The sequence below is a fragment of the Streptomyces sp. NPDC048606 genome (genome assembly GCF_040650855.1).
In the GTDB taxonomy this organism is placed as follows: Bacteria; Actinomycetota; Actinomycetes; order Streptomycetales; family Streptomycetaceae; genus Streptomyces.
The window spans coordinates 224,360-280,151 of sequence record NZ_JBEZIB010000005.1; the positions used below are offsets into that span (position 1 = coordinate 224,360).

50 protein-coding genes (2 of these 50 cut by a window edge) are annotated in these 55,792 nt (G+C 74.0%); 22 read left to right on the forward strand and 28 right to left on the reverse strand.

Translation table 11 applies throughout. The features are described 5' to 3' along the window. Nucleotides 1-792, reverse strand: partial view of a geranylgeranyl reductase family protein gene (locus AB0D01_RS08115; protein WP_363054294.1) — the 5' portion only. Its footprint begins 405 nt before the window's first position; 792 of the gene's 1,197 nt are visible here — the first part of the coding sequence; the start codon lies at nt 790-792; its stop codon lies beyond the left edge, outside the window. Between the two features lie 479 nt (nt 793-1,271). Here AB0D01_RS08115 and AB0D01_RS08120 point away from each other — a divergent pair, with 479 nt between their 5' ends. Next, on the forward strand, nt 1,272-2,636 hold the full coding sequence (locus AB0D01_RS08120) for a dipeptidase (RefSeq protein WP_363054228.1): 1,365 nt from the start codon (nt 1,272-1,274) through the stop codon (nt 2,634-2,636). 110 nt (nt 2,637-2,746) lie between these two features. Next, the gene (locus tag AB0D01_RS08125) at nt 2,747-3,478 is read left to right on the forward strand and encodes an MBL fold metallo-hydrolase (protein ID WP_363054229.1); all 732 of its coding nucleotides are present in this window, start codon (nt 2,747-2,749) and stop codon (nt 3,476-3,478) included. A 50-nt stretch (nt 3,479-3,528) separates the two neighbouring features. On the opposite strand, the gene AB0D01_RS08130 is transcribed toward AB0D01_RS08125, so the two are convergent. Further along, nucleotides 3,529-4,113 (reverse strand): XRE family transcriptional regulator, encoded by a 585-nt coding sequence (locus AB0D01_RS08130; protein ID WP_363054230.1) that lies wholly within the window; start codon nt 4,111-4,113, stop codon nt 3,529-3,531. Between the two features lie 77 nt (nt 4,114-4,190). Between AB0D01_RS08130 and AB0D01_RS08135 the strand changes: the two genes are divergently transcribed. Together AB0D01_RS08135 and AB0D01_RS08140 are read left to right on the forward strand one after the other, a co-directional pair. Further along, nucleotides 4,191-5,237: a methyltransferase gene (locus tag AB0D01_RS08135; protein ID WP_363054231.1), complete on the forward strand. Its 1,047-nt coding sequence runs from the start codon at nt 4,191-4,193 to the stop codon at nt 5,235-5,237. Beyond that, the gene (locus tag AB0D01_RS08140) at nt 5,234-6,694 is read left to right on the forward strand and encodes an MFS transporter (RefSeq protein WP_363054232.1); all 1,461 of its coding nucleotides are present in this window, start codon (nt 5,234-5,236) and stop codon (nt 6,692-6,694) included. The genes AB0D01_RS08135 and AB0D01_RS08140 overlap by 4 nt, the downstream gene beginning before the upstream one ends. 196 nt (nt 6,695-6,890) lie before the next feature. On the opposite strand, the gene AB0D01_RS08145 is transcribed toward AB0D01_RS08140, so the two are convergent. Next, the gene (locus AB0D01_RS08145; protein WP_363054233.1) at nt 6,891-7,928 is read right to left on the reverse strand and encodes an NUDIX domain-containing protein; all 1,038 of its coding nucleotides are present in this window, start codon (nt 7,926-7,928) and stop codon (nt 6,891-6,893) included. A 208-nt stretch (nt 7,929-8,136) separates the two neighbouring features. On the opposite strand from AB0D01_RS08145, the gene AB0D01_RS08150 reads away from it, so the two are divergent. Beyond that, nucleotides 8,137-9,132 (forward strand): LacI family DNA-binding transcriptional regulator, encoded by a 996-nt coding sequence (locus AB0D01_RS08150; RefSeq protein WP_363054295.1) that lies wholly within the window; start codon nt 8,137-8,139, stop codon nt 9,130-9,132. Between the two features lie 2 nt (nt 9,133-9,134). Here AB0D01_RS08150 and AB0D01_RS08155 read toward each other — a convergent pair whose 3' ends face one another. Further along, on the reverse strand, nt 9,135-10,124 hold the full coding sequence (locus AB0D01_RS08155) for a winged helix-turn-helix domain-containing protein (RefSeq protein WP_363054234.1): 990 nt from the start codon (nt 10,122-10,124) through the stop codon (nt 9,135-9,137). Nucleotides 10,125-10,179: 55 nt separating this feature from the next. On the opposite strand from AB0D01_RS08155, the gene AB0D01_RS08160 reads away from it, so the two are divergent. Beyond that, complete coding sequence (locus AB0D01_RS08160) at nt 10,180-11,457, forward strand: MFS transporter (RefSeq protein ID WP_363054235.1); 1,278 nt, start codon at nt 10,180-10,182, stop codon at nt 11,455-11,457. A 24-nt stretch (nt 11,458-11,481) separates the two neighbouring features. Here AB0D01_RS08160 and AB0D01_RS08165 read toward each other — a convergent pair whose 3' ends face one another. From AB0D01_RS08165 to AB0D01_RS08185, 5 genes are all read right to left on the reverse strand, one after another. Beyond that, entirely contained in the window at nt 11,482-12,780 is a 1,299-nt protein-coding gene (locus AB0D01_RS08165) for an aldolase (protein WP_363054236.1), read from the reverse strand. 305 nt (nt 12,781-13,085) lie between these two features. After that, nucleotides 13,086-14,048, reverse strand: coding sequence for an electron transfer flavoprotein subunit alpha/FixB family protein (locus AB0D01_RS08170; protein WP_363054237.1), 963 nt, complete (start codon nt 14,046-14,048; stop codon nt 13,086-13,088). A gap of 57 nt (nt 14,049-14,105) precedes the next feature. Further along, the gene (locus AB0D01_RS08175; protein ID WP_363054238.1) at nt 14,106-14,891 is read right to left on the reverse strand and encodes an electron transfer flavoprotein subunit beta/FixA family protein; all 786 of its coding nucleotides are present in this window, start codon (nt 14,889-14,891) and stop codon (nt 14,106-14,108) included. Nucleotides 14,892-15,094: 203 nt separating this feature from the next. Further along, nucleotides 15,095-15,613 (reverse strand): flavin reductase family protein, encoded by a 519-nt coding sequence (locus tag AB0D01_RS08180; RefSeq protein WP_363054296.1) that lies wholly within the window; start codon nt 15,611-15,613, stop codon nt 15,095-15,097. Nucleotides 15,614-16,016: 403 nt separating this feature from the next. Next, a complete protein-coding gene (locus tag AB0D01_RS08185) occupies nt 16,017-16,316 on the reverse strand; it encodes a thioredoxin family protein (RefSeq protein ID WP_363054297.1) in 300 nt (99 codons plus the stop codon). A 302-nt stretch (nt 16,317-16,618) separates the two neighbouring features. Here AB0D01_RS08185 and AB0D01_RS08190 point away from each other — a divergent pair, with 302 nt between their 5' ends. Next, complete coding sequence (locus AB0D01_RS08190; RefSeq protein WP_363054239.1) at nt 16,619-17,341, forward strand: lysophospholipid acyltransferase family protein; 723 nt, start codon at nt 16,619-16,621, stop codon at nt 17,339-17,341. A gap of 246 nt (nt 17,342-17,587) precedes the next feature. Next, on the forward strand, nt 17,588-18,847 hold the full coding sequence (locus tag AB0D01_RS08195) for an MFS transporter (protein ID WP_363054240.1): 1,260 nt from the start codon (nt 17,588-17,590) through the stop codon (nt 18,845-18,847). Here the strand turns inward: AB0D01_RS08195 and AB0D01_RS08200 are convergent. The 5 genes from AB0D01_RS08200 to AB0D01_RS08220 form a co-directional block, all read right to left on the reverse strand. Next, complete coding sequence (locus tag AB0D01_RS08200; RefSeq protein ID WP_363054298.1) at nt 18,783-19,382, reverse strand: transglutaminase family protein; 600 nt, start codon at nt 19,380-19,382, stop codon at nt 18,783-18,785. The two genes, AB0D01_RS08195 and AB0D01_RS08200, sit on opposite strands and share 65 nt — an antisense overlap. Before the next feature lie 89 nt (nt 19,383-19,471). After that, entirely contained in the window at nt 19,472-20,533 is a 1,062-nt protein-coding gene (locus tag AB0D01_RS08205) for a low specificity L-threonine aldolase (protein ID WP_363054241.1), read from the reverse strand. Continuing rightward, nucleotides 20,530-21,291, reverse strand: coding sequence for an SDR family oxidoreductase (locus tag AB0D01_RS08210; RefSeq protein ID WP_363054242.1), 762 nt, complete (start codon nt 21,289-21,291; stop codon nt 20,530-20,532). The genes AB0D01_RS08205 and AB0D01_RS08210 overlap by 4 nt, the downstream gene beginning before the upstream one ends. Nucleotides 21,292-21,317: 26 nt before the next feature. After that, the gene (locus AB0D01_RS08215) at nt 21,318-22,724 is read right to left on the reverse strand and encodes a DUF6421 family protein (protein WP_363054243.1); all 1,407 of its coding nucleotides are present in this window, start codon (nt 22,722-22,724) and stop codon (nt 21,318-21,320) included. Between the two features lie 164 nt (nt 22,725-22,888). Next, entirely contained in the window at nt 22,889-24,037 is a 1,149-nt protein-coding gene (locus AB0D01_RS08220) for an LLM class flavin-dependent oxidoreductase (RefSeq protein ID WP_363054244.1), read from the reverse strand. A gap of 49 nt (nt 24,038-24,086) precedes the next feature. Between AB0D01_RS08220 and AB0D01_RS08225 the strand changes: the two genes are divergently transcribed. Beyond that, the gene (locus AB0D01_RS08225; RefSeq protein WP_363054245.1) at nt 24,087-24,770 is read left to right on the forward strand and encodes a PadR family transcriptional regulator; all 684 of its coding nucleotides are present in this window, start codon (nt 24,087-24,089) and stop codon (nt 24,768-24,770) included. 188 nt (nt 24,771-24,958) lie between these two features. Then, nucleotides 24,959-25,642, forward strand: a complete 684-nt coding sequence (locus tag AB0D01_RS08230; protein WP_363054246.1) for a glycerophosphodiester phosphodiesterase family protein — start codon at nt 24,959-24,961, stop codon at nt 25,640-25,642. 57 nt (nt 25,643-25,699) lie between these two features. On the opposite strand, the gene AB0D01_RS08235 is transcribed toward AB0D01_RS08230, so the two are convergent. Continuing rightward, on the reverse strand, nt 25,700-26,239 hold the full coding sequence (locus AB0D01_RS08235; protein WP_363054248.1) for a GNAT family N-acetyltransferase: 540 nt from the start codon (nt 26,237-26,239) through the stop codon (nt 25,700-25,702). Nucleotides 26,240-26,398: 159 nt separating this feature from the next. Here AB0D01_RS08235 and AB0D01_RS08240 point away from each other — a divergent pair, with 159 nt between their 5' ends. The 4 genes from AB0D01_RS08240 (at nt 26,399) to AB0D01_RS08255 (ending at nt 29,469) form a co-directional block, all read left to right on the forward strand. Next, nucleotides 26,399-26,995, forward strand: a complete 597-nt coding sequence (locus AB0D01_RS08240) for a DUF5134 domain-containing protein (RefSeq protein ID WP_363054250.1) — start codon at nt 26,399-26,401, stop codon at nt 26,993-26,995. Nucleotides 26,996-27,086: 91 nt separating this feature from the next. Continuing rightward, entirely contained in the window at nt 27,087-28,022 is a 936-nt protein-coding gene (locus AB0D01_RS08245) for a M56 family metallopeptidase (RefSeq protein WP_363054251.1), read from the forward strand. Between the two features lie 117 nt (nt 28,023-28,139). Further along, complete coding sequence (locus AB0D01_RS08250) at nt 28,140-28,805, forward strand: phosphatase PAP2 family protein (RefSeq protein ID WP_363054252.1); 666 nt, start codon at nt 28,140-28,142, stop codon at nt 28,803-28,805. Between the two features lie 37 nt (nt 28,806-28,842). After that, nucleotides 28,843-29,469 carry a helix-turn-helix domain-containing protein gene (locus AB0D01_RS08255; protein ID WP_363054253.1) on the forward strand — a complete coding sequence of 209 codons (627 nt, stop codon included), beginning with the start codon at nt 28,843-28,845 and terminating at the stop codon, nt 29,467-29,469. Nucleotides 29,470-29,517: 48 nt separating this feature from the next. Here the strand turns inward: AB0D01_RS08255 and AB0D01_RS08260 are convergent, their stop codons facing one another. Next, a complete protein-coding gene (locus tag AB0D01_RS08260) occupies nt 29,518-31,005 on the reverse strand; it encodes a hypothetical protein (RefSeq protein ID WP_363054254.1) in 1,488 nt (495 codons plus the stop codon). Between the two features lie 76 nt (nt 31,006-31,081). On the opposite strand from AB0D01_RS08260, the gene AB0D01_RS08265 reads away from it, so the two are divergent. Further along, on the forward strand, nt 31,082-31,738 hold the full coding sequence (locus AB0D01_RS08265) for a DUF305 domain-containing protein (protein WP_363054255.1): 657 nt from the start codon (nt 31,082-31,084) through the stop codon (nt 31,736-31,738). Nucleotides 31,739-31,790: 52 nt separating this feature from the next. Next, nucleotides 31,791-33,158: an FAD-dependent oxidoreductase gene (locus AB0D01_RS08270; RefSeq protein ID WP_363054256.1), complete on the forward strand. Its 1,368-nt coding sequence runs from the start codon at nt 31,791-31,793 to the stop codon at nt 33,156-33,158. 15 nt (nt 33,159-33,173) lie between these two features. On the opposite strand, the gene AB0D01_RS08275 is transcribed toward AB0D01_RS08270, so the two are convergent. The 3 genes from AB0D01_RS08275 to AB0D01_RS08285 all read right to left on the reverse strand — a co-directional run bounded on the left by AB0D01_RS08275 (nt 33,174) and on the right by AB0D01_RS08285 (nt 35,412). After that, a complete protein-coding gene (locus AB0D01_RS08275; protein ID WP_363054257.1) occupies nt 33,174-33,722 on the reverse strand; it encodes a hypothetical protein in 549 nt (182 codons plus the stop codon). A gap of 95 nt (nt 33,723-33,817) precedes the next feature. Beyond that, nucleotides 33,818-34,180, reverse strand: coding sequence for a helix-turn-helix domain-containing protein (locus AB0D01_RS08280; protein ID WP_363054258.1), 363 nt, complete (start codon nt 34,178-34,180; stop codon nt 33,818-33,820). A gap of 134 nt (nt 34,181-34,314) precedes the next feature. Further along, on the reverse strand, nt 34,315-35,412 hold the full coding sequence (locus AB0D01_RS08285; RefSeq protein WP_363054259.1) for an NADH:flavin oxidoreductase/NADH oxidase: 1,098 nt from the start codon (nt 35,410-35,412) through the stop codon (nt 34,315-34,317). A gap of 228 nt (nt 35,413-35,640) precedes the next feature. On the opposite strand from AB0D01_RS08285, the gene AB0D01_RS08290 reads away from it, so the two are divergent. From AB0D01_RS08290 to AB0D01_RS08300, 3 genes are all read left to right on the forward strand, one after another. After that, nucleotides 35,641-36,729, forward strand: coding sequence for an exo-alpha-sialidase (locus AB0D01_RS08290; protein WP_363054260.1), 1,089 nt, complete (start codon nt 35,641-35,643; stop codon nt 36,727-36,729). A 59-nt stretch (nt 36,730-36,788) separates the two neighbouring features. Then, entirely contained in the window at nt 36,789-37,475 is a 687-nt protein-coding gene (locus tag AB0D01_RS08295) for a uracil-DNA glycosylase (protein ID WP_363054261.1), read from the forward strand. 121 nt (nt 37,476-37,596) lie between these two features. After that, nucleotides 37,597-38,517, forward strand: a complete 921-nt coding sequence (locus AB0D01_RS08300) for a hypothetical protein (RefSeq protein ID WP_363054262.1) — start codon at nt 37,597-37,599, stop codon at nt 38,515-38,517. Nucleotides 38,518-38,617: 100 nt separating this feature from the next. On the opposite strand, the gene AB0D01_RS08305 is transcribed toward AB0D01_RS08300, so the two are convergent. The 5 genes from AB0D01_RS08305 to AB0D01_RS08325 all read right to left on the reverse strand — a co-directional run bounded on the left by AB0D01_RS08305 (nt 38,618) and on the right by AB0D01_RS08325 (nt 47,100). Beyond that, nucleotides 38,618-39,703: a lactonase family protein gene (locus AB0D01_RS08305; RefSeq protein WP_363054263.1), complete on the reverse strand. Its 1,086-nt coding sequence runs from the start codon at nt 39,701-39,703 to the stop codon at nt 38,618-38,620. Nucleotides 39,704-39,753: 50 nt separating this feature from the next. Then, the gene (locus AB0D01_RS08310; RefSeq protein WP_363054264.1) at nt 39,754-40,893 is read right to left on the reverse strand and encodes a nitric oxide synthase oxygenase; all 1,140 of its coding nucleotides are present in this window, start codon (nt 40,891-40,893) and stop codon (nt 39,754-39,756) included. Nucleotides 40,894-41,139: 246 nt separating this feature from the next. Beyond that, nucleotides 41,140-41,709 carry a GNAT family N-acetyltransferase gene (locus AB0D01_RS08315; protein ID WP_363054265.1) on the reverse strand — a complete coding sequence of 190 codons (570 nt, stop codon included), beginning with the start codon at nt 41,707-41,709 and terminating at the stop codon, nt 41,140-41,142. Between the two features lie 71 nt (nt 41,710-41,780). Further along, on the reverse strand, nt 41,781-43,274 hold the full coding sequence (locus tag AB0D01_RS08320) for an FUSC family protein (protein ID WP_363054299.1): 1,494 nt from the start codon (nt 43,272-43,274) through the stop codon (nt 41,781-41,783). A 349-nt stretch (nt 43,275-43,623) separates the two neighbouring features. Beyond that, nucleotides 43,624-47,100, reverse strand: coding sequence for a M28 family peptidase (locus AB0D01_RS08325; protein ID WP_363054300.1), 3,477 nt, complete (start codon nt 47,098-47,100; stop codon nt 43,624-43,626). Nucleotides 47,101-47,271: 171 nt separating this feature from the next. Here AB0D01_RS08325 and AB0D01_RS08330 point away from each other — a divergent pair, with 171 nt between their 5' ends. From AB0D01_RS08330 to AB0D01_RS08340, 3 genes are all read left to right on the forward strand, one after another. Then, nucleotides 47,272-48,231 (forward strand): LysR family transcriptional regulator, encoded by a 960-nt coding sequence (locus tag AB0D01_RS08330; RefSeq protein WP_363054266.1) that lies wholly within the window; start codon nt 47,272-47,274, stop codon nt 48,229-48,231. Between the two features lie 89 nt (nt 48,232-48,320). After that, complete coding sequence (locus AB0D01_RS08335) at nt 48,321-49,964, forward strand: FAD-dependent monooxygenase (protein ID WP_363054267.1); 1,644 nt, start codon at nt 48,321-48,323, stop codon at nt 49,962-49,964. A 74-nt stretch (nt 49,965-50,038) separates the two neighbouring features. After that, the gene (locus tag AB0D01_RS08340; RefSeq protein ID WP_363054268.1) at nt 50,039-50,830 is read left to right on the forward strand and encodes a hypothetical protein; all 792 of its coding nucleotides are present in this window, start codon (nt 50,039-50,041) and stop codon (nt 50,828-50,830) included. A 27-nt stretch (nt 50,831-50,857) separates the two neighbouring features. Here AB0D01_RS08340 and AB0D01_RS08345 read toward each other — a convergent pair whose 3' ends face one another. The 4 genes from AB0D01_RS08345 to AB0D01_RS08360 all read right to left on the reverse strand — a co-directional run. Next, nucleotides 50,858-51,277: a universal stress protein gene (locus AB0D01_RS08345; RefSeq protein WP_363054269.1), complete on the reverse strand. Its 420-nt coding sequence runs from the start codon at nt 51,275-51,277 to the stop codon at nt 50,858-50,860. A 74-nt stretch (nt 51,278-51,351) separates the two neighbouring features. Further along, a complete protein-coding gene (locus AB0D01_RS08350) occupies nt 51,352-52,884 on the reverse strand; it encodes an APC family permease (RefSeq protein WP_363054270.1) in 1,533 nt (510 codons plus the stop codon). Nucleotides 52,885-52,953: 69 nt separating this feature from the next. Continuing rightward, nucleotides 52,954-54,480: an FAD-binding oxidoreductase gene (locus tag AB0D01_RS08355; RefSeq protein WP_363054271.1), complete on the reverse strand. Its 1,527-nt coding sequence runs from the start codon at nt 54,478-54,480 to the stop codon at nt 52,954-52,956. A gap of 166 nt (nt 54,481-54,646) precedes the next feature. Next, nucleotides 54,647-55,792: the 3' portion of an FAD-dependent oxidoreductase gene (locus AB0D01_RS08360; protein WP_363054272.1), read on the reverse strand. The gene runs 69 nt beyond the window's last position; the window shows 1,146 of its 1,215 coding nt (coding positions 70-1,215); the start codon falls outside the window, past its right edge — the gene reads right to left on this strand; the stop codon is at nt 54,647-54,649.

Here is a 55,792-nt window from a genome sequence, read left to right on the forward strand (position 1 = left end):
CCGACCGCGCGACAGCGGCGAGTCCGGCTTGCGGCACCGCGTCAGGTGCCCGGAGGAGACGGCCGGCTCGAAACCGGCGAGGCCCAGCCGGGCGATGAAGTCGTCCAGGTAGCGCTTGGTGGCCGCGCCGTCCCCCTTGGCGGAGATGACGCCCACGGTGAGGGTGTCCCCCTTGGGGAAGACCCAGCCGTAACTGCCGGGCAGCGGGCCCCAGTCGATGAGGACGCGCCCCTTCCAGTCCTCGGCCACCGTCGCCGGCACCGGGATCTCCGCCTCCAGGCCCAGGTCGACCTGGTCCATCTCCACCCCGACGTGCGCGCCGATGCGGCTCGCGCTGCCGTCCGCGCCGACGACGGCGCGGGCGAGCACCGTCTCGCCGTCCGCCAGGACCACCGCGACCGTGCGCCGGTCGGGCACTGCCGCGCCGTGCTGCTCGACGCGGGTGACGGCCGTGCCGGTGCGCACCGTCGCGCCGGCCTTCTCGGCCTCGGCGACCAGCGCGGCGTCGAACTCGGGCCGGTTGATGAGCCCGAAGAGCATGCCCTTCGAGCGGCGCGTGCGGGTCAGCTTCCCGTTCAGGGAGAAGGTGACCGCGTGGACGCGGTCACGGAAGGGCAGGACGAAGCCCGGCGGCAGGGCGTCGCGCGAGGGGCCGATGATGCCGCCGCCGCAGGTCTTGTAGCGCGGCAGTTCGGCCTTCTCCAGCAGCAGGACGCGCCGGCCGGCCTCCGCCGCCGCGTGCGCCGCCGAGGCGCCCGCCGGTCCGGCGCCGACCACCACGACGTCCCACACCTCGCCGGTCGCCCCGGCCGCTTCCGCCGGCGCGGCCTCCGCGTCCGCAGCGGGACCGGTCCCGGCGACGGGCCCGCCGTCCCGCGTACCGTCCGTCGTCGCGGCGTCCTTCGCCGTGCCGTCGGTCGTCGCGGCGTGCGCCGCGGCGCCGTCCGTCGTACCGCCCCCCGGGCCGCCTTCCGGGCCGTCCGCCGCTGCGGGCGCCGTCCCCTCGTCCGCCCCCTGAGCGGCCTGCTCTGCGCTTGCGCCGTGTACGTCGTCGTCGCTGCTCACGATGTGCTGCTGCTCCTGATCACGCGGTTGCTCGGATGCCGTGGAAATCCTACGGCGCGAGTGGGACCGGACCCTCTGTGCGAGGATCGTTGCCGGCTTCACCTTGTTTTCCGCCGTACGGGGACCGCCGTACCGCGACCGCGCAGTACCGCCGTACCGCCGTACCCCGGCACCCATACAACGTCGCACCCACGAGGAGCGTGCCCATGTCCCAGAATCCGATCGCCGAGACCATCGCCTCGCTGATGCCCCGCGCCAAGGCGGAGCTGGCCGAGTTGGTGGCCTTCCAGTCGGTCGCGGACTGGGCGCAGTTCCCCAAGAGCGAGAGCGAGGCCGCCGCGGCCTGGGTGGCCGACGCCCTGCGCGTCGAGGGCTTCCAGGACGTGGCGCTGCTCGACACCCCCGACGGCACCCAGTCCGTGTACGGCTTCCTGCCCGGCCCCGAGGGCGCCCCGACCGTACTGCTGTACGCGCACTACGACGTGCAGCCGCCGCTGGACGACGCCGCCTGGATCTCCCCCGCCTTCGAGCTGACCGAGCGCGAGGGCCGTTGGTACGGGCGCGGCGCCGCCGACTGCAAGGGCGGGTTCATCATGCACCTGCTGGCGCTGCGCGCCCTGAAGGCCAACGGCGGGATCCCGGTCTCCGTGAAGGTGATCGTGGAGGGCTCGGAGGAACAGGGCACCGGCGGTCTCCAGCAGTACGCCGAGGCGCACCCGGAGTTGCTGGCCGCCGACACCATCGTCATCGGCGACGCGGGCAACTTCCGCCTCGGCCTGCCGACGGTCACGGCCACCCTGCGCGGCATGACCCTGATCAAGGTCAGGATCGACACGCTGGGCGGCAACCTGCACTCGGGCATGTTCGGCGGTGTCGCCCCCGACGCGCTGGCCGCGCTGGTGCAGTTGCTCGCGTCGCTGCGTTCGGCCGACGGTTCCACGACGGTGGACGGCCTGGCCTCGGACGCGGTGTGGGAGGGCCTGCAGTACCCGGAGGAGGACTTCCGCGCGGACGCGAAGGTGCTGGACGGCGTCGAGCTCATCGGTGAGGGCACCATCGCCGACCGGCTCTGGGCCCGTCCCGCCGTCACCGTCCTCGGCATCGACTGCCCGCCGGTGATCGGCGCGACCCCGTCCGTGCACGCGAGCGCCGGCGCGCTGATCAGCCTGCGCGTGCCGCCGGGCGTGGACACCGGCGAGGCGATCAAGCTGCTGGAGGCGCACCTGGTGGCGCACACCCCGTGGAAGGCCCGCCTGGAGCTGGAGGTCGTCGGCCAGGGCCAGCCGTTCCAGGCCGACACGACGAGCCCGGCGTACGCCTCGATGGCGGCGGCGATGAGCGTCGCCTACCCCGGCCAGGAGATGCAGGTCAGCGGCATGGGCGGGTCGATCCCCCTGTGCAACACCCTGACCTCGCTCTACCCGGGCGCGGAGATGCTGCTGATCGGGCTGAGCGAGCCGGAGGCGCAGATCCACGCGGTGAACGAGAGCGTCTCCCCGCAGGAGCTGGAGCGGCTGTCGGTCGCGGAGGCCCTGTTCCTGGTGAACTACGCCGAGTCCAAGCGCGGCTGACACCCGCCCGCGGAAGGGGATTTCGCCCCGGGCGCACTGCGCCCAGGGCGTAGTCCGCTCCCGGTGAAGTCACGCGCGCGGAGCCGGTTCGGGCGTCTACGTTCCCCGGTATGGACCTCGTAGAACTGCTCCCGGACCGGCTCCACATGCTCCGCTTCCCGATCGGCCAGGCCTACCTCTGGCGGGACGGCGAAGCCCTCACCCTCATCGACGCCGGCCACGCCGGATCGGCCGGCGCGATCGAGGAGGCGATACGTTCCCTCGGGGCGCGGCCCGAAGGGTTGGAGCGGATCGTCCTGACGCACTGCCACCGCGACCACGTGGGCGCCGCCGGGGAACTGGCCGCCCGCTGGGGCGCGCGGGTGTGGGCGCACCGGCTGGACGCGCCCGTGGTCCGCGGCGAACTGCCCGTGCCCGAGCCGGTGCTGCTGGACTGGGAGGTCCCGCTGTACGCGCACGGCCTGACGGTGCCGCAGGCGCCGCCGACTCCGGTGGACCGGGAGTTGGAGGACGGCGAGGTGCTGCCGTTCGGCGACGGGGCGGTGGTGGTCCACGCCCCGGGACACACGCCGGGCAGCATCGGCGTGCACCTGCCCCGGCACGGGGTCCTGTTCACCGGTGACTGCGTCGCGGGGGTGGGCCAAGTGATGTTGGGCGTGTTCAACGTGGACCGCGCGCAGGCCGTCGCGTCGTTCCGCCGCCTTGCCGAACTCGCGCCGTCCGTGGCCTGCTTCGGGCACGGGGACCCGTGGGTGACGGACACGGCGGAAACCCTCCTCGGGGCGGTGAAGGCCACCGAGGAGGCCGAGGCGACCGCGGCGGCCCCCGAAGCCGCGGGCTGAGTCCGAGGCGGGGCCGGGGCCGCCGAGAGGCGGGTTCGGCGGCGGGGCGTTCAGCTCTGCGGCTTGGCCCGGACGTGCATGCGCTCGCCCTGTCGCCCGAACAGGCTGAGGACCTCCACGGGCCGCCCGTCCGCGCTGCTGAACCAGTGGGGCACGCGGGTGTCGAACTCGGCCGCCTCACCGGGCCCGAGCACGAGGTCGTGCTCGGCGAGGACCAGCCGGAGCTTCCCGTCGAGCACGTACAGCCACTCGTAGCCCTCGTGCGTCCGGCGGTCGGGCTCCGAGCCCCGGTCGGTGATGATCATCTTGTACGCCTGGAGGGGGCCCGGGGTCCGGGTCAGCGGGACGACGGTCCCCCCGTGGGGCAGCGGGTGCGGCTTCAACCGGACCCGCGGGTCCCCGACCTCGGGCGCTCCCACCAGGTCGTCGAGCGGCACCCGGTAGGCGCCCGCGAGCGGCAGCAGCAACTCCAGACTCGGGCGGCGTTGACCGGACTCCAGCCGGGAGAGGGTGCTCTTGGAGATGCCGGTCTCCTCGGAGAGCGCCGCCAGGGTGAGCCCCCGCTGGGCGCGCAACCGCTTGAGCCGGGGGGCGACCTCGTCCAGTACCGACTGATAGGGCTCCGGTGTGTCCATGCGGGCATTCCACCCCGGTTTCCCGGAATCGGCAACACAAGTTGCCAGACCCTCGGGCGGGGCCGCACCCTCCCGGCATGACCACACACGCGCACCACGCCCCGGCCGGACCCCACGGCCACGACTCCGGCCATGGCTCCGGCCACGACGGCCCGGTCGACGGACACGCGTCCCCCGCGCCCGCCCACGCCCACGGCCACGGCCACGGCCACGGGGACCACGGCCAAGGCCACGGCGACCACGCAGACCTCGACTGGTCGGTGCTCGCCGACCACCTGGAGACCGGCGCCGAACTGCACCTCCCGGCCCACCGCCGCATCGCCGACCACCTGGGCGCGCTCTTCGGCCCGGACCGGCCGGTGCGCCGCGTCCTCGACATCGGCAGCGGGCCCGGCGTGATGACCTGCCTGCTCGCCGAGGCCTTCCCGCACGCCGAGGCCGTCGCCGTGGACGGCAGCGCCGCGCTGCTGGACCGCACCCTGGCCCGCGCCGACCGGCTGGGCCTGGCCGGCCGGGTCACCGCCCGCCACGCGCGCCTGCCCGAGGACCTGTCCGGGGACACCGGCGTCGGCACCGCCGACCTCGTGTGGACCAGCAAGACCGTGCACCACCTCGGGGACCAGCAGGCCGCGCTGGACACGTTGGCCGGGGCCCTGCGGCCGGGCGGGGTGCTCGCCGTCGCGGAGGGCGGGCTGCCGATGCGGTTCCTGCCGCGTGACATCGGCGTGGGCCGGCCGGGGCTCCAGTCCCGCCTGGACGCCGCCCACGAGCGGTCCTTCCAGGACATGCGGGAGTCCCTCCCCGGGAGCACTCCCGTCGTCGAGGACTGGGCGGCCATGCTCCGGCGCGCCGGGCTGGGCGACGTACGCTCCTTCACGGCCCTGGTCGACGTGCCCGCCCCGCTGGACGACGCCGGCCGGGCCTTCCTGCACCTCCAGTTGAGCCGGCTGCGCGAGAACACGGGCGGGTTCCTGGACGCGGGGGACCTGAGGACCCTCGACGTGCTGGTGGATCCCGCGTCGGAGGCGGGCGTGCTGCTGCGCCCCGACGTCTTCCTGCTGTCCGCCGTCACGGTCCACACCGGCGTACGGCCGCACGACGGTGCACGGCGGGCCGCCTCGTGAGACGCCCCGACGCGGACCCCGCCACGGCGCCGGCCGCGCCGCCGGCGGCCGGGGCCCGGCCCGCGTCGGTGCGGTGGGCGTTGGCCGCGCTCGCCCTGTCCGCGCTGCTGTCCTCGCTCGGCGCCGGCATCGCGAACGTCGCGCTCCCCTCCCTGGCGCGGGAGTTCTCCGCGTCCTTCCGGGGGGTGCAGTGGGTGGTCCTCGCGTACCTCCTCACCGTCACCGGCCTGATCGTCGGGGCGGGACGCCTCGGTGACCTGTTCGGGCGCCGCCGGTTGCTGTCGGCCGGGATCGCCCTCTTCACGGCCGCGTCCGTCCTGTGCGGCCTCGCCCCCACCCTCGGGCTGCTGATCGCGGCCCGGGCGGCGCAGGGGGTCGGGGCGGCCGTGATGATGGCGCTGACCATGGCGTTCGTCGGCGGGACCGTTCCCCGCGAGGCCACCGGCCGGGCCATGGGGATCCTGGGCACGACCTCGGCGGTCGGCACCGCGCTGGGCCCCTCCCTGGGCGGCCTGTTGCTCGCCGGCCCCGGCTGGCGGGCGATCTTCCTCGTCCAGGTGCCGCTCGGCGTCCTGGCGTTCCTCCTGGTACGCCGCCGACTGCCCGCCGACGCCCCCGCGCCCCGCGCCGACGGCCGGCCCCGTTTCGACCACGCGGGCACCCTGGTCCTCGCCGCGACGCTGGCCGCGTACGCGTTGGCCCTGGCCCCGGGCGGGGGCGTCCCGGGGCCGATGGTGTGGGCGTTGTCGGCGGTGGCGCTGTGCGGAGTGGTGGTGTTCGTACGCGTCGAGGCGCGGGCGGCGGCGCCGCTGGTGCGACCGGCGGCCCTGCGCGATGCGGAGCTGAGCGCGGGGCTGGCCATGAGCGCGCTCGTGTCGACCGTGGTCATGGCCACGATGGTGGTCGGCCCCTTCCACCTGTCGCGGGCGTTGGGGCTGGACGCCGCCCTCACCGGCCTCGCCCTGTCGGTGGGTCCGCTCGTCGCGGCGCTGACCGGTGTCCCGGCCGGGCGTCTGACCGACCGGTTCGGCGCCCGGCGGACGACGGTCGCCGGGCTGCTGGTCATGGTCACCGGTGCCTGCCTGCTCGCGGCGGCCTCCCCGGGGCTCGGCGTTCCCGGTCACCTCGCCCCGCTGGCCCTGCTCACGTGCGGCTACGCCGTGTTCCAGACCGCGAACAACGCCGCCGTGATGGCGGACGTCCCGGCGGACCGGCGGGGCGTGGTCTCGGGACTGCTCAACCTGTCGCGCAACCTCGGACTCATCACCGGCGCCTCGGCCATGGGCGCCGTGTTCGCCCTGGCCTCCGGCGCGGCGGACGTCACGACGGCGGCCCCGGGCGCCGTCGCCGCCGGTACGCGGGTCACGTACGCGGTGGCGGCGGCCCTGATCGCCGTCGCGCTCGCGGTGTGCGCGGGCGCCCGGACGAGGGCCCGCCGGCGCCAGCGGCCCGCGTGACCGCGGCACGGGGCGGCAGCACGGACCGGACGGCCCCGACCCGAGGACCAGGCGAAGGGCCGAGCGGGCGGGCACGTCTCACCCCCGTGGCCGAGAGGCCACGGCACGGCACGGCACGGACGGCCCCGACCCGAGCACCGCACGGCCCGCACGGCCCGCACGGCCCGGCAGGCGGACGGAGGCCGCCCGGCCCGCGTCAGGGTGTGGGCCGGCCCGCCTCCAGGTACAGCGGGCGGCCTCGTTCCCGGGCGCGCAGCGCCCCCCGCAGGCGCTCGAAGCGGTGCGGCGGCAGCAGTTCGGCGGCCTCCGCCTCCGTGACGAACCGCCAGGCCCGCAGCTCAGGGCCCGGCAGGCGCAGTCGGGCGATCTGCGCGGGCGTCGGCCGGCCGCCGTCGAAGAGCAACCGCAGCCCCCCGTACGCCGGCGGGCAGGGCGGCTCCCAGTCGACCACGAGCAGGCCCGGTTCCCGGTCCAGGGTCAGGCCGAGCTCCTCCTCGACCTCGCGCACGCCCGCCCGGGTCGGCGCCTCGCCCGCCTCCACGACGCCGCCGGGGAACTCCCAGCCCGGCTTGTACGTCGGATCCACCAGCAGCACCCGGTCCGCGTCGTCGAAGAGCAGCACCCCCGAGGCCACCGTCTCGCGCGTCGGCTCCGGGGTCTGCACGATGTCGCAGGCCGGCGCCGTGCCGGACCGCAGCGCCTCGGCGATCCGCTCCGCCGTCTCGCGGACCGTGAGGTGCCCGTTGTCGATGACGTGCGCGTCGGCGCTCAGCCAGCCGAGGGCCTGTCGGTAGGCGGGGATGTGGTCGTACGCCCACTGTCTGACCCGGACGTCGACCGTCTCGGGCGCCCCGGGCTCCCGACGGGTGGCGATCCGCTCCCGCAGGATCGTTTCCGCCGGTGCGAGCAGCACGTGCCGCACGGCGATCCGGCGGGCCGCGAGCCCGCCGAAGATCTCGTCGCGGTACTCCTGGCGCAGCAGGGTCATCGGCACCACCAGCACGCCCCCCACCTCCGCCAGCAGCGCCGCCGCCCCGTCCACGACGAGGCGGCGCCAACTCGGCAGGTCCTGGTAGTCCGTGACCTCGGCACGGCGTGCGTCCGGCAGGATCCGCATCAGCACGTCGCCGATGAACTCCGGGTCGAACAGGGTGCCGTCCGGCAGAAGTCCGGTCAGTTCGCGGGCCGTGCTGCTCTTCCCGGCGCCGAACGTGCCGTTGATCCAGACAATCACGTCTACCCCTCTCCCGATGGCTCGCCTGCGAAGCCCCCAGTGGCTTGCCCGCACCACCCTGCCACGGAAACCCGCCCACCGGACGAGTGCTTATCCTCAAGGTCAGGGCCCTGCCCCGACCGTCGTCCGCCATCGCCGTCCCGGAGGTTTCCCCACCGTGCCGCACAGCCGCCGCCCGTCCGAGCCCCGATACGGCAACCGGCCGACCATGAAGGACGTGGCGGCCCGGGCGGGTGTGGGCCTCAAGACGGTCTCCCGGGTCGTCAACGGCGAGCCGGGGGTGACCCCCGACACCGAACACCGGGTCCAGGAGGCCATCGAGGCGCTCGGGTTCCGCCGCAACGACAGCGCCCGCGTGCTGCGCAAGGGGCGTACCGCGACGGTGGGTCTGGTCCTGGAGGACCTCGCGGACCCCTTCTACGGTCCCCTGAACCGGGCCGTCGAGGAGGTGGCCCGCACCCACGGCGCGCTGCTGATCAACGGGTCCAGCGCGGAGGACCCGGACCGCGAGCGGGAGTTGGCCCTGGCCCTGTGCGCCCGCCGGGTGGACGGGCTGATCGTGATCCCGGCCGGGGACGACCACCGCTACCTGGAGCCGGAGATCCGGGCCGGGGTGGCCATGGTGTTCGTGGACCGTCCGGCCGGCCGGATCGACGCGGACGTGGTGCTGTCGGACAGCTTCGGCGGCGCCCGCGACGGGGTGGCCCACCTGATCGCGGGCGGGCACCGCCGGATCGGTTTCATCGGTGACCAGCCGCACATCCACACCGCGACGGAACGACTGCGCGGGTACCGGGCGGCGATGGCGGACGCGGACCTGCCGGTGGACCCCTCCTGGGTGTCGGTGGGCTCCACGGCCCCCCAGCGGGTGTCGGGCGCGGCCCGCGCGATGCTCGAAGGCCCGGAGCCGGTGACCGCGTTCTTCGCCGGCAACAACCGGGTCACGGTCACCGTGGTACGGGTCCTCGCGGACCGGGACCGGCCGGTGGCGCTGGTCGGCTTCGACGACTTCGAGCTCGCCGACCTGCTGCGCCCCGGGGTGACGGTGGTCGCCCAGGACGCCGCCGCGCTGGGCCGGGTGGCCACGGACCGGCTCTTCCAACGGCTGGCCGGCGCCGAGCTGCCCCCCGCCCGGATCGAGCTCCCGACCCGCCTGATCCCGCGCGGCTCGGGCGAACTCCCCCCGGCGGAGCCGACGTCGTAGCGCTACGCCGACCCGCCGCCGCCCACCAGCAGGTCGCCGAGGGGGCTGCGCCGGTACAGGACCAGCCGCCCGTCGCGGGCCCGCGCCAACAGACCGGCGGCGTACAGCACCCGCAGGTGCTGGGACACGGCGCTCGGGGTGACCCGGAAGCGGCGGGCGATCTCCACCGTGGGCAGCGGCTCGTCGAGGAGCCGGAGCATCCGCGCCCTGGGGGCTCCGAGCAGGGCGTCCAGCGCGGACGCGTCGGCCGTCGGCGCCGGATCCCACAGCGTCGCCACCCCCCGGCTGGGATACACGAGCAGGGGAGGCTCCTCGGGGCTCACCGGGGGCGCGGGCTTGTGCGCGAACACCGAGGGGACCAGGAGCAGTCCCCGGCCGTGCGCCTCGACGTGGTGGGCGGCGAGCATCCGGTCGACGTACAGGACGCCGTCGTGCCAGCGCAGGTTGGGGTGCATCCCGGCGAACAGCCGGCGGGCCCCGCCCACGGCCAGTTGCCGGGCGCGGTAGGTCATGTCGGCCTCCAGCAGCGTCCGCATCCGGGGCCACAGCGGCCGGACGGCGACCTCCCAGTAGTCGCGCAGCACGTCGCAGACGGCGTCGCGCAGGGCGGCGACCCGCGCCGCGTCCGCGCGGGCGGCGTCCGCGAGCGGCGCGGGGAGGGGGTCCGGGGCGTACGCGGCGATCAGGTCCCGTCGGACCAGGTCGGGCGGGGTGGCGCGGACACCGGCCAGTTCCTCCTCGAACGCCGGGTCGAAGTCGGCCGGTCGGGGCGTCAGGAAGTCCGGCAGGGTGAGGCGCGGCGCGACCAGGGACATCAACAGCCGGCCGTCGAGGGCGTCGAGCCGGGCCAGGACGGAGGCGCGCCACGGCAGGTGGAGGGCCGAGAGGCCCGGCTCGCGGAGCACACGCAGGCTGAAGACCGTCTCGCCCAACGGGGAGAGGGCGAACCGCGTGTCGGCGAGGTCCTCGACGCCGAGCCCGAAACTGATCATTAAGCACCACGCTACATCGATTGGCCGCGGGGCCCGGTTGCCGTGGACTCGACGCATGACACGAACAGCGGCCCCGCGGGCCGAGTTGGGGCGGGGAACCGTCCTGATCCTGGCGTTGACCTGCGCCGTGGCCGTCGGGAACATCTACTTCCCGCAGGCGATCGGCCCCCTGATCGCGACGGGTCTGGACGTCTCCCCCGACACCGCCTCGCTCGTGGTGACGGCCACCCAGGTCGGTTACACGCTGGGGATGTTCCTGCTGGTCCCGCTCGGCGACCGGCTGCCGCACCGGCCGTACCTGGTGACCCTGCTCGCCCTCTCCGGCGCGGCCCTGCTCGCGGCGGGCTGCGCACCCGCGCTGCCGTTCCTCGTCGCCGCCGGCGTCTGCGTCGGCGTCTCCACCGTGGCCGCGCAGATCATCGCCCCGATGGCCGCCGGGCTGGTGGCCCCCGATCGGCGGGGCGCGGTGATGGGGACCCTGCTCAGCGGGTCCATCGGCGGCATGCTGCTCGCCCGTACGTTCAGCTCCACGCTCGGGGAACGGCTGGGGTGGCGGGCACCGTACCTGGCGGCGGCGGTCGTGGTCCTGCTCCTCGCGGGCGTCCTGGCCCGCGCGCTGCCGGCCACGCCCCCTCCCCCGCCCAGCCCGTACCGGACGCTGCTGACGGACGCGCTGCGGCTGCTGCGCACGGAGCCCGAACTGCGCCGTTCCTGCCTCTACCAGGCGACAATCTTCGGGGCCTTCTCGGCCGTCTGGACCTGCCTGGCGCTACTGCTGACCGGCCCGACGTACGGGATGGACACCCGGGCGGTGGGGATGCTCGCCCTGGTCGGCGCGGTGACGATGCTGTGCACCCCGCTCGCCGGGCGGCTGGTGGACCGGCGCGGTCCCGACGGGATGAACCTCGTCTGCCTGATCGGCGTCCTGCTCGCGGCCGGCGTCCTCGCCGGGGGCGTCGCGGGCGGTGCGTGGGGGCTGTTCGCGCTGACGGCGGGCACGCTGCTGCTCGACGTGGCGTTGCAGTGCGGGACGGTCGCCAACCAGGCGCGGGTCTTCGCCGTGCGCCCCGATGCCCGGGGCCGGCTCAACACGGCGTACATGACCTGCGCCTACCTGGGCGGAAGTGCCGGTTCCTGGTTGGGCGTGCGCGTCCACGGGCTCGCCGGGTGGGCGGGGGTGTGCGCGTTCGTGGCGGTGCTCGCCGCCCTCGCCCTGGGCCGGCACCTGACGGGGCCGGCCGCGCCGCGGGCCCGGTCCGGGAAGGGCGGGGCCCGTCCGGAAGGGTCCCGGACGGGCCGTGCGCCGGCGCCGGCGCGCGGTGGGGCCGGATGACCCGGCGCCGCACGCCCGGCGGGGTCAGGAGGTGGCGGTCAGCGTCGCCGAGCGGCGCGGGATGGCGAAGGCGTCCAGTTCGGCGCGGGTCAGACCGGTGAGGGAGGTGACCTCCTCGATGCCGACGGCGCCGCAGTCCAGGCCGCGGACCAGGTAGCCGGCGAGGGCCTTGGCGGTGGCCGGCTCGTCCATCACGTCGCCCTCGATCTTGGCGACGTACGCCTTGAGGCGGGCGGCGGCGGTCTCCAGGCCCTCGCGGTAGAAGGTGAAGACGGCCGCGTAGCGGGTCGGGAGGTGGCCCGGGTGCATGTCCCAACCCTGGTAGTAGGCGCGGGCCAGGGCGCGGCGGGTGAGGCCGTAGTGCAGCTTCCAGGCCTCGTGGACCTTCTCGGTGGTGCCGATCGGCAGCACGTTGGTGGAGCCGTCGGAGACCCGTACGCCGGTGCCGGCGGCCGCGACCTGCATGATCGCCTTGGCGTGGTCGGCGGCGGGGTGGTCGCTGGCCTGGTAGGCGGCGGAGACGCCGACGCACGCGCTGTAGTCGAAGGTGCCGTAGTGCAGGCCGGTGGCGCGGCCCTGGGAGGCCTCGATCATGCGGGCGACGGTGGCGGTGCCGTCGGAGGCCAGGATGGACTGGCTGGTCTCGATCTGGATCTCGAAGCCGATGCGGCCGGGGCGCAGGCCGCGGGAGGACTCGAAGGCCTCCAGGAGCTTGACGAACGCGGAGACCTGCTCGGCGTAGGTCACCTTGGGCAGGGTCAGGACGAGGTTGTCCGGGAGACCGCCGTGGGCGAGGAGGCCGGAGAGGAAGACGTCGGTGGTGCGGATGCCGCGGTCGCGGACGTTGGACTCCATGCACTTCATGCGGATGCCCATGTAGGGGGCGTTGGTGCCGTTGGAGTACGCCTCGGAGATCAGCCGGGCGGCGCGGGCGGCCGCCTGGTCCTCCTCCTCGTCGGAGCGGACGCCGAAGCCGTCCTCGAAGTCGACGCGGAGGTCCTCGATGGGCTCGCTCAGGAGCTTGGCGCGGACGCGGTCGTAGACGGGGCCGGCCAGTTCGTCGGAGATGCCGAGGACCTTGGCGAAGGTGGCGGCGTCGGGGGCGTGCTCGTCGAGGGCGGCCAGGGCCTGGTCCCCCCAGGAGCGGATGGTGTCGGCCGCGAAGACGTCGCCGGGGACGTAGACGGTGTGGATGGGCTGACGGGTGCCGGGGTCGCCCGGGTAGTGACGCGCGAGTTCCGCGTCCACCGGCGCCAGGGAGGCGCTGATGCCCTCGCTGACCGCGCCTGCGAGGCTCGTCGCCACCTTCTCCTGCTGACCCATCGTGCACTCTCCTCTTTTCCGCTTCACGGAAGCTTAGATCCGCATAGCAGAATTTAGTCACGGGGTTCCGCTCAGTCAATGGTCCCCCCGCCGTCCCGGCCCAACGAGCCGGGGCCGTGTGGTGACAATCACCACACGGCCCCGCGGACGACACACGTGCTGGTCAGGACGGGGCCGCCGGCGCGGGCGCCCCGATACGACGCGAGGGCCTCCCGGGCGGCGCGGACACGATCGTCCGCCCCGGCCCGGAAGGCCCTCGCGTCTGCGTTCGGGAGCCGGCGGCGAGCGCCGGCCCCCGGGCGCCACTAGCCCTTGCGGGCCTTGATCTCGGCGGTCAGCTGCGGGACGACCTCGAAGAGGTCGCCGACCACGCCGTAGTCGACCAGGTCGAAGATCGGGGCCTCGGCGTCCTTGTTGACGGCCACGATGGTCTTCGAGGTCTGCATGCCGGCGCGGTGCTGGATCGCGCCCGAGATGCCGGAGGCGATGTACAGCTGCGGGGAGACCGACTTGCCGGTCTGGCCGACCTGGTTGGTGTGCGGGTACCAACCGGCGTCGACGGCGGCGCGGGAGGCGCCGACGGCGGCACCGAGGGAGTCCGCGAGCTCCTCGATGATCGCGAAGTTCTCGGCACCGTTGACGCCGCGGCCACCGGAGACCACGATCGCGGCCTCGGTCAGCTCGGGGCGACCCGTCGACTCGCGCGGGGTGCGCGAGACGACCTTGGTGCCGGTGGCCAGGGCGCCGAAGGTCACGGCGAGCGCCTCGACGGCGCCGGCGGCCGGAGCGGCCTCGACCGGGGCCGAGTTCGGCTTCACGGTGATGACCGGGGTGCCCTTGGACACGCGGGACTTGGTGGTGAACGACGCGGCGAAGGCGGCCTGGGTCGCGACCGGACCCTCGTCACCGGCCTCCAGGTCGACGGCGTCGGTGATGATGCCGGAGCCGATGCGCAGCGCCAGGCGGGCGGCGATCTCCTTGCCCTCGGCGGAGGACGGGACCAGGACGGCGGCCGGGGACACGGCGTCGTACGCGGCCTGGAGCGCGTCCACCTTCGGCACCACGAGGTAGTCGGTGAACTCGGGGGCGTCGGCGGTGAGCACCTTGACGGCACCGTGCTCGGCGAGCACGGCGGCGGTGGCGTCCGCACCGGCGCCGAGGGCGACGGCGACGGGCTCGCCGATGCGACGGGCCAGCGTCAGCAGCTCGAGGGTGGGCTTGCGGACGGCACCGTCCACGTGGTCGACGTAGACGAGAACTTCAGCCATGGGACTGCTCTCCTGCTGTTGCGAAGTATCTGGGGGCGTGAGGGGGCGGCGGAAGTTCTAGATGAACTTCTGGCCGGCCAGGAACTCGGCCAGCTGCTTGCCGCCCTCGCCCTCGTCCTTGACGATCGTGCCCGCGGTGCGGGCCGGGCGCTGCGCCGCGGAGTCGACCGCGGTCCAGGCGCCTTCGAGGCCGACCTCGTCGGACTCCAGGTCCAGGTCGGACAGGTCCCAGGACTCCACCGGCTTCTTCTTGGCGGCCATGATGCCCTTGAAGGACGGGTAGCGGGCCTCGCCCGACTGGTCCGTCACGGAGACGAGCGCCGGGAGGGAGGCCTCCAGCTGCTCGCTCGCGGAGTCGCCGTCGCGGCGGCCCGTCACGGTGCCGTCCTCGACCTTGACCTCGGAGAGCAGGGTGACCTGCGGGACGCCCAGGCGCTCGGCGAGGATGGCCGGGAGGACGCCCATGGTGCCGTCGGTCGAGGCCATGCCGGTGAGGACCAGGTCGTAACCGGCCTTCTCGATGGCCTTGGCGAGCACGAGCGAGGTACCCATGACGTCGGTGCCGTGGAGGTCGTCGTCCTCGACGTGGATGGCCTTGTCGGCACCCATCGACAGCGCCTTGCGCAGCGCGTCCTTGGCGTCCTCGGGGCCGACGGTCAGGACGGTGATCTCCGCGTCGTCCGCCTCGTCGGCGATCTGCAGGGCCTGCTCGACGGCGTACTCGTCGAGCTCCGACAGCAGGCCGTCGACGTCGTCGCGGTTCACGGTCAGGTCCTCGGTGAACTGCCGGTCGCCGGTGGCGTCGGGCACGTACTTCACACAGACAACGATCCTCAGGCTCACGCCGGCTCTCCTACCGCATCGTCTTTTAACTGGTACCGCCTTGTGAAGGCAGCATAGGCGCCTTGTGGGGCGGATCCCGGTCGGGGCGGGCCGCGCTCCGAAGGGAATGTTACTCGTCAGTACACAGTGGGTCTTCCCCGCTGGCAAGGCCACCGAACTGTGATCTGGCCAACGCCGCCCGAACCCTCCCCAGCAGGGACGATTCAGTCGCGCAACGCGTTGAAGCGCCCCTGGTGGTACAGCAGCGGGCGGCCCTCGCCGGCGGGGTCCCCGGCCACGGCCTCGGCGATCACCACCCGGTGGGCGCCGGCCGGCACCCGGGCCACCACGCGGCACACCAGCCACGCCAGCACCCCGTCGAGCAGCGGGACCCCGTGCGGCCCGTCCGTCCACGCGGTGCCCGGGCCGAAGCGGTCGGCTCCGCTGCGCGAGAAGAGGCCGGCCAGCTCCCGTTGGTGCTCGCCGAGTATGTGGACCCCCAGGTGCTCGCTGTCGCGTACGGCCGGCCAACTGGAGGACCCGGTGCCGATGGTGAACGAGAGCAGTGGCGGGTCGGCGGAGACCGAGTTGAGCGAGGTGGCGGTGAAGCCGACCGGCCGACCCCCGCTCTCGGCGGTGATCACGGCCACACCGGCCGCGTGGCGCCGGAAGACGGAGCGGAGCAGCTCGGGCGAACCGGGCAGGGCCGGGCGGCCCTCGTCGAAGGGGGCGGGCGGGGCCATCGGGACCGTGGGGGCCGTCATGGGAGGACTTCCTTCTGCCGCGAAAGGCGCGGACGCGATCGGGGATCGGGGGCCGGGGGCGTTCAGTGATCCCAACAGCGCGCGCTCGCGTGGCGGACGAGGTCCACATGGACCCGCCCGTAAAGCAGGAGTTCATACCGCATGCGGCCAGCCTGGCGATCTCACGCGTACACAGTCAAGCCGCAGCGGTCAGATGTCAGGCGCGTCACGCTGCGTACGGGCGCGCGCACCGGGGTACGGCGCCCCCGCGGGCGCCGCCGCCGGAGCGCGCCCGGCCCCGCCGCGCCCCGCCGCGCCCCACCGCACACCGACGTCCCGCGCCCCGCCGCACACCGGCCCCGCCGCACCCCACCGCACCCGCACCGCCGCGCCGTCGCGGGCCTCAGACCGCCGCGCCCAGGGCCGCGATCACGTCCGCCTTGCGCGGCATCCCCTCCGCCCTGCGCACGATCCGACCGGCGGCGTCCAGGACGAGGACGGTCGGGGTCTTCTCGACGGCAAGGGCCCGCACCAGTTCCAGGTTCGCCTCGGCGTCGATCTCGATGTGCTCGACCCCGTCCACCATGGCGGCCACCTCCGCGAGGATCCGCCGGGTCGCCGCGCAGGGCCGGCAGAAGGCGCTGGAGAACTGGACCAGACTGGCCCGCTCCCCCGGCACCCGACCCAGCTCGACCGCGCCCAACGGCCCGTGCCCGCCGGCGCCCGCCGCGTCCGGTTCCTGTCCCCGCACACCCACTCCTGTCTACGCTTCCCTCGTGCACGTACCCACCCGACCCTCGCCGGCCGGTGCCCCGGACGCGAGCGCCCCCGCGGCGCCCCGCGTTCGCGGCGCGCGGTCGCGCGTGACGAGAATCTCCCCGACCGGGGGCCTGCGGACTGGCCACCGGGCCCGGTTTGGGGCACGATCCCCATGGTCGCGTACCTACGCTGCCGTAACTTCCGGCCGGGAGCACCTCCCCAGGCAGAAAGCGGGGTCTCCCCATCATGGCTGAGCTCGTCTATCCCCCAGTGATCGGTGCCGCGCACACGCTCTTCCGCGCGCTCGACATCCGGATCGACATGAAGGGCACCGAGCACATCCCGCGCAAGGGCGGCGCGGTCCTCGTGTCGAACCACATCGGCTACCTCGACTTCATCTTCGCCGGCCTGACGGCCCGCCCGCAGAAGCGCCTGGTCCGCTTCATGGCCAAGGAGTCGGTGTTCCGGCACAAGGTGTCGGGCCCGCTGATGCGCGCGATGAAGCACATCCCCGTGGACCGCGAGCAGGGTGAGTCGGCGTACCGGCACGCCCTGGACTCGCTGCGGGCCGGGGAGATCATCGGGGTGTTCCCGGAGGCGACGATCTCCCAGTCGTTCACCCTCAAGAGCTTCAAGTCGGGTGCCGCGCGCATGGCCCAGGAGGCCGGCGTCCCGCTGATCCCGGTGGCGTTGTGGGGCACCCAGCGGCTGTGGACCAAGGGCCGCCCGAAGAACCTCAAGCGCAGCCACATCCCGGTGACGATGCGGGTCGGCGAGCCGCTGGAGGCCCCGAGCGACCAGTACGCGGGCGCGATCACCCGCCGGCTGCGCGAGCGCGTCCAGGAGCTGCTGGACGCCGCCCAGGCCGCCTACCCGGCCAAGCCGCAGGGCCCGGCGGACTCCTGGTGGCTCCCGGCCCACCTGGGGGGCACCGCCCCGACCGCCGCGCAGGTGCGCGAGGCCGGCTGACCGTCCGGCCCGGCGCGGCGACGATCCCGGCCGCGGGCTCGTCGCCGCGCCGCGTCCGGCGGCCCGTCCGGTGCGCGGTGCGGGTGGTCCACGGGGTGTTCCGGCGGCGCGAAGGCGTACGCCGCGTCGATCCGACAACGTTGTCCACCGTCGCTTTGCCGCCTGCCGGCGCACGGCCCCGCCCCGTACCCTCCGAGAGGGGCAGCCCGCCGGCGCACGCCGGTCCGGGGCACGAGGGGGACGGGGATGGCGATGGGCGGCTTCGGCCGGTATCTGGGGGCGGCCCTGGCCGCGCGGTTCGCCTCCGAGGGCATGGGCATGGCGGTGGTGCTGCTCGCGCTGGAGCGCACCGGCAGCGCCGCGCACGGGGCGTTCGTCCTGACCGCCTGGCTGGCGCCGAACGTCCTGGCGGCGCCGCCGGCGGGCGTGCTGGCCGCCCGCACGCGCCGGCCCCGGCTGTTCTACCCGGGGGCGCTGGCCGGGTTCACGGTGGCCGTGGCGACGCTCTCCGTGCTGCTGGGGCGGGCCCCGACGCCGGTGGTGCTCGCGGTGGCGGTCCTCGGCGGCACCTGCGGACCGATGGTGACGGGCGGGCTGTCGAGCCTGGTCGCGGGGCTGTTGCCGGAGGGGCCGCGGCGGGAGCGGGCCTACGGCTGGGACGCGTCCACGTACAACGCGGCGGCGGTGACCGCGCCCGCGGTCGTCGGCCTGACGGCCGCGTACGCCTCGGCGGCGCAGGCCATGCTGGCGCTCGCCCTCTCGGGGACCCTGGCCGTGGCCCTGGCGGCCACGCTCCCTTACGAGGACCGGGGCGCGGGTCCCTCCCGGGAGGGCCCCCGGGTCGGGCTCGGCGCGGGGCTGGCGGCCCTGTGGCGGGTGCGGGAGCTGCGGGCCGTCACCTCGGCGACGACCCTGGCCTTCGTCGGCGTCGGGGCGCTGACCACCACGTCCGTCCTGCTGGCCCGGGGCCTCGGCAGCCCGGGCGGCGGCGGGGTGCTGGTGACGTCCTTCGCGGTGGGCGCGCTGGCGGGTTCCCTGACGCTGGGCCGGATGACCTCCGTCGCCCCGGGTCGGATGGCGTGCGCGGCGATGGCCGCGACCGGGGTGGCGCTGGCCGGGGCCGCGTTCGCGGCGTCGCTGCCCCTGACGGCCGTGCTGTTCGCGCTGGCGGGGGTGTGCGACGGGCCGCTGTTGACGGCCACGCTGCGGATCCGCTCGGAGTTCGCCCCGCCGGGGACCCGGGCCCAGGTGTTCACCCTCGGGGCCGGGCTCAAGGTGACGGCGGCGTCCGCGGGCGCCGCCCTGGTGGGGCTGGCGGCCGCCGCGCCGGCGTGGACGCTGCTGCTCGGGATCGCCGGCCTGCAGCTCGCGGGGGCCGCGCTGCACGCGTCGATGGCGCCGCGCGGACCCGTACGGGCGGCGGCGCGGACGCGAGGGGCGGCTACAGGTCCTTCGGCAGGCGCCCCCACAGCTCCCGCCGGTCCGCGGACTCCCGGAGCGCCCTGAGGGTGGCGGGGTGCGGGGCGGCGTACACCCCGGGGTGGTCGACCTCGCCCAGTTCGGGGCGCACGGGGAAGGCGAGGCGTTCCTCGTCGAGGTCGAAGCGCGCGTCGACGCCGGGCCGGTTGCCCCGCGGGTCCACCCGGGACCAGCGGTCGGCTCCGGGCAGGCGCAGGGCGACGAGCCCGTGGAGCAGGGGGTCGGTGCCGTCGTCCTCGGTGAGCCGCTGGTAGCACAGGCCCGCCGGGATGCCCTGGGCGCGCAGGAGGGCGACGAGGGCGTGGGACTTCGCGTGGCAGATGCCGTTGCGGGTGGCCAGCACGTCGGAGGCGCGCCAGGTCACGCCGGGGGCGCCGGAGTCCGCCGAGTGCGGGATGGTGTCGCGGACGAATTCGAAGGCCACTTTGGCGTATGAGTATGCGTCGCCGGTGGCGGACCAGAGGGCGTCCGCGGTGTCCTGCACCCGTGGGTGCCAGTGGTCGATCGCCCCGTCCGATGCCAAGTAGGCATGGATGTCCGGGTTCTGTTGGATCAGCTGCATGCCCGGGAGCATAGGCATGCCACCGAGCGTAGATCAATAGATTTACACTCGGCGGCATACTTATTCAGTCTGGGTGGCGGATCCGACGCCTAGCGCGCCAGCTCCTCCTTCAGCGCCTGGAGGAAGCCGTCGACGTCCTCCTCCTGGGTGTCGTAACCGCACATCCAGCGGACGTGGCCCTCGGCCTCGTCCCAGAAGTAGAAGCGGTAGCGCTGCTGGAGCCTGCGCGACACCTCGTGCGGCAGCTTGGCGAACACCGCGTTGGCCTGCACCGGGTAGAGGATCTCCACCCCGTCGGTCTCGCGCACCCCGGCCGCCAGCCGCTGCGCCATCGCGTTGGCCTGGCGGGCGTTGCGCAGCCACAGGTCCTTCGCGAGCAGGGCCTCCAACTGCACCGACACGAAGCGCATCTTCGACGCGAGCTGCATCGACATCTTGCGGACGTGCTTCATCTGCCGGACGGCGTCCGGGTTGACGACGACGACGGCCTCGCCGAACATCATGCCGTTCTTGGTGCCGCCGTAGGACAGCACGTCCACGCCGACCGTGTTGGTGAAGGTCCGCATCGGCACGTCGAGGGAGGCGGCGGCGTTGGCGATCCGCGCACCGTCCAGGTGCACCTTCATGCCCAGGCCGTGGGCGTGCTCGCAGATGGCCCGGATCTCGTCCGGCGTGTAGACCGTGCCGAGTTCCGTGTTCTGGGTGATCGAGACGACCTGCGGCATCGCGCGGTGCTCGTCCTCGAAGCCCCAGGCCTCCTGGTCGATCAGCTCGGGGGTGAGCTTGCCGTCCGGGGTGGGCACCGCGAGCAGCTTCAGCCCCGCCATCCGCTCCGGCGCGCCGCCCTCGTCCACGTTGATGTGGGCGGTCTTGGCGCAGATCACGGCGCCCCAGCGGTCCGTCATCGCCTGGAGGGCGGTGACGTTCGCGCCGGTGCCGTTGAAGACCGGGAAGGCCTCGGCGTAGGGGCCGAAGTGGCTGCGGACGACCTTCTGGAGGTGCTCGGTGTACTCGTCCTCGCCGTAGGCGACCTGGTGGCCGTCGTTGGCGAGCGCGATGGCCTCCAGGATCTCCGGATGCACCCCCGCGTAGTTGTCGCTCGCGAAACCCCGCACCGCCGGGTCGTGGTGGCGGCGGGCATCGGTCCTCACGGTTGCGGAGTGAGCCACAGACGCTGTCCGTTCACATCGGAGGCGGGCCGCTCCCACACGCCGGCGATGGCCTCGGCCAGCTCCTCGACGTCGGTGAAGCCCGCGAACTTCGCATTGGGTCGCTCGGCGCGCATCGCGTCGTGCACCAGTGCCTTGATGACCAGGATCGCGGCCGCCGCCCGCGGACCGTCCTCGCCCCCCGCCTTGCGGAAGGAGTCCGCCATCGCGAGCGTCCAGGCCTCGGCCGCCGCCTTGCCGGCGTTGTACGCGGCGTTGTTGGCGACCGGCTTGTGCGCGCCGGACTGGCTGATGAGGACGTACCGGCCGCGGTCGCTGCGCAGCAGTCCGTCGTGGAAGGCGAGCGAGGTGTGCTGGACGGTGCGGATCAGGAGCTTCTCCAGGAAGTCCCAGTCCGCGAGGTCCACGTCGGTGAAGGTCTTGCTGCCGCGCCAGCCACCCACGAGGTGGACGAGGCCGTCGACGCGGCCGAACTCCTTCTCGGTGCGCTCGGCCCAGGCCTTGGTGGCCTCCAGGTCGAGCAGGTCGACGGTGTCCCCGGTGACGGTGGCGCCGCCGTGGGCGTAGCGGGCGGCGTCGACGGCTTCGGCGAGGCGCGAGGCGTCGGCGTCGGAGGCCACCACCGTGGCACCGGCCTCGGCGAGGCGCATCAGCGTGGCACGACCGGCGGGACCGCCGGCCCCGGCCACCGCGACCACCGCTCCGTGGAGCCTTCCGTTGCCGTTCCCGGAGCCGTTCATCGGTGCAGCCTCCTGTGGGCGAGTGCTCACGCGGCGGCCCGCTCGGCCGTCTCGGCGTTCTGGGCGGTGATGCCCTTGGTCGAGGCGATCACGCCCTTGAGCTTCTTGGCGAGGGCCTCATAGAACATGCTGAGCGGAAACTCGTCGGGAAGCACGTCGTCCACCAGCTTGCGCGGCGGCTGCGACAGGTCGAGCGCGTCGGCGCCCTTGGCCCACTTGGAGCCCGGGTGCGGGGCGAGGTAGGTGGAGACCAGCTCGTAGGCCTTGAACCAGTGGACGAGCTTCGGGCGGTCGATGCCCGCGCGGTAGAGGTCCTCGATCTCGGCGCAGAGCTGGTTGGTGACCTGCGGGGCGCGCATCCAGTCGATCTTCAGCTTGTTGTCCGTCCAGCGCACCACGTCGTGCTTGTGGAGGTACGCGAAGAGGAGCTGGCCGCCGAGGCCGTCGTAGTTGCGGTTGCGGTCGCCGGAGACCGGGAAGCGGAACATCCGGTCGAAGAGGACGGCGTACTGGACGTCGCGGCCGTGCTCGTTGCCCTCGGACTCCAGCTTCACGGCCTCCTTGAAGGCGGTGAGGTCACAGCGCAGCTCCTCCAGGCCGTACATCCAGAACGGCTGGCGCTGCTTGATCATGAAGGGGTCGAACGGCAGGTCGCCGTGGCTGTGGGTGCGGTCGTGGACCATGTCCCACAGGACGAAGGCCTTCTCGCAGCGCTCCTGGTCCTCGACCATCTTCGCGATGTCCTCGGGCAGCTCGATGCCCAGGATGTCGACGGCGGCCTCGGTCACCTTGCGGTAACGCGCGGCCTCGCGGTCGCAGAAGATGCCGCCCCAGGTGAAGCGCTCGGGGGCCTCGCGCACGGCGATGGTCTCCGGGAAGAGCACCGCGGAGTGGGTGTCGTAGCCCGGGGTGAAGTCCTCGAAGGTGATGCCGAGGAAGAGCGGGTTGTCGTAGCGCGTGCGCTCCAGCTCGGCGAGCCACTCGGGCCACACCATCTTCAGCACGACGGCCTCGAGGTTGCGGTCGAGGTTGCCGTTCTGGGTGTACATCGGGAAGACGACGAGGTGCTGGAGGCCGTCGGCGCGCTCGGCGGCCGGGTGGAAGGCCAGCAGGGAGTCGAGGAAGTCCGGCACGCGGAAGCCGTCGGCGACCCACTTGCGCAGGTCGGAGACGAGCGCGCGGTGGTAGGCGGCGCCGTGCGGCAGCAGCGGCGACAGCGCCTCGACGCCGGCGACGACGCGCTCCACCGCGGCCTCGACGACGGACGGGGCGGGGGCGCCCTCCGCCTCGAAGTCGATGGAGCCGTCGGTGGCCTGCCAGGGGCGGATCTCCTCCACGGCGGCCTTGAGCTCGGGCCACGCCGGGTGGTCGACCACCCGCGCACCAGCAGCCGTCAGAGCAGCGCCAGTACCCGGCACAAGAGTTTCCGTCATGTCACTTCCTCCACAGGAGAACCTCACGTCAAGACAGCGTATGCATGCGAGGCTCTCCTGCTCAAGAGGGAACTCGGGAAAATATCCTGCGGCACCCCCATCTTTACCGAAAGTCTTCCCGTCACTCAGGGTGGAAGCCGTGACTCCGCCCCGTATACCCCCCCTCAGTCCCTCGGGCCCGCGACCGGCCCGCCCGAGCCCCTGAAGTGCGGAATCACCTTCTCCCCCCACTGCCGAAGCGTCTCCAGCGCCGCCTCCTGCGGGACGGTGCCCATCTGGATCAGGCACATCACCTCGTCCGCGCCCGCCTCCCGCAGCCGCTCCACGTACGCCACGGCCTCCTCCGCCCCGCCGTACGCGTGGTCGGCGTTGAAGGTGGCCGTGGAGGTCGGCCGTACGGGGATGTCCTGCTCGTGCAGCCGGGCCACCACCTGCTCCGCCGCCCGGCGCATCTCCGCCGCCTCGTCGGCGCCGGCCACCACCGCCTCGTCCGGCACCCCCGCACCGCCGTACCAGTGCCCGATGGACTGGGCGAAGAAGCGCTGGCCCCGCACCCCGATGCGGCGCGCCTCCTCGGCGTCGTCGAGCACGATGGTGGGGCAGAGCACCGCGAAGTGGTCGTTGACCACGGTGGAGACGAAGCGCGAGCCGTCGCGGGCCGCGCGGGCGGCGTCGTAGACGGACCGCATCGCGGCGATCGACTCCGGTCCCGCGAAGCCCATCACCAACGCACCGATCCCCAGCTCGGCGGCCTGCTCCAGGGTCTCCCCGCGACTGCACGCGAGGAAGAGGGGCGGATGCGGCCACTGCGCGGGGCGCGGCAGGATCGGGTGGGGTTCGATGTCCAGCAACGGTCCGTGGTACTCCAGCTCCTCCTCCCGCCAGGCCCGGCCGATGACGCGGAGCGCCTCCTCCACCTCGGCCGTCGTACGCGCCGGATCCACCCCGCACAGGGAGGTCTCCTGCGCCGTGCCGCCGCGTCCGGCCCCGAGGTCGAGGCGCCCGTCGGAGAGCAGGTCGAGCATCGCGGCGCGCTCGGCGACGCGGACCGGATGGTTGAAGTTGAAGGGCATGCACACGACGCCGTGCCCAATGCGTATGGTGTGCGTCCGGGCCGCGACCCAGGTGAGGAAGATCTCCGGGGCGCTCATGTGCGCGTACCACTTCAGCGAGTGGTGCTCGACGGCCCAGATCCGGTCGAATCCCATGCGTTCGGCGAGCACCGCCTGCTCGACGCAGTCGCGGATGACCTGGTGTTCGCGTTCCACGGTCGGGTCGGCCAGCTGAGCTTCGAAGATGACGGAGAACTTCACGATGCCTCCAGGGATGCGTTCCGTGCCCGGTCTTACTTCTATTAGGAATATGACTAGTAGTCAGCCCTCGAAGAAGCAAGACCTTCCACCGACCGCATGGGCGGTTCTCGGCCTGTTGTCGTTCCCGGGCGAGCGCACCGGGTACGAGCTGAAGAAGTGGGCCGACTCCTCCCTGCGCTTCTTCTACTGGTCACCCGCGATCAGCCAGATCTACGCCGAACTGCGCCGCCTGGAGGAGCGCGGCTACGCGGCCTCCACCCGCTCGGGCCCCGAGGAGACGCGCACCAAGCGCCGCTACGGCATCACCGAGGCGGGCCGCGCGGCCCTCGCCGACTGGGCCCGCGACACCGCCGAGGCCGGCCCGCCGGTGCTCAAGCACGGCCTCCTGCTGCGGATCTGGCTGGGCCACCTGGCCGAACCCGAACGGCTGCGGACGATGGTCACCGACCACATGGAGCGGACCCGGGGCGAACTGGCCGCCGTGCGCGAGGCCATGGCGCACGCGGCGGGCGTGCCGGAGTGGAGCTTCCCGACGCTGGCCCTGCGCTGGAGCGAGCGGCAGCACCTGGCGGAGCTGGAGCTCGCCGAGGCCCTCCTCGCGGACCTCGCCGAGCTCGTGACGGCCGGGTTCCCGGACATCCCGAGCCCCTCCGACACCTCCGGCCCCTCGGGTGCCGGCGGCTCCGCGGGCGTGCCGCGTCAAGCCACGGGGGACGCGCCCACGCCCGGGTGACGCGCCGGCGCGGCCGCGGCCCGCCGGGCGTCGTACGACCCTGGCGGGAAGCGGCCGGACGGCTTCCGCGAGCCCCCGCACGGCCGGTCCCCCCGCGGGCGCGGCGCACTAGCATGCGTCCTCACCGCGCGCGGCCGGTCGGGACACCGCGACCGCGCGGAGCCGCCGTCGACGGAAGCGAGAGAACCTTGACTTTCCTCACCATCGGTCACCGCGGGGTCATGGGTGTCGAGCCTGAGAACACCCTGCGGTCGTTCGTCCACGCGGAACGCTGCGGGATGGACGTCATCGCGCTGGACGTCCGACTCAGCAAGGACGGCGCCCTCGTCGTCCTGCACGACGCCGAAGTGGACCGCACCACCGACGGCGCGGGTGCCGTCGCCGACCTGACCCTGGCCGAGCTGCGGGCGCTGGACGCCGGCGCGGGCGAGCGCGTACCGGTCCTGGAGGAGGTGGTGGACGCGGTCCGCACCCCGCTCCACGTGGCGGCCCAGGACCCGGCCGCCGCCGGGGCCCTCGCCGCCTCGATCGGCCGCCTCGACCTGACCTCCCGCGTGGAGGTGGCCTCCCGGGACGCCGCCGTGCTCGCCCTCGTGGCCGAGCGGGCACCGGGCGTACGGACCACACTGCGGGTTCCCGGGCACGGCGAGGACGTCGTGGAGCGGGGGCTGGCCGCCGGCGCCCGGACCCTGGCCCTGGACCTGCGCCGGATCACGCTGGAGACGGTGGAGTCGGCGCACGCGGCGGGGCTGCGCGTGACGGGGTGGACGGTCGACTCCCTGGACCAGTTGCGCCTGGCGCGGGCGCTCCAGCTCGACGGCGCCGCCACGGGCCTCCCGGAGATCCGCAGCACGGGCCGCTTCACGGCCTGAGCGGCCTGAGCAACCGGAGCGGCGCGCGCGAGACGGCGGGCCCGGGCGGGATCGCCGTCAGAGTTCCTTGACGAGCGTCTCGAAGGCGAGGTCGTCGCGCAGCGGCACCCCGAAGCGCTCGTCGCCGTAGGGGAAGGGGCTCAGTTCGCCGGTGCGCCGGTAGCCGCGGCGCACGTAGTAGGCGATGAGCTCCTCCCGTACGTTCACCACCGTCATCCGCATCTCCTTCGCGTCCCAGGTCTCGCGGGCGCGGCGCTCGGCCTCGGCGAGGATCTCCTTGCCGAGACCGGCGCCCTGGAGGCCGGGGCGCACCGCGAACATGCCGAAGTACACGTGGTCGCCCCGGTGCGCGGTGTGGCAGCAGGCGACGAGCTCGCCGGCGCGCTCGACGACGAGCAGCAGGCTGTCCGCGTCCCGGACGATCTCGCCGACGCCCTGCGCGTCGGTGCGCTGGCCGTCCAGGAGGTCGGCCTCGGTGGTCCAGCCGGCGCGGCTGGCGTCCCCCCGGTAGGCGGACTCCACGAGCGCCACCAACGCCGGTACGTCGGCCTCCACTGCGCTGCGGTAACTGAGGGCGGCGGGCTGCGCGGTCGACATCGGGTGGACTCCGTTCGGTGCGGCGGCACGTGATCATGCCGCGTCTGGCACCCCGAGCCTAACGGGGATCGCGGTCGGGTCGGCGTGAAGGGGAGCGCAGGGGGAATCCCTTCCGGTGAAGCCGACGAACCGGGAGGTTCCGCCGTGCACGGTCCCGCGATGCCCCTCTCCCTCCTCTCCCCCCTCGCCGTCAGCGCCTGGCTGGTGGTGGTGCTGTGCGCCGTGAGCGGTACGTACTGTCTGCTGCGGGCGCGCAGAGCGGACGGGGCCTCGCGCGGCGCGGCCGCGGGCGAGGCGGTGATGGGCCTGGCGATGGCCGTGATGGCCGTCCCGTCCGGGACCGGGCCGTGGGGCGCGCGGGTGCTCGCGGTGGTGTGCTGCGGTGCGGTGGCGCACGCGCTGTGGCTGCTGCGCGGGGACCCGCGCCACGCGCACCACGCGCACCATCTCGTCGGCTCGCTGGCGATGGCGTACATGGCGGCCATGGCGCTGTCCGCGGGCGCGGGGCACGGGCACGGCCGGGCGGGGCTGCCCGCGGTGACGGGCGCGCTGCTCGTCTACTACGCGGCCTACGTCCTGCTCGGCGGGGCCCGGCTCGTGACCGTCGGGGGCGTCGTCCCGAGGACGGCGGCGCCGGCCGGTGCCGGGACGGGCGGCGGCGCCGTCGGAAGTGCCGTCGCGGGGGCCGGGGAGCTGACGCGGGCCTGCCGACTGGCCATGGGCACAGGGATGTTGGTGATGCTGCTCGGCATGTGAGGGGCGGCGAAACGCCCCTCCGACGTGTCCTGCGTCACCAAAACCCCGTGGGCGTACCCGTGGGCGGCGCCGCGCTCATAGGCTGGCGGACATGATGGTCCCCGCCGTTCTCCTGCTGCTCGGCGCACTGACCGCGGTGCTCGCCCCCCGTCTGCTGTCCCGGGCCGAGTGGCCCGAGCGCGAACCGGTCGTCGCGCTGTGGGTGTGGCAGTGCGTGGTGGGTGCGACGCTGCTGTGCCTGGCGCTGTCCATGCTGCTGAGCGCGGCCGCCGCCTGGCAGGCCGTACGGGGACGACTGTTCGCGGTGGCCCCGCACGGGGTGGTCGACGCCTACGCGCTCGGCGCGGCCGGCGGCCCCTGGGCGACGGCCACGGCCCTGGCGCTGGCCGGCGGGGGCCTGTGGACCGCCGCCATGCTGACGCGGGAGGTGCTGCGGGCCCGGGCCCGGCGCCGCGCCCGGGGCGCCGAACTGCGCCTGCGCGCGCCGCTGTTGCCGGGCGAGGACCCGGGGCAGGCCCGGCTGGTGGTGCTGGAGGGACCGCGTCCGGAGGCCTGGTGGCAGCCGGGGTCCGCGCCGCGCCTGGTGGTGACCACGGCGGCCCTGGGCCGGCTCAAGGGGAGCCAGCTCGACGCCGTGCTGGCGCACGAGCAGGGGCACGTGGCGGCCCGACACGACTGGCTGCTGCACTGTTCGCGGGCGCTGTCGCGGGGGTTCCCGCAGGTCCCGGTGTTCGCGGCGTTCGAGGCCGAGATGCACCGGCTGGTGGAGCTGGCCGCCGACGACGTCGCCTCGCGGCGCTACGGGCGCCTCACGATCGCCCTGGCGTTGGTCGGGCTGAACGAGGACCGGGGCGTCTTCGACCCCTGCCACCCGCAGGCCCACGTGCCGCAGCGGGTGCGGCGGCTGCTGTCCGCGGCCCCCCGGCTGTCGGCCGGCCGCCGGCTGCGGCTGACCGCGCTGGCCACCCTGGTCCCGGCCGTACCGCTGCTGGTGGCCTTCGTACCCGGGCTCAGCGCCCTGCGGTAGCCGCCGGGCGCCGAGCCCGACCGACCGATCCGGAATGCGCCGCCCGGCGGAGGCGAGGGCTCCCGCGCGCCGTGCCCCCGGGCGTGTCGCGGGCCGGGGGCTGCGAAGATCGAGTGCATGCGGAGCACAGTTGCGTCCAGGACCGGGGTGGGCTGCGCCCTGCTCGCCGTCGCGTTGACCGTCCTCGTCGCGGTCCGGTGGCCGCCGTTGATCGGCGTCGACGAGGGGATCGCGGGGCGCCTGCACGCGCACGCCGTCACCCACCCGGACGTCACCCGGGCCATGCGGTTGCTCAGTGACTGGGTGTGGGACCCCTGGACCATGCGGGCCCTGGCGACGGCGGCCGTCGTGTGGCTGTGGTGGCGCGGGGACCGGGTGCGCGCGCTGTGCGTGGCGGCGGCGACGCTGGTGGCCTCGGCGGTGCAGCAGGGGCTGAAGGCCGCGGTCGGACGGGATCGCCCGCAGTGGCCGGATCCGGTGGATTCGGCGCAGTACGCCGCCTACCCGTCGGGGCACGCGATGACGGCGACGGTGGTGTGCGGGCTGCTGCTGTGGCTGGTGCCCGCAGGGACGTCGAGGCTCGCCGTGGGCGCGGCGTGGGCGGTGGCGTCCGTGTCGGTGCTCGGGGTCGGTTTCACCCGGCTGTACCTCGGCGTGCACTGGCTTTCGGACGTGCTGGCCGGCTGGCTGCTGGGCGTGGCCCTGGTGGTGGCGACGGTGTTCAGATGTGCCTGCCTGGGGCGATCCCCCGCGTCGCCCCAGGCAGACGACTCCGTGCGCTGAGTATATTGGCTCCGAGCCAGTCAACGCAGGAGTAAGCATGGTCCCGCGCAGCGCATCGGTCAATGAAGAATTGCGCAGACGTTCCCGGGAGCGACTGCTGGAGGCCACGGTCGAACTGGTCGACGAACGCGGCTACGAGGCGACCAAGCTCGGCGACATCGCCGATCGGGCGGGCGCGGCACGCGGCCTGGTGTCCTACTACTTCCCCGGCAAGCGGCAGCTCCTCCAGTCGGCCGTGCACCGTCTGATGCACCTGACGCTGGAGGCGGCCCTGGAGGCCGAGCCGCGCACCGAGGACGGGCGCGAGCGCCTCGCGCGGGCGATCGACGCGATCCTGGGGCTGGCCCGGGACCGTCCCCGGCTGATGCGCACGCACATGGCGGGGATCCTCCAGGCGGACGGCTTCATCCGGTGCCCGGAGCAGCAGCGGCTCGCCCACCTGCTGCGGGACACCGTGGAGCGGTACGGCTCGACGGACGTGGACACGGACTACCCGCTGCTGCGGGCCCTGTTGATGGGGGCGGTGGTGGCGGTGCTGCTGCCGGGGGCGCCGATGCCGGCGTCCCGGCTGCGGGCGGAGCTGTTCCAGCGCTACGGATTGGACTGGGACCTCGGCGTCCCGCCCGGCGGGGAGCCGCCGGGCGGGAGCGTCGTCGCGGGCTGAGCGTCACGGCTCGGGCGCCGGCGCCGGTCTGGCGCCGACGCTCGGGCGTCAGCGGTAGTCGGGCTGGGTCTGGACGTTGAGGCGGTCCATCCAGACCCACTTGGCGCTCTCGGTGCGCCAGTCGCGGAGCTTCAGCACGTCGAGCCCCTTGACGATGTCGTTCGAATAGATGTGCCCGTTGTAGTAGTACGCCGACCAGGAGCCGCCGAGGCCGAGCGCGTCGGTGGTCAGCGGGCCGCGCTCGAAGTAGGCGATCTCCTTGGGGCGGCTGGAGTCGGTGAACTCCCAGACCGAGACGCCGCCCTGGTACCAGGCCTGCACCATGATGTCCCGGCCGCCGCCGACGGGGATCAGCGAGCCGTTGTGGGCGACGCAGTTCTCGGTCGCGGCCTGGTGGCGCGGGATCTTGAAGTAGCTCTTGAAGACGAGCTCGCGGGCGTCGCCGCGGCCGGTGATCTCGTAGATGCCGTCGGCCCCCCGGTCGGGGCCGGTGGCCGCGTCGCAGGTGGCGCCGGTGCCGCCGCCCAGCTCGTCGGTGAAGACCACCTTGTTCGCGCGTTCGTTGAAGGTGGCGGAGTGCCAGAAGGCGAAGTTGACGTTGTCCTGGACCCGGTCGATGACCCGCGGCTGTTCGGGCCGGCTGATGTCGAAGAGGATGCCGTCGCCCATGCAGGCGCCGGCGGCGAGGTTCTTCGAGGGCAGGACGGTGATGTCGTGGCAGCCGGTGGTCTTCGAGACGCCGGGGTTGGCGGGGGCGCCGGGGTTGCCGCCGTCGGGGAAGAGCACCGGGAAGCCGACGACGGCGGCCCGGGTCGGGTCCTTCTTCGGGACCTTGACGACGGAGATGCCGTCGTGGGGCGGCTTGCAGTCCGGGTAGGCCTCGTTCGGCGCGTACGAGGCGACGTAGACGTACACGTCCTTGGCGCCCGGTACCAGGGTGTGGGTGTGGGAGCCGCAGGCCGTCTCGACGGACTTCACGTACTTGGGGTTCCGCTTGTCCTTGATGTCGAAGATCTTGATGCCCTCCCACGAGGACTTCTCCGTGGCGGGCTGCGAGACGCTGTTGCAGGAGTCGTCGCTGCGCGAGGAGTCGGTGGAGAGGAACAGCAGGTCGCCCAGGACGGAGACGTCGTTCTGGCCGCCGGGGCACAGGACCCGGCTGACGACCTTGGGGGCCTTGGGGTTGGCGATGTCGTAGATCGTGAAGCCGTCGTAGTTGCCCGCGTAGGCGTACCGGCCCTGGAAGGCCAGGTCGGTGTTGATGCCGTCCGGGTTGGCGCTGGGGACGTTGGCCAGCAGTTCGATGTTGCGGCTGTGGACGATCTCGTCCTTGCCGGGGATCTCGCCGGGCGCGAGGTCGCGGCCCGCGGCGGGGGCGGCGTCCTGCCGGGATCCGGCGCCCGGGGACAGGTCGCCGGGGTCGGGGGTGGCCGACGCCGGTCCGGCGCCGACCAGCAGGGTCGTGAGGAGTCCGGCGGCCGCCAGGGCCACCCCCAGACTCCGGCGGCGCACTCTGACGGTGTGCAACGAGGTCACTGTGCCTCCCGTGGGGGCCCGCGCGTTTCGTTCCTCGTGGGAACGGAACCTGGACCCCGGCAGTATCTTCCTTTCCATGGACATGGCACATGCGTTACTCGGCCGATTCCTGGGGGCGGCCCTGGCCGCCGGACTCCTCCTGACCCTCACCGGCTGCCGGGACGACGGCGCCGGCGCACGGGGCGCGCGCGAGGGCGGGGCCGTGGTGGTCGCGCCCGGTCGACCCGGCGAGCCGGCGCGCACCCTCTCGCCCGAACAGGCCGCCCGGGAGCGGCCCGACGACAGTCCCAACGCCGCCGACCTGACCTACGTCCGCCACATGATCGAACACCACCGCCAGGCCCTGACGATGAGCGCGCTCGCGCCCGAGCGGGCCTCCGCGGAGGCCGTGCGCCGGCTCGCCGAACGGATCACGACCGCGCAGCGGCCCGAGATCGAGGCCATGAGCCGGTGGCTCGACCGCCACCCCGGACCCACCCCCGACCCGGGCGCCCACGACCACTCCACGATGCCCAGCATGGCGACGCCCGCGCAGCTGGAGGAGCTGACGGGCGCCCGCGGGGCGGACTTCGACCGGCTGTTCCTGCGGCTGATGACCACCCATCACGAGGGCGCGCTGAAGATGGCGGGCGAGGCGCTCGCGGCCGGCAACAACGTGGCCGTCGAGGAGATGGCCACCGAGCTGGTGGCCACGCAGACAGCCGAGATCCACCGGATGCGCGCGATGGGCTGACGGGCGCGGTGGCCGGTGCCATGCTGGGAACACCTGCGGGAGGAGCTCCGCCGTGCTTCGTGTGGCCGTCGTCGGTTCGGGCCCCAGCGGGGTCTACGCCGCCCAGAGCCTGGTCCTCCAGCGGGAGGTGCCGGGCGTGCGGGTCGATGTGCTGGACCGGCTCCCGGCCCCGTACGGACTGGTGCGCTACGGGGTGGCACCCGACCACGAGAAGATCAAATCGCTGACCGGAAATCTACGGTCGGTCCTGGAGGACGAGCGGATCCGCTTCCTCGGCGACGTGGAAGTCGGCGGCGCGGCCCTGTCCACCGCCCGGCTGCTGGAGCTGTACGACGCGGTGGTCTACTGCGTGGGCGCGGCGCGCGACCGGACGCTGGACATCCCCGGCGAGGACCTGGCCGGCGTGCACTCGGCGACGGCGTTCGTGTCCTGGTACAGCGGACACCCGGACGCCGCCCCCTTCGACCTGACGGGCGTGCGCTCGGCGGTGGTGGTGGGCGCCGGGAACGTGGCGGTGGACGTGACCCGGATCCTGGCGCGCGGCGTCCCGGAGCTGGAGCCCACCGACATGCCGCAACCGGCGCTGGGCGTCCTGGCCGCGAGCGGGGTGCGCGAGGTGTCGATGGTGGCCCGGCGCGGCCCCTCGCAGGGACGTTTCACCACCAAGGAGCTGCGGGAACTGGGCACCCTGCCCGGGGTCGGCGTCACGGTGGACCGGTCCGAGGCCGCCCTCGATCCCGCGTACGCCGACCCGGACGCGGCGGCGGCGCTGCCCGCCGTCGCCCGGCGGAACCTGGAGGTGCTGCGGGGCTGGGCGCGGGCCGGGGCCGACGGGTCGGCGTCCGGGTCGGCGCGCCGGATCGCCCTGCGCTTCCACCTGCGGCCCGTCGAGGTGCTGGGCGGGCCGGACGGCCGGGTCCGCGCGGTGCGCTTCGAGCGGACGGCGCCGGACGGCCGGGGCGGGGTGGTCGGCACCGGCGTCCACGAGGACGTCGAGGCCCAGCTCGTCCTGCGCTCGGTGGGCTACCTGGGCGTTCCGCTGCCCGGCCTGCCCTTCGACGCCGCCCGGGGTACGGTCCCGCACGCGGCGGGCCGGGTCCTGCGCGCGGGCCGGGTGTCGGTGGGCGAGTACGTCGCGGGGTGGATCAAGCGGGGGCCGACCGGGGTGATCGGCACCAACCGCCCCTGCGCCAAGGAGACCGTCTCCTCGCTGCTCCAGGACGCGGGGGCGCTGGCCGCCCGTCACGGACCGGCCGGCGACCCGCTGGACGCCCTGCGGGCGGCGGGGCTGCGGCCGGTGGAATGGCCGGGCTGGCTGGCCATCGAGGCGGCCGAGGAGCGGCTGGGCCGCTCGTTGGGCCGCCGTTCCGTGAAGATCCCCGACTGGGCGGGGCTCAGGGGCGCGGCGGGACGCGGCTAGACCGTCTCTTTCGGATCAGCAGCCGCCGCAGTTGTAGTAGATGACGTCCCAGTGGTTGCCCTCGTCGGCGTACACGTTGCCCGAGCCCGACTTCCACTGCGGGGCTCCGTCACCGGGGCGGGCGCCGATGGGCGTGAAGGTGTTCTTGATGTACGAGTTCAGGCAGGAGGCCTTCCCGAAGTCCAGCTTGTAGCCGTTCCAGTGGGAGTAGGTGCCGCCCGCGTGGCCCGTCTCGGTGCCTCCGGTGATGTTCAGCGCGCAGCCGCTCGCGCTCTTCAGCGTCTGCGCGGCCTTCGCGGTGTCGAGGTTGAGCTGCTCGAAGGACGTGCAGTTGGGGTTGTTGCGGTCGGAGCAGTTGCCCGACGAGGACCAGGTGATCCCGGACTGGCGGAACATCGACGTCGCGGTGGCGTGGCTGATCTTGCCGGCCGCGTGGGCTTCGCCGGCGGCCGTCAGGACGCCGAAGCCGGGCGCGAGGAGCGCCGCGGCGATCAGGGCGAGCACGGTGACCAGGGAACGGAGGGAGGGGCGCGGGCGGAGGAATCGGGGCGAGGAAGTGGGCACGGACGGCTCCTCGGTGTCGGTGACCGTACGGACACGGCGATCGTCCCGCACCCGCTCGGACCGCCACCAGGGCACGTCTCGGCCACCGGTCGGCGTCAGTCGGCGGAGGTCGCCTCCGCCGTACGGGCCTCCTCGGCGGCGGCCGCGGCCAGGACGCTGTCGAGCAGGTCGGGGAAGAGGACCTGGAGGTCGGCGCGGCGCAGGCCGTTCATCTTGGCGGTGCCCCGGTAGGTCTGGCGGATGACGCCGCTCTCGCGCAGGACCCGGAAGTGGTGGGTGGTCGTGGACTTCGTGACCGGGAGGACGAAGTACGAACAGGCCAGCTCCGCCTCCGAGGCGGCGAGGTCGCGCACGATGCGCAGCCGGATCGGGTCGGAGAGGGCGTGCAGGACGCCCTCCAGCCGGATCCCGTCCGGTTCGGGGTGCGGGAGGGCTCGGGCCGTGTCACGTTCCGTCATGTTCTGCTCCGCTCCGTCGGCTTGCCCGGGCCGGCCCTGCCGGGGGTTCCATCGTACGAGAACCGTCGTAGGACCGGGGTGGGTGAAGGGGGGCGACCCGGGGGCGGCGCCGGCGCCCCCGGGTCGCGCGTCGCTCACCAGGAGCGGTGGTACTGGTCCGGGACCGGGATCTCGGCGCCCAGTTCACGGGCGGCCCGGCGGGCCCAGTAGGGGTCGCGCAGCAGTTCCCGGCCGAGCACGACGGCGTCGGCCTCGCCGTCGGCGAGGATCTTCTCGGCCTGGCGCGGTTCGGTGATGAGGCCGACGGCGGAGGCGGGCAGGCCGGTCTCCTTCTTGACGCGGGCCGCGAAGGGCACCTGGTAGCCGGGACCGACGGGGATCTTGACGTGCGGGGCGAGGCCGCCCGTGGACACGTCGAGCAGGTCCACGCCGTGTTCGCGCAGGACGTCGGCGAAGCGGACGGTCTCGTCGGCCGTCCAGCCGTCGCCGTCGAGCCAGTCGGTGGCGGAGATCCGGAAGAGCAGCGGGAGCTTCTCGGGCCACACGGCGCGGATCGCGTCGACGACCTCGACGGCGAAGCGGGTGCGGTTCTCGAAGGAGCCGCCGTAGGAGTCGGTGCGGCGGTTGGAGTGCGGGGAGAGGAACTCTCCGATGAGGTAGCCGTGGGCGCCGTGGACCTCCAGCACCTCGTAGCCGGCGGCCAGGGCCCGTTCGGCGGCGGCCGCGAACTGCCCGGTGATCTCGTGGATCTCCTCGACGGTCAGCTCGTGCGGTACGGGGTGGGCCTCGGAGAAGGGCAGGGGGCTGGGGGCGCTGGGCCGCCAGCCGTGCTCCTCGGGGCCGACGGGGCTGCCGCCCTTCCAGGTGCGGTCGGTGGACGCCTTGCGGCCGGCGTGTCCGATCTGGATGCCCGGGACGGTGCCCTGCGACTTGAGGAAGGTGGTGATCCGGCGGAGGGCCTCGACCTGGGTGTCGTTCCAGATGCCGAGGTCGTAGGGGCTGATGCGCCCCTCCGGGGAGATGGCGGTGGCCTCCTGGATGATCAGGCCGGTGCCGCCGGTGGCGCGGGCCGCGTAGTGGGTGAAGTGCCACTCGTGGGCCACGCCCGCGTTCGGGCCGAAGGCCTCGGCGCTGTACTGGCACATCGGGGCCATCCAGATCCGGTTCGGGATGGTCACCGAACGGAGGGTGTAGGGCTGGAACAGGGCGGCAGCGGCGGGCGCAGCACTCATGGGGAGTCTCCAGATGTGACCGGACACGCACCGGGGATCGGCGCTAAGTACGAGAACTACCGTACTACGAAACCTCTCGTAGTACGAGAGGTCCCGTACAAAGAATGCCGTCGTTCGCGCGCCGCCTCTGCCGCACCGCCTCCGCCGCACTGTCGGCGCGCGGGTGCACACTGGCCGGACAGCTGTCGTCTTGACCCAGATGAGCCCGAATGTCCGGAGGTGTCGGCCATGACCGATCTGCTGCTGCTCGCAGGGACCCGCAAGGGGCTGTTCATCGGCCGACGGCGGGGCGAGGGCCCGTGGGAGTTCGACGGTCCGCACTTCAACGCCCAGGCCGTGTCGGCGGTCGCCTTCGACGGACGCGGACCCACGCCCCGGATCCTGGTCGGCGGCGACAGCTCGCACTGGGGGCCGTCCGTCTTCACCTCGGACGACCTGGGGGCGACGTGGCGGGAGCCGGCCGCGCCGGCCGTGCGCTTCCCGGCGGACACCGGGGCCTCCCTGGAGCGCGTCTGGCAACTGCACCCGGCGGGCCCCGAGGCCCCCGACGTGGTCTACGCCGGCACGGAACCGGCGGCCCTGTTCCGCTCCACCGACCGCGGGGAGTCCTTCGAGCTGGTCCGACCGCTGTGGGAGCACCCGACCCGCTCCGAGTGGGTACCGGGCGGGGGCGGCGAGGGCCTGCACACCGTGATCACCGACCCCGACGATCCGGACGCCGTCACGGTGGCCGTCTCCACCGCCGGCGTCTTTCGCACCCTGGACGGCGGGGCGAGCTGGGCGCCCTCCAACCACGGGGTCTCGGCGGTGTTCCTCCCGGACCCGCGCCCGGAGTTCGGCCAGTGCGTGCACAAGATCGCTCAGGACGCGGGGAACCCGGACCGGCTCTACCTCCAGAACCACTGGGGCGTGTACCGCAGCGACGACGCGGGGGCGCGCTGGACCGACATCGGCGCGGGCCTGCCCTCCGACTTCGGCTTCGCGGTCGCCGCCCACCCCCACCACCCCGACACCGCCTACGTCTTCCCCCTCAACGCCGACTCCGACCGGGTCCCCGCGGAACACCGCTGCCGCGTCTACCGCACCCGCGACGCGGGCGCCGCCTGGGAACCGCTGTCCCGGGGCCTGCCGGACGAGGACCACTACGGCACCGTCCTGCGCGACGCCCTGTGCACGGACGACGCGGACCCGGCCGGGATCTACTTCGGCAACCGCAACGGCGAGCTGTACGCGAGCCACGACGACGGCGACAGCTGGCGGCTGCTGGCGGGGCACCTGCCCGACGTCCTGTGCGTACGGGCGGCCGTCCTGCGCTGAGGCCCCGCGCGGGCGCGGGGCGGCGGCGTTGTCCGTGTGGGCCAGTAGAGTGATCAACCATGGCAGCACGACCGTTGAACGAGATCGTCGAGCCGGGCTGGGCCCGGGCTCTGGAGCCGGTGGCGACGCAGATCGCCGCGATGGGCGACTTCCTGCGCGCCGAGGTCGCGGCGGGGCGCACCTACCTCCCGTCGGGGGCGAACGTGCTGCGCGCGTTCCAGCAGCCCTTCGACGAGGTGAGGGTGCTGATCGTCGGACAGGACCCGTACCCCACCCCGGGGCACGCGATGGGACTGTCCTTCTCCGTCGCGCCCGAGGTGCGGCCGGTGCCGCCGAGCCTGGACAACATCTTCCGCGAGATGCACACCGACCTCGGGCTGCCCCGCCCGGTCAACGGCGACCTGACGCCCTGGACGCGACAGGGCGTCCTGCTGCTGAACCGCGCGCTGACCACCGCGCCGCGCAAGACCGGCGGCCACCGGGGCAAGGGCTGGGAGGCGGTCACCGAACAGGCGATCCGCGCCCTGGCCGCGCGCGGCAAGCCGCTGGTGTCGGTGCTGTGGGGACGTGACGCACGCAACCTGCGGCCGTTGCTGGGCGAGCTGCCGGCCGTGGAATCCGTGCACCCCTCCCCCATGTCCGCCGGGAACGGCTTCTTCGGCTCGCGACCCTTCAGCCGGGTCAACGACCTGCTGCAACGCCAGGGCGCGCAGCCCGTCGACTGGACCCTGCCCTCGGTCAGTTGAACCGTATATGACATTGCACGGCGGTATTCAGTGGTCATTCACCGGATAAATACGGACAGATGCCGCCTGACCAGGCCCTGCCCGAACACCCGGTTCCGATAAGCCAGTAGCATGCGGCGCCATGAGCTCCCCCACTGGGCCCGCAAACGGCCTGCCCGTACGAATGCCGCGACCCCGCCAGACGGGGCGGCACCGCCGACCCGAGCCCGCGGTGGCGCCCGAGGGCGCCCCCGCGCTGGTGCTCGCCGTGCCCGGTGCCCCCTCGGCCGCCTCGCGGGGGCTCGCGGAAGAGATCCTCAGCATCGGCCGCTCCGAGCTGCCGGGCCTGGACGCCCGCATCGGCTACCTGGAGGGCGACGACTCCCAGGGCTCCGAGTTCCCCTCGCTGTCCGGCGTCCTGACCGCCGTGGCGGACGAGCGGAACGCCCGCGCGGAGTTCGCCCGCGCGGCGGGCCACGAGGTGCCCGCGCCCACCGGCCCGGACGCCGTCGTGGTGCCCCTGCTGGTCGGCCCGGACGGCGACCTGCTGCGCCGGGTGCGCCAGGCGCTGATGGACTCCTCCGCCGCCGCCGAGCTGGCCGACGTGCTCGGCCCGCACCCGCTGCTCGCCGAGGGCCTGCACGTGCGGCTGTCGGAGGCCGGCCTGGCCCGCGCCGACCGCGCCCGCCTGTTCACCGTGGCCACCGCCGCGGACGGCATCATCCTCGCCACCACCGGCGGCGAGGAGGCCGTCCAGGCCGCCGGCATCACCGGCATGCTGCTGGCCGCCCGACTCGCCGTGCCGGTGATGGCCGCCGCGCTGGACCAGGAGGGCTCGGTGGCCGCCGTCGCCGCCGAGCTGCGCGGTTCCGGTTCGACCCAGCTGGCCCTGGCCCCGTACCTGATCGGCCCCGAGGCGGCCGACGGGCTGCTGGACACCGCCTGCAAGGAGGCCGACTGCTCGGCGGCCGAGGTGCTCGGCGCCTACCCGGCCCTCGGCAAGCTCGCGGTCGCGCAGTTCAGCGCCGCGCTCGGCATCACCCTGAACGCCGCCGCGCACTGACGCGCGCACCCCTACGGCGAGGGCCCGCACCCGGTACATCCCGGGGACGGGCCCTCGCCGCGTTCGGGGCGCCCGCCGCAGGGCGCCACACGGACGCCCTTCAGTCGAACACCACGCAGGTGGCGGCCGGGGCGGGCAGCGCGCCCGCGCGGTGCGGCCGACCGGTGTCCGGGTCCACGTCGAACCAGACGACCTCCCCGGACCGCTCGTTGGCCGCGTACAGCCGACGTCCCGAGGGGTCGACGGCGAGGTCGCGCGGCCAGGTCCCGCCGCTCGCGGTCGTGTCGGTGAGCCGGGGCTCCTCCGGGTCGTCGACGAGGGAGAAGGTGACCAGGGTGTCGGCGCCGCGCACGGCCGCCCACAGGAAGCGACCGTCCGGCGAGGCCACGATCGCCGAGGGATAGGCCCGCACGCCCCCTGGAGCGCCCCCAGGGGCGACCGGAAGCTCGCGGACCGGTTCCAGTCGCCCGGAGGTCGCCTCCCAGCGGCAGACGGTCAGCTGCGGCTCCAGCTCGTGCAGCACGTAGACCACCCCGCCCGCGGGGTGGAAGGTCAGGTGGCGCGGGCCCGTCCCGGCGCGCAGGGCGACCTCGGCGTGCGGGCGCGGGGCGCCGTCGGCCGGGTCGAGCGCCAGGACCCGCACCGAGTCGGTGCCGAGGTCCACGGCCAGCGCCCAACGGCCGGTGGGGTCGGGCAGCACCTGGTGGGCGTGCGGGCCCTCCTGCCGGTCCGGGTCGGGACCCGAGCCCTCGTGGGCGAGGATCGAGGCGGGGCCCGACGGCAGCCCCTCGGCGTCCAGCGGCAGGCTGCTGACGTCGCCGGACGTGTAGTTGGCGGTGAGCAACCGGTCCCCCGCCAGGCCGAGGTGCGTGGGGCCGGCGCCACCGACGGGGACGGCCGCGCCCAGGGGGGCGAGTCCCCCGCCGGTGGTCCGGAAGGCCCCCACCGCCCCCGGGGCGGTCTCGCTCACGGCGTAGAGCACGCCCCGGCGCCGGTCGAGCGCCAGGTACGACGGGTCCGTCAGGACGTCGGTCGCCGCGAGGGCGGTCAGGGCCCCGGTGGACGGATCCACGGCCGCGGTGATGACACCGCGGCCGCCCCCCGAGGTGAACGAGCCGATGTAGGCCCGGTGTCCGCCGCCGTGGTCCGTACCGTTCGTACCGTCCGTACCCCGCGCGCCGCTCACAGGTGCCTCTCTCCGCCGTCCCGGATCCTTCCGAAACGGTAACAGAAGGTCTAGACCAAGTCCCGTCCCCTGGCCCGTTCCTGGGCCCCTTCGTGGTGCACGTACGCGGTGGTGCTGGGCCGGTCCTCGTAGGTCCGGTGGAAGACCGGGGTCGCGGAACCGGAGATCGGCGGGACGATCCACGACCAATCGGCGCCCACCTCACGGCCCTTGCGCTCCTCCCGCTCCAGGTGGGACAGGAAGCGCCGGGACTCGGTGTGGTGGTCGGCGATGGTGACGCCGGCCCGGTCGAAGGAGTCCAGCACCGCCCGGTTGAGCTCGACGAGCGCGCGGTCCCGCCAGAGGGAACGCTCGCTGGACAGGTCCAGTCCGAGCCGACGGGCCACCGCCGGCAGGAGGTTGTAGCGGTCGGTGTCGGCCAGGTTGCGGGCGCCTATCTCGGTCCCCATGTACCAGCCGTTGAAGGGCGCGGCCGGGTAGTGGATTCCGCCGATCTCCAGGCACATGTTGGAGATGGCCGGAACCGCGTGCCAGCGCAGGCTCCAGTCCGACCAGTCGTCCTGGGGGTCGGGGTGGCGGATCGGCACCTCCAGCACGGCGTCCGCCGGGGTGTCGAACCAGCGGGGCTTGTCGTCGACGCCCTGGACCACCAGCGGCAGGAGGTCGAAGGGGGTACCGGCGCCGCCGGACCACCCGAGCCGCAGGAGGGCCTCGGTGAGTTCGGCGTTGCGGGCGTCGCCCACGGTGACGGAGTGGTGGTCGCCGTAGCCGGCGTAGCGCACGAGCTGCTCGCTCCAGATCAGCGGGCCCGGGCGGCCCGGCGCGTCCGGGGCGAAGACGGTGATGGTGGGGCGGACACGGCCCCCGTTGGTCGCCTCCCGCAGGTGCTCGAAGCACTCGTCGGCGATCTCCGACCCCTCGGTCAGGCCCCGGCGGTCGCGCACCCGCAGGGAGTTCCAGTAGAGCCGGCCAATGCAGCGGTTGCTGTTGCGCCAGGCCACCCGGGCGCCGTGGACCAGCTCCTGCGGGGTGTGCCGGTAGGTGCCGGTCTCCGCCAGCTCGGCCCGTACGGCGGCGAGTCGGGCACGCGGATCACCGGCTTCCCGGTTCTCCCGATGGAAGAGCCCGATGAACTCCTCGGCTTCCTCCCACACCCGAGCGGTGTCGGAGTGCTGTTGAAGTATTTCCATTCCGGGCGGTTACCCCCTGTCCGACCAGATCCACCCTGTACGTGCCGGATGAATGTGCAATGAACACTCACCCGTTGTACATGCCGCAGGTCAGCGCCGTGCCCGTGCAAGGCCCGCTCCACACCTCCGGGTGATCTCGCTCCGTTGGCCTGCGCGGGGCCCGGGGGCGCCGTATCATCCCCGCCGCTCCGGGAGTTGGGGTCGACGGGCACCCGGACCGCGTCCCGCGCCGCGCCCCGAACCCGCTCAGCAGGGACGACTCATGAACAGGGCCTGCTCCCCCGCGGCCGGGGTGCCGTCGTAGAGGGTCGTGTCGAGTCCGCACAGGGTGAAGCCCATCCGACGGTAGGCGTGCACGGCCGGGGCGTTGACCGTGCTGACCTCCAGCCACAGGTGCGCGGCGCCGCGCTCGCGGGCGAAGTCGGCGGCGAGCTCCATCAGGGAGCGTCCGATGCCGCGGCCGCGGTGGGTCGGGGCGATCTCGATGTCCTCGACGACCAGGCGGCGGTTCCAGGCGGAGTGGGCGACGGCGACGAAGCCGCACAGGACGCCGCCGTCGAGGGCGACGAAGGTCCGGCGGTCCGCGTCGCCGGCGTCGTCGTCGCCGTCCGCTTCGTCGTCCGGCTCGTCGTCCTGCGGGAACACCTTGCGCACCGGCGGGTCGACCGGGACCTCGCGCAGGACGAAACCGTCCTCCGGGCGGGTCACTTCGAACACGCTGCGGGTGACGAAGGACCCGTCGAGGGCCTCGATGGCGGCGCGGTCTTCGGGGCGGGCGGTGCGGTACGCGACGGACGGGTCGGCTGTGGTGGTCATCCCGCGACGGTACCCCCGCGGGCCGGCCCCCGGGCCCTTCCCGGGGAAGGGGGGCGGGGGCCGGCCCGGGCTCAGGCGTCGACCAGCGGGGAGGGTCGGGAGCTGCGCAGCGGGTGGGCGAGGTCGACGAGGGCGCGTTCCAGGCCGTGCAGGTGCGCGAGGGCGCCTGCCGCCTCCGGGGCGTGCGGGTGCTGCTCGGAGGAGGGGGCGGGGGCGCCGGGGCCGCCGGCGGTGAGGGCCTCGACGGCGGCCTCGACGCGCCAGCACGCGGCGGCCAGGCGGGCGTCGTGGGAGGCGTCCGGGTCGGCGGCGACGGCGACGAGTCCGCGCACCTCGCGGGAGCAGTCGTCGAGCAGGGCGATCACCCGGCGGGCGCGGGCCTTACGGGCGGGGAAGGGGCTGAGCGGGTGGACGAGCGGGGCGAGCGCCATCCGGACGCGGGCGAGCAGGGCCTCCAGCTCGGCGGCGTGCGGGGCGGGGTCCGCCGTCGGTGAGCCGGCGAGGCGCGCGGTGGCCTCGGCGGTCGCGGCGTGCACGCGGCGCAGGGCCCGCTGGATCCAGGCGTCGTTGGTGGCGTGGGTGGTGACGGGGAGGATCAGGACCACGGCGAGCGCGGCGCCGATCGCGCCGACGGCGGTCTCCTGGAAGCGCAGGAGGAGCAGGCCGGGGTGCAGGACGCCGAGGAGGCCGTAGAGGAGCCCGGCCATGACGGTGACGAAGAACATCATCCAGGAGTAGGAGGGGGCCGCGGTGTAGAAGATCCCGAAGACGCAGACGGCGACGAGGGCGGCGGTGGGGGCCGGTGCTCCGTGCAGGGGGACGGCGATCAGCAGTCCGGCGGCGATGCCGATCACGGTGCCGAGGACCCGGCGGAAGCCGCGGACCAGGGTCTCGCCGCGCGAGGCGGTGTTGACGAAGATCCACCAGGCGGTGCCGACGGCCCAGTACCAGCGGTCCTCGGACAGGGCCTGGCCGATGGCCAGGGCGAAGCCGCAGGCGGCGGTGGTCTGGAAGGCCTGTCGGGTGGTGGGGCGGCGCAGCCCGGTGCCGGGCAGGCCGGGCGGGGCCGGGGCGGGCGGGGTGCGGCGTTCGATGGGCCAGAGCAGGAAGCGCACCGCGCCGGACGCGACGAGGGCCAGTCCGACGGCGGCGTACAGCTCGGGGAGCTGGGCGGGGACCGCGTGCAGGAACTGGGTGACGAAGAACATCATGAAGCCGAAGATGCCGAGGGCGTGGCCGCGCGGGCCCCAGCGGCGGGCGTAGACCCCGGCGAAGACCACGGCGAGGAAGGCCGCGTCGCGCAGGGGCGGCGTCCCGTGGAGGGTGGTGGCGAGGGCCAGGACGGGGAAGCCGGCGACGGGCAGCAGGGCGGTGGTCACGCGCTGGGCGCGGACGGTGGGGTCCAGGACGGTGAACAGGGCCAGCAGCGCGGCGAGCCCGCCGGTGATGGAGGCGGTGAGGGAGAGTCCCGCCAGTTCGGCGACGGCGACGGCGAGTCCCACGCCGACGACCGCGCGCAGTGAGTTCCTGAGTCTCAGGCGCCCCGGGTCCGGAGCCACGAACATCCTCTTCACGGCGGTGTGCCGCCCCCCTCGCGATGGAGCACGCCGGGCCGCCTTCCGCCCGGGGGTGGTGGGCGGTGTGGGGGCACGGCGAAGGCGCCACGGTCCGGATCGGCCTCGTTGCCGTCCGGCGCCGCGTGGCGCCGTAAGTACATGGATGGTGCACAGAAAACCATCCGAAGGTGCGTTGGCTCAAGTGACGCGGTCATGGGTGGGCCATTGGCCCAGTCCGGACGGGGGATCTTCGGCCGGCGGCGGGCCAGTGGACGGCCGGCGGCGGAGCGGGCCGACCCGGCCCCGCGTGCGGGGCCGGGCCGGTGCTGCGCGCGTTCGTCGGTCGGGCGGGTGTGCGTCAGCTCACGTCGAGGGCGACGTCGTCCACGACGAAGGAGGTCTGGAGCGACTGGTCCTCCACGCCGTTGAACTTCAGGGTGACGCTCTGGCCCGCGAAGGACGCCAGGTCGTAGGTCTTCAGGGTGTAGCCGGAGTTCGCGTCCACGTTGGACAGCGTCTCCAGGGTCCGGCCGCCGACGGAGACGGTGAAGCGGTCGTAGACCACGTTCTCGGTCTCGTCGGTGTCGATGTGCAGGTGGAAGGAGAGGCGGTACGAGGAGCAGCCGGCGGGCACGGTCAGCGTCTGGGCGGCGCTGTCGGTGCGCGGCGAGCCCCAGCCGTTGAGCCACGCCTTGTAGCTGCCGCCGTGCGGGGGCTGCCCGGCCTGGTTGGTGATCACGCCCGAGGTGGTGGTCCACGGGCTGGTGCCGCTCTCGAAGCCGCCGTTGACGACGAGCTGGCGCGGGGTGCAGGTGCCGCCCCCGCCGGTGACGGTCAGGGTGTAGGTGGTGGTGTGGCTGACGGTGCCCGCACCGGTGACGGTGAGGGTGTACGTGCCGGGTACGGCACTGGCGCCGACCTGCACGGTGAGGGTGGCGGAGTCGCCGGACTGGACGGAGGCGGGGCTCACGGAGGCGCTGACGCCGGCCGGGGCGCCGGAGACGCTCAGGGCGACGGTCTGGGGGCTTCCGCTGAGGGTGGTGGTGTTCACGGTGGCGGTGGTGGACCCGCCGGGGGCGGCGCTGCCGGCGGCGGGGCTGGTGGCGAGGGAGAAGTCGCGGGCGGGGGTCTCGCCGCCGACGGCCTGCTTCCAGATCGTGTGGGCGACGCCGTCGGCGCTGCGGTCCAGGACGGTGGCGTTGATGTTGTTCGTGGTGTCGCAGGCGCTGTGGTAGCAGGGGTCGTAGGCGGCGTTCGCGGTGCCGCCCCACTTGCCGGCCTGCGCCGAGGTCTTGCGGGCGGAGGCGCCGGCCGCGTAGCCGGAGGTGGGGATGCCGGCCTGCTGGAAGGAGTAGTCGTCGCTGCGGCCCTGTCCTTCGGTGTTCTCCTCGGGGGCGAGGTTCAGCGAGGTCCAGTAGGCCTTCAGCGGGGCGGCGGCGGTGGAGTTCAGGTTGTTGATGAAGTAGCCGCCGTTGGTGGAGCCCACCATGTCGAAGTTGTAGTAGGCCTTGATGGCGGTGCGCTGGGCGGCGCTCAGCTGGCCCACGTAGAACCGGGATCCGTTGAGGCCCTGCTCCTCGTCGGTCCACCAGGCGAAGCGGACGTGCTTGGTGAGGGTGGGGTTGCGCTGGGCGAGGGCGAGGGCGTTCTCCAGCAGGGTCGCGGAGCCGGAGCCGTTGTCGTTGATGCCGGGTCCGGCCGACACGCCGTCGAGGTGCGCGCCGAACATGACGGTCTGGTCGGCGGGACCGCCCGGCCAGTCGGCGATCAGGTTGTTCGACGGGTAGGTGCAGCTCGTGCAGGTCTGCTCGGTGACCGTGTAGCCGGCGGCCTGGAGCTTGCCCTTCACGTAGGCCAGCGACTGCGTGTAGCCGGCGCTGCCGGCGCGGCGGTGGCCGCCGTTCTGCGAGGCGATGGTGTTGAACTGGGTGAGGTGCGCGCGGACGGCCGCGACGTCGATGTTCGGCGGATCGTCGCCGGGCGTGGTGCCGCCGACGTTGAGCGCGAAGTCCACGGTGTGGGAGAGGGCGGTGCCCTGGCCCTTGACGACGACGGTGGACGCGCCCGGTGCCGCGTTGGCGGTGGCGGTCAGGGTGAGGACGGAGGACTGTCCGGCCTGGACGGTGGCCGGGTTGAAGGAGGCGCTGACGCCGGCGGGGAGGCCTGAGGCGGTCAGCGTCACCGACTGGGCGACGCCGGTGGTGACCGTCGTGCCGACGGTCGTGGTGAGGGAGGCGCCCTGCTGCACGGTGCCCGAGGCGGGGTTCAGCGCGAGCGAGAAGTCGTTGTTCTGCCCGCTCGGGGTGCAGGTGGGGTCGGCGCTCTGGGCGGGGACGGTGATGGCGTCCCAGGCGGCCTTGGTCTTGAGGAACAGCTCGCAGGTGGCGTCGAGTGACTTGGCGGAGCTGAGCGTGGCCGTGCGGTACTTCTTGTACGACATGCCGCTGGTCTTGAGGAGCATGCCGCCGTAGAAGATCTTGCCGGCGTTCTGGATGCCGACGCCGGTCAGCGTGCTCTGGTTGCAGGTGCTGCTGTTCGGCTTGCCCCCGCCGGGGCTGGTGCCCTCGGCGAGCAGGTAGAACCAGTGGTTGAGCGGGCCCGCGGCGGCGTGGACCTCGGTGCCGGGTATCGCGGAGCTGTAGCAGGCCGGGTCGTTGTTGACGGCCGGCGGGTTGTACATGTTGCGGATGGGGCCGCGGCCCTGGAGGTTGATGACCTCGCCGACGGTGTAGTCCGGGACGTCGTAGGGGGCCGGCTGGTTGACGTAGGCCTCGGTGAGCGCGCCGAAGATGTCGCCGGTGCCCTCGCCGAGTCCGGCCTCCTGGCCGCTGGTGCCGCCGGGGGTGTTGCTGTCGATGGCGTGCCCGTACTCGTGGGCCACCACGTCGATGCCGGCGATCCACTCGTTCGCGCTGTTGCGGCCGATGGTGACGGAGCTGCCGTCCCAGTAGGCGTTGAGGTCGCTCAGCCCGACCTTGGCCGGGAAGGAGCGGCCGTTGCCGCTGACGCCGTTGCGGCCCAGCCACTGCCCGAGCATGTCCCACTGCTTCTGGGCGGCGAACATCAGGTCGACGCAGCCGGTCTCCTTGCTCGTGGGGTTGCCGGTGCCCCAGGAGTCGGAGGACTTGGTGAAGACCGTGCCGGTGCTGTAGTCGGCGCAGCTCAGTCCGGTGCGGTTCGGGTCGCGCAGGGTGTACGTGGAGCCGGAGTTGGTGGTGTCGATGGTGATCGGGCCGGGACCGTTCCACTTGCTGTTGCCGGTGCCCGCGACCACGTCGTCGTAGGTGTCGACCACCGCGCCGGTGCGGGCGTCGACGAAGACGTGCATCCTGCTGGGCGCGCGGTCGGTGCGGCCCGAGAGGACGGTCTCCCAGGCCAGGACCGGCTTGTCGTCCTTGAGGCGGACGACCAGGCGGCTGCTGTCGACCTTGTCGACGGCGGCCAGCCTGCCGCGCGAGGTGCTCTCGGCGGCCTTGGCGGTGACCTCGGGGGCGGTCGCCACGTCGATGCGGACGGCGGAGGCGGACTGCAGGGCGCGCACCCTGCCCGCTCCGTCGGCCAGGACGACGGCGTCGCCGCCGACGACCGGCAGGCCGCGGTAGCTGCGTTCGTAGGCGACCGAGTACAGGTCCTGCACCCAGGGGGTCACCAGGCGGCGCTCGTACTGTTCCTGGGAGGAGTTGACCAGGGTGTCCAGGCCGCTGCGGACGGCCTGGTCGGCGGCGGCGACGGCGCGCGAGGCGGGGGTGTCCTGCGCGGCGGCCCGTGGGGTGGGCTGGGCGGCCGAGGCGGGGGTGGCCGCCAGGGCGCCGGCGAGGCTCGCGGTCAGCGCCATCGCCGCCACGCTCGCCGTCCATCTGTTGGGGTGCACGTCCACTCCGTTCGTGGGGGGGGGTGAGTGCTCGTTCGCCGCAGTATGGGCGTGGACATGGCGAGATTGGGACATATCGGCAGGCATAAGGCCGGAGTTATGGTCGGCGGTGCGGCGCTCTCGTACGCTGCCGGGATGCAGCTGGAGTTGAGACATCTGCAAGCCGTCTGCCGGATCGCGGAAGCGGGCAGCCTGGGGGGCGCGGCACGCCGGCTCGGCGTGTCACAGCCCGCGCTCTCGGCCCAACTGCGGCGCATCGAGCGGGTCACCGGCGGGGAGTTGTTCGTCCGGGGCCGGGCCGGCGTCGAGCCCACGGCGCTGGGTCAGTTCGTCCTCGCCAAGGCGCGCCGGGTGTTGAACGAGATGGACGCGCTGGGCGCGGAGGCCCGGGCGGTGGCCGACGGCACACCGCTGCGGCTGGGATGCATCCTGCTGGTGCTGCTCGACGGTCTCCTCGCGCAGACGGACCGGTCCATGTCCGGCCGGGAGATCACCGTCGACCTGGAGGACTCGGTGACCACGCTGACCCGGATGCTGGGCGCCGGGCGGTACGACGCCATCGTGTACGGGGAGGTCAACGACCACGAGGTGCCGCTGCCGGAAGGTGCCCGGGCCCGGACCCTGGTCGCCAAGGAGCCGTTCTGCATCCGCGTCTCGGCCCGCCACCCGCTCGCCGCCCTGGACCGCATCGCCCTGCCCGACCTGGCCGGGGAGACCTGGATGGCCCTCGTCGAGGACGACGACGGCGGCCCCGAGGCCCTGTCCGCCGCCTGCGCCGCGGCGGGGTTCACCCCGCTGCTGCGCCACCGGATCACGGACCGCAAGATGCACTACGACCTGATCGCGGCGGGCCGGGCCGTCTCCCTGAGCCAGCCCACGGCCCCCGACGTCCCCGGCACGGTGATGCGACCGCTGGTCGGCTCCCCCGTCACGGGCCGCATCCGGCTCGCCTGGATGCGCTCCGCGCTGTCGGGGGAACAGGCGGCGCTGCTCTACCGCGCCGCCGCCCGGGCCCACCTCGCCAACGTCGGCAACCACCCCTTCCACCAGGTGTGGTGGAACGCCCACCCCGAGGCTCATCCGGCGCTCGACTGACCGGGCGCACTGACCGGGCGCGCAGGTCCCGCCGGCCCCCGCACCGCACTGCGGTGGCCGCCGCCGGCGGGCGAGGCCACCATGGAAGGATGCACGGCGAGAGGGCGGACGTCCTGGTCGCGGGTGCGGGCCCGGTGGGCCTGACCGCGGCGGTGGAACTGCGCCGGCGGGGGGTGGCCTGCCGTCTGGTGGACCGGCTGCCCGCGCGGCTGCCGTACGCGAAGGCCGTCGGCGTACAGCCGCGCACCCTGGAACTGTGGGACCGTGCGGGCCTGGTCCGGGAGGCGCTGGAGGTGGCCGTCCCGCTGCGCGGGCAGCTCCTGTACGTGGGCGGCGCCGAACGCGGCCGGATCGAGCTCGCCCTGCCGCCCGAGGTGCCGTACGGGTTCGCGGCGATGCCGCAGTACGAGACCGAACGGATCCTGGAGGAGTTCCTCGCCCGGTTCGGGACCCGGATCGAGCGCGGCACCGAACTCCTCGGCTTCACCCAGGACGCCGACGGGGTCACCGCCCGACTCCTGGGCCCCGACGGGGAGGAGGAGCTGCGCACCCGCTACCTGGTGGGCTGCGACGGGGCGCACAGCACCGTCCGCAAGGGGCTGGGCCTGGACTTCGCCGGCGGGGCCTTCCCCGAGGAGTACATGCTCGGGGACGTGGAGGTCGACTGGGACCTGCCCGCCGGCTGGTCGCTGCGCTCCACGCACCTGGACCACCGCGACCGCCCCGACGACGTGCTGGTGTGCGTCCCGCTGCCCGGACCGGGGCGCTACCGGATGTCGATGATGGTGCCGCCCGAGCTGGCCTCCGCGCAGGCGCCCCCGGACGGCGGGGACGGCGTCGTACACGGCCTGGAGGGCGACCGGGCCCCCGGACTCCCCCACATCCAGGCCGTTCTGGACCGGCTGTCGCCGCAGCCGGTGACCGCGCGGAACCTGCGCTGGGCCTCCGTCTTCCGGATCAGCCACCGGATCGTGGACCGGTACGGGCGGGGCCGCGTCTTCGTCGCCGGGGACGCGGCGCACATCCATCCCCCGACGGGCGCGCAGGGCATGAACACCGGCATCCAGGACGCCTGGAACCTGGCCTGGAAGCTCGCGCTCGCCGTCGAGGGGTCCGCCCGCGCGGACCTGCCCGACAGCTACGACGCCGAGCGCCGGCCCGTCGGCGAGGAGGTCGTCGGGCGGACCGTGCGCCACGCCCGCGAGGGCATGGACGTCGACCCGGCGGACGCGACCACCCCGCTGCTGCGCGAGGCGCAGCTCCTGGTCGGCTACCCCGACGGCCCGCTCGTCCCCCCGGAACCCGACGGCGATCGGCCCGACGGGCCCGGTCCGCGGCCCGGCGCGCGCGCCCCCGACTGCGGCGGGCTGCGCGGCGCGATCCCCGCCTTCCCCCTGCGCCTCCACGACCTGCTGCGCGGCCGCGACCACGTGTTGCTGCTGTACACGGACGGCGCACCGGACCCCCGGCTCCCGGAACTCGCCGCGTGGGCGGCCGGGTTGCCGCCGGGACGGCTCACGGCGTACGCGGTCCTCACCGAGGGCGGGACCGCGCCCGCCGGGGCTGCCGCGTTGCCCGTGTACCGCGACGCCCGGGGCGAGTTCGCCCGCGCCTACGGGGTGAGCGGGCCGACCGCGTTCGTGGTGCGCCCGGACGGCTACCTCGGCGCCCGCGTCCACCCTCCGACGGCCGAGGGCGTGGCCGCGTACCTGGCCCGCGTCTTCGCGGACTGACTCCCGCCGGCCGGCGCGCGGCGGGCATGCTGCACAATCGGCCTTTCGAAACGATCGACGGGGGCGGGAACGGCATGCGCGTGGTGGGTATCGGCGGAGCGGCGCGGCGGGTGGCGGGCTTCGCCGTGGGTGCGGCCCTGGTGGCCGCGACGGCCGGATGCGCGGGGGGCTCGGAGCCCGCCGCGGCCGGGGCCCCGGCGACGCCGGCCGCGGCGGGCGGTGGCGCGAGCGCCGCCGCGAGCCCCTCGGCCCCGGCGAGCCCGAGCCCCGTCGGCACCCCGGGCCCGGCCGCGGACCGGCTGAAGGAACTGCTGGTGGCGCCCGCGACCCGGATCGGCCGCTACCAGGTCTCCGAGCCGGTCCTCGACGAACCCTTCAGCGAGATGTACGAGGCCGTCCCGGTGGTGTGCACGCCCCTGAGCACCCTCAGCAAGGCGGGCCACACGGCCCAGGCGTACGGCACCGTCCTCGTCCCCGAGAAGCCGCTGGAGGTGGGCACGGCGATCCTGCTGCGCTCCTACCCGCACGAGACCGCGGCCAGGGCGGCCCTGGCCTCGCTGGCGGAGGCCGGCAGGCAGTGCGCGGGCGGCTACACCGAGGACCGGGCCCTGGCCGAGGCCAAGGTGCTGCGCGTCGAGGAGGTCAAGGCCCCCGCGATCGGCGACGAGGCCCGCGCCTACCGGATCGTGACGCAGGACCTGAAGGACGAGAAGATCTCCCTGTACCAGTACCTGACGGTGGTCCGCACCGGCTCGGTGACCCTGTCCTTCGACTCCAGCATCATCGCCACGCACGACTTCGGCGGGGTCCCGCAGGAGATCGTCACGGCGCAGTGGAAGAAGCTCTCCGAGGGACTCGCCTCCTAGGGCCCCCGGCGCCCCCGGCGCGCCGGCCTACGCCTCCTCGGTCGGCACGCACAGCACCGGCACCCGGGACAGGTGCAGGAGCTTGTGCGGGGTGGAGCCGAGCAGGGCGCCGCGCAGCGGGCTGTCGCCCCAGCTGCCGACGATGATGACCCGGCCCCCGTGGCGTTCGGCGGCGTCGAGCAGGGCCTGCGCCGGCTTCTCGTCGACCACCTCGACGGTCGAGGGCACCCCGGCCTCGTCGGCGGCGGCGACGGCCCGCGCGAGGGCGCTGCGCCCGGCCTGGCGGACGGCCTCCTGGTGGGCGCGGTACTCCTCCCCGCCGGAGCCGGGGGCGGCGGCGCCGTAGACGAGGACCAGCGGTTCCCCGAAGGCGGAGGCCACTTCCAGGGCCACCCTCAGGGCGCGTTCGGCGCCCGGTGATTCGTCGTATCCCAGGACCACGGACATCGGGTCTCCTCGGCTCCTCGGTCGTGATCGGGGTCGTGTTCGGGGTCGTGCTCGGGGTCGTGGTCCGCCGCGCGTCAGGTCTTCCTGCGGTGCACCAGGGCCGGGTCGACGACGCCGCGCCGCTCCTGCCAGAACCGGCCGTCGCGCACCCGCCAGAAGCACATGAGGAGCACGCCGACGACGGCGATGCCGATCCCGATGACGAGCGGCGGCCCGAGTCCGAACCAGGCCACGCCGCCGGCCGAGTTCTCCGGGTTCGACATGTCGCCGATGGACTCCACCAGCAGCCAGGCCAGCAGACCGGCGCCGACGAGGGGGCCGACGCCGATCAGCAGCAGGTTGTGCGCGCTCTCCAGCAGGTGGCGGCGGTAGTAGACGGCGCAGGCCAGGCCGGTGAGCGCGTAGTAGAACGCGATGAGCAGGGAGAGCGCCGTCAGGGAGTCCAGGAGGGCGTTCTCGCTGATCCGGTTGACGACGACGTACCAGGCGATGGCGATGCCGGCCACCCACCAGGTGCTGACCTCAGGGGTGCGGAAGCGCGGGTGGATGTGGGCCAGCCGCGGGGGCAGCGCGTGGCGGCGGGCCATGGACAGCGCGGTCCGCGAGGCGGGGATGATCGTCGTCTGGGTGGAGGCGAGCGCGGAGGTGCAGACCGCGAGGAGCACCACCCAGTCCCAGCCGCCCATGACCTCGTGGGCGAGGACGGCGAAGACGGCCTCCTCCTCGCCCGCGTTCTCGGCGAGGAATCGGGTGCCCGCGTAGGCGACGACCGCGTAGCCGACGGACAGGTAGGTGACCAGGAGGACCACCGTCGACCAGATGCCGGCCTTGCCGGGGGCGGTCGCGGAGTCGTGGACCTCCTCGGTGAGGTTCACGGCCGACTCCCAGCCCCAGTAGATGAAGACGCCGAGCAGCAGGCCGCCGGTGAGGGCGGTGCCGCCGGCGCCGAAGGGGTTGAGCCATCCGAGGGAGGGGGTGGTGCCGTCGAGGGTGTCGGTGCCGGCGTAGACCCGGTAGAGGGCGACCACGGCGAAGACCAGCAGGAAGAACACCTGGGCCAGGATCAGGACGTCCTGGAGGCGGGCGGACATCTCGGTGCCGATGACGCAGACGGCGGTCATGGCGAGGATCACCGCGACCGTGAGGCCCTGGCGGATCCACTCGTTCGCCGCCCAGCCGTCGAGGCCGGCGGCGAGCAGTCCGAAGTGGACGGCGACGTCGGCGAGCGAGCCGATGACCAGGACGCCGGTCATCGTGATGGCCCAACCGCCGAGCCAGCCCGCCCAGGGCCCCATGGCGCGGGTCACCCAGGAGAAGGTGGTCCCGCAGTCCTGGTCGACCTTGTTCAGGTAGTAGAACGCGGCGGCGATCAGCAGCATCGGGACGAAGGACGCCAGCATCACGCCGGGCGCGTAGACCCCGGCCAGGGCCACGATGGGGCCGATGACCGCGGCCAGGGAGTAGGCCGGGGAGGTGGAGTTCAGGCCGATGACCAACGCGTCGAGGAAGCCGATCGCGTCGGCCTTCAGGCCCGGCTCGGCCTCGGGTGGGGGCAGCCGGTCGGCGGTGCCCCGGCCCGGCCCGCCGCCTGCGCCGTCGTCGTCCATGTAGGCATCGTCGGGTACGCGGCCCCGCCGCGCGAGGCGGGGCCGCCCGACGGGCGACGTGCGGCGGCCTCAGTCGATGGACTGGGCGAAGCGGAAGAAGCGGTGCGGGTCGTAGGTCCGCTTGACGCTCTGCAGGCGGGCGTAGTTGCGGCCGTAGTAGGCCTCGCGCCAGTTGGTGAGCGCCGGGTCCATGTAGTTCTGGTACGAGCGGCGGCTGGAGCGCGGGTAGAGGGTTCCGTAGCCGCCGTCCACCCAGGCCTGGGCCCGTTCGCGCTGCTCTCGGGCCGGGTCGGGGACGGTGAGCCCGACCTGGAAGCCCGCCTCGAACAGCACGTCGCGGTGGACGAAGGCGGTGGCGCCGGGCGCGACGTCGTTGATCCGGCCGCCGTAGGAGAACAGGCCCAGGAAGCGGAACTGGCCGGGCTGGGGGTCGGTGTGCAGGACGGCCAGCGCGGCTTCGGCCGTGGCGCGGCTCCAGCGCTGGTTGAAGTAGACGTTGCGGTAGGTCGCGTAGTTCTCGCGGGGCAGGCGGGCGCGGGGCGAGTAGCCGATGCGGTGGCACTCCTCGACGGTGGCGTCCCAGCAGCCGTACACCTTCATCATGGCCCGCTGGTACGGGAGCTCCGTGACCTCGCGGCTCGCGGTGGGCCGGCCGGCGGCCCGGACGAGGCGGTCGAGGTGGCGGTCGGCGACGTTCTGCGCGCCCAGGTACGCGCCGGAGACCACGACGGTCGGGGCGGTGCCCTCGGGCGAGTCCTCGGGGAGCAGGACGAGCAGTTCGGAGGCCAGCTCGCGGGGGCCCTCGGTGATCCAGTCCTGCCAGGCGAGGATCACGTCGGCGGCGTGGGCCCCGTCGAAGGTGAGGTTGTACACGCTCATGGTGGGCACGGAGACGGGGCGCAGCTCGACGTCGGTGAGCACGCCGAAGTTGCCTCCGCCGCCTCCGCGCAGGGCCCAGTACAGGTCGGGGTGGGAGTCGGCGGACGCGTCGACGATCGAGCCGTCGGCCAGGACGACCCGGGCGGACACCAGCCGGTCGCTGCCCATGCCGAAGGCGCGGGCGGTCAGTCCGAGGCCGCCGCCCTGGACCCAGCCGCCGACGGCGACGGTGGGGCAGGTTCCGGAGCCGAGCTGGAGGCCGAGGGGGGCGAGGGTGTTGAGGATGTCGACGCCCTGGCTGCCGGGGCCGAGGCGGACGGTGCCGCGGCCGGGGCGGATGGAGTTGAGCCGGGAGACGTCGATGACGAGGCCGGTGGTGGTCGAGTAGCCGGCCTGGCTGTGGCCGCCGCTGCGGACGGCGACGGGCAGGCCGTGGTCCTGGGCGAAGCGGACGCAGTGGACGACGTCGGCGCTGTTGGCGCAGTACGCGACGGCCTGCGGGCGGATCACGTCGTAGCGCGCCATCTGGAGCTGCTTGGCCTGGTCGTAGCCGGCGTCGGTCGGCAGGACCAGGGTGCCGGTCAGGCGGGCGCGCAGGGTGGCGAGCGGGGCGGGGCCGCCGGCGAAGGCCGCTCCGGCGAAGGCCACGCCGGAGGCGGCGAAGGCGGTGGCGCCGGTCGCGGCGCCGGCTCTGAGGACGGTCCGTCTGCTGATCATGTGCGGGTCTCCGGGTTCTCGTGAAGGGGCCGTGTGGTGGGTGGGTGGTGCTGGGGGTACGGGTGGTGCGCTCGGGGGCACGCCGGTTCGGGGCGTGCCCCTTCGCGGGGTTTGGGGGGTGGGTCGCGGGGGCCTCGGGGCTCGGGGCGGTGGCTCGGGCGCCGGCTCAGGCGGTGGCGGCGCGCCGGGTGCGGAAGGCCGGGTCCGCCTGGCGCAGCAGTTCCTCGGCGTCGTCCATCGGCGGCCTGATCCACTGGCCGGTCAGGGTCCGCTTGAGGGTCTTGGCCTCGGGGCCGGTCAGCCGTACGGTGCGTTCCCAGCCGGTGGTGGACACCGCGCCCGCGCCGCCGAGGTCCAGGGTGGTGACGTAGGGGGCGGGGGCGAAGGGCAGCGGCGCGGCGCCGGTCAGGTCCGCGGCGGCGTTGTGCCCGGCGTGCTTGCCGAGCGGGATGGCGTACTGGCAGCTCGGCAGCGTGGTGTGGCCGGAGTCGGCGCGCGCGGCGGCGGTGTCCCCGGCCGCGTACACCCCGGGGACGCCGCGGACCCGCAGGAACGCGTCGACCTCCAGGCGTCCGAGCGCGTCCCGGCCGGCCGGGAGCAGGGCGGTCAGGGCGCTGGCGCGGACCCCGCCGGTCCACACGACGGTACGGGCGGGCAGCCGGGTGCCGTCGGACAGGACGGCGGCGTCGGGTTCGACCCGGGCCAACGAGGTGTTCAGCCGGGTTTCGACGCCGAGGGTCTCCAGCGCCTCGGCGATCACCGGGCGGGGCCCGGGGCCGAGGCCGGGCGCGAGGGTGTCGGCGCGTTCGAGGAGCAGTACGCGGACCTCGGCGGCGGCTCCGTGCGGGGCGGCGAGCGCCCGCAGCCGGCCGACGAGCTCGGTGGCCGTCTCCAGGCCGGTGAAGCCGGAGCCGACGACCACGGCCGTGTACCGGCCGGGCCCGGGGCCGAGTGCGGGCAGGCCGCGCAGGTGGGTGTCGAGGGCGGTGGCGCTCTCCAGGGAGTCCACGTCGAACAGCAGGTCGGCGCCGGGCAGGGCCGGTCTTTCCAGTCGGCTTCCGCTGGCCAGGACGAGCCGCTCGTAGCGCAGGGTGAGGGCGCGGCCGCTCGCGTCGAGGGCGGTGATCCGGCGCCCGTCGGGGTCGAGGCCCGTGACGGTCGCGGAGGTGCGGCGGACCCCGACGGGGCCCAGGACGCGGTCGAGCGGGACGCGCATGGTGTGGGGTTCGGCTTCGTACAGGCGCGGGCGCAGGACGAGGTCGTCCCCGGGGCTGACCAGGCCGACGCTGTGGTCGGCGCCGGCCGCGCGCAG

Coding starts and splice junctions, on each gene's coding strand:
- AB0D01_RS08120 (WP_363054228.1), top strand. CDS start 1,272: ATGTCCCAGAATCCGATCGCCGAGACCATCGCCTCGCTGATGCCCCGC.
- AB0D01_RS08125 (WP_363054229.1), top strand. CDS start 2,747: ATGGACCTCGTAGAACTGCTCCCGGACCGGCTCCACATGCTCCGCTTC.
- AB0D01_RS08130 (WP_363054230.1), bottom strand. CDS start 4,113: ATGGACACACCGGAGCCCTATCAGTCGGTACTGGACGAGGTCGCCCCC.
- AB0D01_RS08135 (WP_363054231.1), top strand. CDS start 4,191: ATGACCACACACGCGCACCACGCCCCGGCCGGACCCCACGGCCACGAC.
- AB0D01_RS08150 (WP_363054295.1), top strand. CDS start 8,137: ATGAAGGACGTGGCGGCCCGGGCGGGTGTGGGCCTCAAGACGGTCTCC.
- AB0D01_RS08155 (WP_363054234.1), bottom strand. CDS start 10,124: ATGATCAGTTTCGGGCTCGGCGTCGAGGACCTCGCCGACACGCGGTTC.
- AB0D01_RS08160 (WP_363054235.1), top strand. CDS start 10,180: ATGACACGAACAGCGGCCCCGCGGGCCGAGTTGGGGCGGGGAACCGTC.
- AB0D01_RS08165 (WP_363054236.1), bottom strand. CDS start 12,780: ATGGGTCAGCAGGAGAAGGTGGCGACGAGCCTCGCAGGCGCGGTCAGC.
- AB0D01_RS08170 (WP_363054237.1), bottom strand. CDS start 14,048: ATGGCTGAAGTTCTCGTCTACGTCGACCACGTGGACGGTGCCGTCCGC.
- AB0D01_RS08180 (WP_363054296.1), bottom strand. CDS start 15,613: ATGGCCCCGCCCGCCCCCTTCGACGAGGGCCGCCCGGCCCTGCCCGGT.
- AB0D01_RS08190 (WP_363054239.1), top strand. CDS start 16,619: ATGGCTGAGCTCGTCTATCCCCCAGTGATCGGTGCCGCGCACACGCTC.
- AB0D01_RS08195 (WP_363054240.1), top strand. CDS start 17,588: ATGGCGATGGGCGGCTTCGGCCGGTATCTGGGGGCGGCCCTGGCCGCG.
- AB0D01_RS08200 (WP_363054298.1), bottom strand. CDS start 19,382: ATGCAGCTGATCCAACAGAACCCGGACATCCATGCCTACTTGGCATCG.
- AB0D01_RS08210 (WP_363054242.1), bottom strand. CDS start 21,291: ATGAACGGCTCCGGGAACGGCAACGGAAGGCTCCACGGAGCGGTGGTC.
- AB0D01_RS08215 (WP_363054243.1), bottom strand. CDS start 22,724: ATGACGGAAACTCTTGTGCCGGGTACTGGCGCTGCTCTGACGGCTGCT.
- AB0D01_RS08225 (WP_363054245.1), top strand. CDS start 24,087: ATGACTAGTAGTCAGCCCTCGAAGAAGCAAGACCTTCCACCGACCGCA.
- AB0D01_RS08235 (WP_363054248.1), bottom strand. CDS start 26,239: ATGTCGACCGCGCAGCCCGCCGCCCTCAGTTACCGCAGCGCAGTGGAG.
- AB0D01_RS08240 (WP_363054250.1), top strand. CDS start 26,399: ATGCCCCTCTCCCTCCTCTCCCCCCTCGCCGTCAGCGCCTGGCTGGTG.
- AB0D01_RS08245 (WP_363054251.1), top strand. CDS start 27,087: ATGATGGTCCCCGCCGTTCTCCTGCTGCTCGGCGCACTGACCGCGGTG.
- AB0D01_RS08250 (WP_363054252.1), top strand. CDS start 28,140: ATGCGGAGCACAGTTGCGTCCAGGACCGGGGTGGGCTGCGCCCTGCTC.
- AB0D01_RS08255 (WP_363054253.1), top strand. CDS start 28,843: ATGGTCCCGCGCAGCGCATCGGTCAATGAAGAATTGCGCAGACGTTCC.
- AB0D01_RS08265 (WP_363054255.1), top strand. CDS start 31,082: ATGGACATGGCACATGCGTTACTCGGCCGATTCCTGGGGGCGGCCCTG.
- AB0D01_RS08280 (WP_363054258.1), bottom strand. CDS start 34,180: ATGACGGAACGTGACACGGCCCGAGCCCTCCCGCACCCCGAACCGGAC.
- AB0D01_RS08285 (WP_363054259.1), bottom strand. CDS start 35,412: ATGAGTGCTGCGCCCGCCGCTGCCGCCCTGTTCCAGCCCTACACCCTC.
- AB0D01_RS08290 (WP_363054260.1), top strand. CDS start 35,641: ATGACCGATCTGCTGCTGCTCGCAGGGACCCGCAAGGGGCTGTTCATC.
- AB0D01_RS08295 (WP_363054261.1), top strand. CDS start 36,789: ATGGCAGCACGACCGTTGAACGAGATCGTCGAGCCGGGCTGGGCCCGG.
- AB0D01_RS08300 (WP_363054262.1), top strand. CDS start 37,597: ATGAGCTCCCCCACTGGGCCCGCAAACGGCCTGCCCGTACGAATGCCG.
- AB0D01_RS08310 (WP_363054264.1), bottom strand. CDS start 40,893: ATGGAAATACTTCAACAGCACTCCGACACCGCTCGGGTGTGGGAGGAA.
- AB0D01_RS08315 (WP_363054265.1), bottom strand. CDS start 41,709: ATGACCACCACAGCCGACCCGTCCGTCGCGTACCGCACCGCCCGCCCC.
- AB0D01_RS08320 (WP_363054299.1), bottom strand. CDS start 43,274: ATGTTCGTGGCTCCGGACCCGGGGCGCCTGAGACTCAGGAACTCACTG.
- AB0D01_RS08325 (WP_363054300.1), bottom strand. CDS start 47,100: ATGGCGCTGACCGCGAGCCTCGCCGGCGCCCTGGCGGCCACCCCCGCC.
- AB0D01_RS08330 (WP_363054266.1), top strand. CDS start 47,272: ATGCAGCTGGAGTTGAGACATCTGCAAGCCGTCTGCCGGATCGCGGAA.
- AB0D01_RS08335 (WP_363054267.1), top strand. CDS start 48,321: ATGCACGGCGAGAGGGCGGACGTCCTGGTCGCGGGTGCGGGCCCGGTG.
- AB0D01_RS08340 (WP_363054268.1), top strand. CDS start 50,039: ATGCGCGTGGTGGGTATCGGCGGAGCGGCGCGGCGGGTGGCGGGCTTC.
- AB0D01_RS08345 (WP_363054269.1), bottom strand. CDS start 51,277: ATGTCCGTGGTCCTGGGATACGACGAATCACCGGGCGCCGAACGCGCC.
- AB0D01_RS08350 (WP_363054270.1), bottom strand. CDS start 52,884: ATGGACGACGACGGCGCAGGCGGCGGGCCGGGCCGGGGCACCGCCGAC.
- AB0D01_RS08355 (WP_363054271.1), bottom strand. CDS start 54,480: ATGATCAGCAGACGGACCGTCCTCAGAGCCGGCGCCGCGACCGGCGCC.